This is a genomic window from Streptomyces diacarni (genome assembly GCF_003323715.1).
In the GTDB taxonomy this organism is placed as follows: domain Bacteria; phylum Actinomycetota; class Actinomycetes; order Streptomycetales; family Streptomycetaceae; genus Streptomyces; species Streptomyces diacarni.
The window spans coordinates 1-56166 of sequence record NZ_QOIN01000047.1 but is presented as its reverse complement, the minus strand read 5'-3'; the positions used below and the strand labels follow the sequence as shown (position 1 = coordinate 56166).

Annotated in this window: 52 protein-coding genes (1 of these 52 only partly in view); 36 read left to right on the top strand and 16 right to left on the bottom strand. The window is 72.1% G+C overall.

The features are described 5' to 3' along the window. Positions 1 to 1490 carry the 3' portion of a thioredoxin domain-containing protein gene (locus DTL70_RS19495; protein ID WP_114023278.1) on the top strand. It extends 568 nt beyond the left edge of the window, so the window shows 1490 of its 2058 coding nt (coding positions 569-2058); its start codon lies off the left edge, out of view; the stop codon is at positions 1488 to 1490. Positions 1491 to 1520: 30 nt separating this feature from the next. Here DTL70_RS19495 and DTL70_RS19490 read toward each other — a convergent pair whose 3' ends face one another. After that, entirely contained in the window at positions 1521 to 2186 is a 666-nt protein-coding gene (locus tag DTL70_RS19490) for a TetR/AcrR family transcriptional regulator (protein WP_181860996.1), read from the bottom strand. Positions 2187 to 2292: 106 nt separating this feature from the next. On the opposite strand from DTL70_RS19490, the gene DTL70_RS19485 reads away from it, so the two are divergent. Then, entirely contained in the window at positions 2293 to 3504 is a 1212-nt protein-coding gene (locus DTL70_RS19485; protein ID WP_114015547.1) for a pyridoxal phosphate-dependent aminotransferase, read from the top strand. An 87-nt stretch (positions 3505 to 3591) separates the two neighbouring features. Continuing rightward, complete coding sequence (locus tag DTL70_RS19480; RefSeq protein ID WP_114023276.1) at positions 3592 to 4005, top strand: SCO4983 family protein; 414 nt, start codon at positions 3592 to 3594, stop codon at positions 4003 to 4005. 60 nt (positions 4006 to 4065) lie between these two features. Here DTL70_RS19480 and DTL70_RS19475 read toward each other — a convergent pair whose 3' ends face one another. Beyond that, positions 4066 to 5919, bottom strand: a complete 1854-nt coding sequence (locus DTL70_RS19475; RefSeq protein ID WP_114023275.1) for a phosphoenolpyruvate carboxykinase (GTP) — start codon at positions 5917 to 5919, stop codon at positions 4066 to 4068. A gap of 267 nt (positions 5920 to 6186) precedes the next feature. Between DTL70_RS19475 and trhA the strand changes: the two genes are divergently transcribed. Together trhA and DTL70_RS19465 are read left to right on the top strand one after the other, a co-directional pair. Further along, entirely contained in the window at positions 6187 to 6918 is a 732-nt protein-coding gene (gene trhA / locus DTL70_RS19470) for a PAQR family membrane homeostasis protein TrhA (protein ID WP_114023274.1), read from the top strand. Between the two features lie 62 nt (positions 6919 to 6980). Further along, positions 6981 to 7508, top strand: coding sequence for a Uma2 family endonuclease (locus DTL70_RS19465; RefSeq protein ID WP_114023647.1), 528 nt, complete (start codon positions 6981 to 6983; stop codon positions 7506 to 7508). Between the two features lie 3 nt (positions 7509 to 7511). On the opposite strand, the gene DTL70_RS19460 is transcribed toward DTL70_RS19465, so the two are convergent. Both DTL70_RS19460 and DTL70_RS19455 read right to left on the bottom strand, forming a co-directional pair. Further along, complete coding sequence (locus DTL70_RS19460; protein ID WP_114023273.1) at positions 7512 to 9107, bottom strand: N-acyl-D-amino-acid deacylase family protein; 1596 nt, start codon at positions 9105 to 9107, stop codon at positions 7512 to 7514. A gap of 45 nt (positions 9108 to 9152) precedes the next feature. Beyond that, the gene (locus tag DTL70_RS19455; RefSeq protein WP_114023272.1) at positions 9153 to 10460 is read right to left on the bottom strand and encodes an alanine racemase; all 1308 of its coding nucleotides are present in this window, start codon (positions 10458 to 10460) and stop codon (positions 9153 to 9155) included. A gap of 135 nt (positions 10461 to 10595) precedes the next feature. Here DTL70_RS19455 and DTL70_RS19450 point away from each other — a divergent pair, with 135 nt between their 5' ends. The 6 genes from DTL70_RS19450 (at position 10596) to DTL70_RS19425 (ending at position 16692) form a co-directional block, all read left to right on the top strand. Next, positions 10596 to 11948 (top strand): sugar kinase, encoded by a 1353-nt coding sequence (locus DTL70_RS19450; protein ID WP_114023271.1) that lies wholly within the window; start codon positions 10596 to 10598, stop codon positions 11946 to 11948. After that, the gene (locus DTL70_RS19445; protein WP_114023270.1) at positions 11945 to 12748 is read left to right on the top strand and encodes an IclR family transcriptional regulator; all 804 of its coding nucleotides are present in this window, start codon (positions 11945 to 11947) and stop codon (positions 12746 to 12748) included. The genes DTL70_RS19450 and DTL70_RS19445 overlap by 4 nt, the downstream gene beginning before the upstream one ends. Next, entirely contained in the window at positions 12745 to 13158 is a 414-nt protein-coding gene (locus DTL70_RS19440) for a RidA family protein (RefSeq protein ID WP_114023269.1), read from the top strand. The genes DTL70_RS19445 and DTL70_RS19440 overlap by 4 nt, the downstream gene beginning before the upstream one ends. A gap of 97 nt (positions 13159 to 13255) precedes the next feature. Continuing rightward, entirely contained in the window at positions 13256 to 14713 is a 1458-nt protein-coding gene (locus DTL70_RS19435) for a GntP family permease (protein WP_114023268.1), read from the top strand. A 164-nt stretch (positions 14714 to 14877) separates the two neighbouring features. Further along, positions 14878 to 15747, top strand: coding sequence for a S1 family peptidase (locus DTL70_RS19430; RefSeq protein ID WP_114023267.1), 870 nt, complete (start codon positions 14878 to 14880; stop codon positions 15745 to 15747). Positions 15748 to 15849: 102 nt separating this feature from the next. Then, complete coding sequence (locus DTL70_RS19425) at positions 15850 to 16692, top strand: S1 family peptidase (RefSeq protein WP_114023266.1); 843 nt, start codon at positions 15850 to 15852, stop codon at positions 16690 to 16692. A gap of 76 nt (positions 16693 to 16768) precedes the next feature. Here DTL70_RS19425 and DTL70_RS19420 read toward each other — a convergent pair whose 3' ends face one another. Beyond that, positions 16769 to 17794 carry a chitinase gene (locus DTL70_RS19420; RefSeq protein WP_114023265.1) on the bottom strand — a complete coding sequence of 342 codons (1026 nt, stop codon included), beginning with the start codon at positions 17792 to 17794 and terminating at the stop codon, positions 16769 to 16771. Between the two features lie 222 nt (positions 17795 to 18016). Here DTL70_RS19420 and DTL70_RS19415 point away from each other — a divergent pair, with 222 nt between their 5' ends. Beyond that, complete coding sequence (locus tag DTL70_RS19415) at positions 18017 to 19324, top strand: Nramp family divalent metal transporter (RefSeq protein ID WP_114023264.1); 1308 nt, start codon at positions 18017 to 18019, stop codon at positions 19322 to 19324. 57 nt (positions 19325 to 19381) lie between these two features. Here the strand turns inward: DTL70_RS19415 and DTL70_RS19410 are convergent, their stop codons facing one another. Further along, positions 19382 to 20281 (bottom strand): hypothetical protein, encoded by a 900-nt coding sequence (locus tag DTL70_RS19410; protein ID WP_114023263.1) that lies wholly within the window; start codon positions 20279 to 20281, stop codon positions 19382 to 19384. A gap of 300 nt (positions 20282 to 20581) precedes the next feature. Between DTL70_RS19410 and DTL70_RS19405 the strand changes: the two genes are divergently transcribed. From DTL70_RS19405 to DTL70_RS19350, 12 genes are all read left to right on the top strand, one after another. Next, the gene (locus DTL70_RS19405) at positions 20582 to 21697 is read left to right on the top strand and encodes a hypothetical protein (RefSeq protein WP_245979523.1); all 1116 of its coding nucleotides are present in this window, start codon (positions 20582 to 20584) and stop codon (positions 21695 to 21697) included. Next, positions 21694 to 22440, top strand: coding sequence for a Flp pilus assembly protein CpaB (gene cpaB / locus DTL70_RS19400; protein ID WP_114023262.1), 747 nt, complete (start codon positions 21694 to 21696; stop codon positions 22438 to 22440). The genes DTL70_RS19405 and cpaB overlap by 4 nt, the downstream gene beginning before the upstream one ends. Positions 22441 to 22446: 6 nt before the next feature. Next, positions 22447 to 24357, top strand: coding sequence for a CpaE/TadZ family protein (locus DTL70_RS19395; protein ID WP_114023261.1), 1911 nt, complete (start codon positions 22447 to 22449; stop codon positions 24355 to 24357). 6 nt (positions 24358 to 24363) lie between these two features. Further along, complete coding sequence (locus tag DTL70_RS19390) at positions 24364 to 24792, top strand: TadE family protein (RefSeq protein ID WP_114023260.1); 429 nt, start codon at positions 24364 to 24366, stop codon at positions 24790 to 24792. A 115-nt stretch (positions 24793 to 24907) separates the two neighbouring features. Then, entirely contained in the window at positions 24908 to 26278 is a 1371-nt protein-coding gene (locus DTL70_RS19385) for a TadA family conjugal transfer-associated ATPase (RefSeq protein ID WP_114023259.1), read from the top strand. Between the two features lie 101 nt (positions 26279 to 26379). Next, positions 26380 to 27336: a type II secretion system F family protein gene (locus DTL70_RS19380; protein ID WP_114023646.1), complete on the top strand. Its 957-nt coding sequence runs from the start codon at positions 26380 to 26382 to the stop codon at positions 27334 to 27336. A 4-nt stretch (positions 27337 to 27340) separates the two neighbouring features. Further along, complete coding sequence (locus DTL70_RS19375) at positions 27341 to 28231, top strand: DUF5936 domain-containing protein (protein WP_114023258.1); 891 nt, start codon at positions 27341 to 27343, stop codon at positions 28229 to 28231. Between the two features lie 384 nt (positions 28232 to 28615). After that, positions 28616 to 28819, top strand: coding sequence for a hypothetical protein (locus DTL70_RS19370; RefSeq protein WP_114023257.1), 204 nt, complete (start codon positions 28616 to 28618; stop codon positions 28817 to 28819). A 50-nt stretch (positions 28820 to 28869) separates the two neighbouring features. Next, entirely contained in the window at positions 28870 to 29496 is a 627-nt protein-coding gene (locus tag DTL70_RS19365; protein WP_114023256.1) for a hypothetical protein, read from the top strand. A 32-nt stretch (positions 29497 to 29528) separates the two neighbouring features. Next, the gene (locus tag DTL70_RS19360) at positions 29529 to 30122 is read left to right on the top strand and encodes a hypothetical protein (protein ID WP_114023255.1); all 594 of its coding nucleotides are present in this window, start codon (positions 29529 to 29531) and stop codon (positions 30120 to 30122) included. Positions 30123 to 30124: 2 nt separating this feature from the next. Next, positions 30125 to 30877: an OmpA family protein gene (locus DTL70_RS19355; protein WP_245979475.1), complete on the top strand. Its 753-nt coding sequence runs from the start codon at positions 30125 to 30127 to the stop codon at positions 30875 to 30877. Between the two features lie 111 nt (positions 30878 to 30988). Next, positions 30989 to 31657: a hypothetical protein gene (locus DTL70_RS19350; protein ID WP_147266795.1), complete on the top strand. Its 669-nt coding sequence runs from the start codon at positions 30989 to 30991 to the stop codon at positions 31655 to 31657. Here the strand turns inward: DTL70_RS19350 and DTL70_RS19345 are convergent. Next, on the bottom strand, positions 31594 to 32568 hold the full coding sequence (locus DTL70_RS19345) for a hypothetical protein (protein WP_114023253.1): 975 nt from the start codon (positions 32566 to 32568) through the stop codon (positions 31594 to 31596). The two genes, DTL70_RS19350 and DTL70_RS19345, sit on opposite strands and share 64 nt — an antisense overlap. A 115-nt stretch (positions 32569 to 32683) precedes the next feature. Next, positions 32684 to 32905 (bottom strand): hypothetical protein, encoded by a 222-nt coding sequence (locus tag DTL70_RS19340; RefSeq protein WP_114023252.1) that lies wholly within the window; start codon positions 32903 to 32905, stop codon positions 32684 to 32686. 297 nt (positions 32906 to 33202) lie between these two features. On the opposite strand from DTL70_RS19340, the gene DTL70_RS19335 reads away from it, so the two are divergent. Further along, positions 33203 to 33955, top strand: a complete 753-nt coding sequence (locus DTL70_RS19335; RefSeq protein ID WP_425470390.1) for a prepilin peptidase — start codon at positions 33203 to 33205, stop codon at positions 33953 to 33955. Positions 33956 to 34189: 234 nt separating this feature from the next. Here DTL70_RS19335 and mgrA read toward each other — a convergent pair whose 3' ends face one another. Further along, the gene (gene mgrA, locus DTL70_RS19330; RefSeq protein WP_114023250.1) at positions 34190 to 35290 is read right to left on the bottom strand and encodes an L-glyceraldehyde 3-phosphate reductase; all 1101 of its coding nucleotides are present in this window, start codon (positions 35288 to 35290) and stop codon (positions 34190 to 34192) included. A gap of 106 nt (positions 35291 to 35396) precedes the next feature. On the opposite strand from mgrA, the gene DTL70_RS19325 reads away from it, so the two are divergent. The 4 genes from DTL70_RS19325 to DTL70_RS19310 all read left to right on the top strand — a co-directional run bounded on the left by DTL70_RS19325 (position 35397) and on the right by DTL70_RS19310 (position 40917). Further along, complete coding sequence (locus tag DTL70_RS19325) at positions 35397 to 36158, top strand: isoprenyl transferase (RefSeq protein ID WP_114023249.1); 762 nt, start codon at positions 35397 to 35399, stop codon at positions 36156 to 36158. 490 nt (positions 36159 to 36648) lie between these two features. After that, positions 36649 to 37974 carry an RNA 5'-3' helicase PhoH2 gene (gene phoH2, locus DTL70_RS19320; protein WP_114023248.1) on the top strand — a complete coding sequence of 442 codons (1326 nt, stop codon included), beginning with the start codon at positions 36649 to 36651 and terminating at the stop codon, positions 37972 to 37974. 562 nt (positions 37975 to 38536) lie between these two features. Continuing rightward, the gene (locus DTL70_RS19315) at positions 38537 to 39268 is read left to right on the top strand and encodes an aggregation-promoting factor C-terminal-like domain-containing protein (RefSeq protein ID WP_181860995.1); all 732 of its coding nucleotides are present in this window, start codon (positions 38537 to 38539) and stop codon (positions 39266 to 39268) included. Between the two features lie 236 nt (positions 39269 to 39504). Then, positions 39505 to 40917 (top strand): AI-2E family transporter, encoded by a 1413-nt coding sequence (locus tag DTL70_RS19310; protein WP_114023246.1) that lies wholly within the window; start codon positions 39505 to 39507, stop codon positions 40915 to 40917. Between the two features lie 81 nt (positions 40918 to 40998). Here the strand turns inward: DTL70_RS19310 and DTL70_RS19305 are convergent, their stop codons facing one another. Next, on the bottom strand, positions 40999 to 42843 hold the full coding sequence (locus tag DTL70_RS19305) for an alpha/beta hydrolase (RefSeq protein ID WP_114023245.1): 1845 nt from the start codon (positions 42841 to 42843) through the stop codon (positions 40999 to 41001). Positions 42844 to 43133: 290 nt separating this feature from the next. On the opposite strand from DTL70_RS19305, the gene DTL70_RS19300 reads away from it, so the two are divergent. Beyond that, positions 43134 to 44069 (top strand): SPFH domain-containing protein, encoded by a 936-nt coding sequence (locus DTL70_RS19300; protein ID WP_114023244.1) that lies wholly within the window; start codon positions 43134 to 43136, stop codon positions 44067 to 44069. A 137-nt stretch (positions 44070 to 44206) separates the two neighbouring features. Beyond that, positions 44207 to 44386 (top strand): type II toxin-antitoxin system antitoxin, encoded by a 180-nt coding sequence (locus DTL70_RS33610; RefSeq protein ID WP_181861017.1) that lies wholly within the window; start codon positions 44207 to 44209, stop codon positions 44384 to 44386. A gap of 92 nt (positions 44387 to 44478) precedes the next feature. On the opposite strand, the gene DTL70_RS19290 is transcribed toward DTL70_RS33610, so the two are convergent. Then, positions 44479 to 45459 (bottom strand): hydrogen peroxide-inducible genes activator, encoded by a 981-nt coding sequence (locus tag DTL70_RS19290; protein ID WP_114023644.1) that lies wholly within the window; start codon positions 45457 to 45459, stop codon positions 44479 to 44481. A gap of 176 nt (positions 45460 to 45635) precedes the next feature. Here DTL70_RS19290 and DTL70_RS19285 point away from each other — a divergent pair, with 176 nt between their 5' ends. Continuing rightward, entirely contained in the window at positions 45636 to 46190 is a 555-nt protein-coding gene (locus DTL70_RS19285) for a peroxiredoxin (protein ID WP_114023643.1), read from the top strand. 6 nt (positions 46191 to 46196) lie between these two features. Next, positions 46197 to 46730, top strand: coding sequence for an alkyl hydroperoxide reductase (locus DTL70_RS19280; RefSeq protein WP_114023242.1), 534 nt, complete (start codon positions 46197 to 46199; stop codon positions 46728 to 46730). Positions 46731 to 46933: 203 nt separating this feature from the next. On the opposite strand, the gene DTL70_RS19275 is transcribed toward DTL70_RS19280, so the two are convergent. The 5 genes from DTL70_RS19275 to DTL70_RS19255 form a co-directional block, all read right to left on the bottom strand. Then, a complete protein-coding gene (locus tag DTL70_RS19275) occupies positions 46934 to 49135 on the bottom strand; it encodes a SpoIIE family protein phosphatase (protein ID WP_181860994.1) in 2202 nt (733 codons plus the stop codon). Between the two features lie 64 nt (positions 49136 to 49199). Further along, on the bottom strand, positions 49200 to 49910 hold the full coding sequence (locus tag DTL70_RS19270; protein ID WP_245979474.1) for a class I SAM-dependent methyltransferase: 711 nt from the start codon (positions 49908 to 49910) through the stop codon (positions 49200 to 49202). Between the two features lie 105 nt (positions 49911 to 50015). Then, positions 50016 to 50708: a cytidylyl-2-hydroxypropylphosphonate hydrolase gene (gene fomD, locus DTL70_RS19265; RefSeq protein ID WP_114023240.1), complete on the bottom strand. Its 693-nt coding sequence runs from the start codon at positions 50706 to 50708 to the stop codon at positions 50016 to 50018. A gap of 144 nt (positions 50709 to 50852) precedes the next feature. Further along, positions 50853 to 52274: a class II fumarate hydratase gene (locus DTL70_RS19260; protein ID WP_114023239.1), complete on the bottom strand. Its 1422-nt coding sequence runs from the start codon at positions 52272 to 52274 to the stop codon at positions 50853 to 50855. Positions 52275 to 52411: 137 nt separating this feature from the next. Then, positions 52412 to 54112 (bottom strand): fumarate hydratase, encoded by a 1701-nt coding sequence (locus DTL70_RS19255; RefSeq protein ID WP_114023238.1) that lies wholly within the window; start codon positions 54110 to 54112, stop codon positions 52412 to 52414. A gap of 161 nt (positions 54113 to 54273) precedes the next feature. Between DTL70_RS19255 and DTL70_RS19250 the strand changes: the two genes are divergently transcribed. The 3 genes from DTL70_RS19250 to DTL70_RS19240 form a co-directional block, all read left to right on the top strand. Further along, the gene (locus tag DTL70_RS19250) at positions 54274 to 55074 is read left to right on the top strand and encodes a DUF1707 SHOCT-like domain-containing protein (RefSeq protein WP_114023237.1); all 801 of its coding nucleotides are present in this window, start codon (positions 54274 to 54276) and stop codon (positions 55072 to 55074) included. Positions 55075 to 55307: 233 nt separating this feature from the next. Beyond that, positions 55308 to 55679 carry a WhiB family transcriptional regulator gene (locus DTL70_RS19245; RefSeq protein WP_114014507.1) on the top strand — a complete coding sequence of 124 codons (372 nt, stop codon included), beginning with the start codon at positions 55308 to 55310 and terminating at the stop codon, positions 55677 to 55679. Positions 55680 to 56010: 331 nt separating this feature from the next. Continuing rightward, positions 56011 to 56166 (top strand): pentapeptide repeat-containing protein (locus DTL70_RS19240; RefSeq protein ID WP_181860993.1); only part of this gene is annotated, 156 nt, incomplete at its 3' end.

The following is a 56166-nucleotide window of genomic DNA, read 5'->3' as shown; positions in this document are numbered from 1 at the left end:
AGGACTTCGACGCGAGCCGGGGAGGCTTCGGGGGAGCGCCGAAGTTCCCGCCGTCGATGGTGCTGGAGTTCCTGCTGCGGCACCATGCCCGTACCGGCTCCGAGGGTGCGCTCCAGATGGTCGAGGCCACCTGTGAGGCGATGGCCCGCGGTGGCATCTACGACCAGCTCGGCGGCGGCTTCGCCCGCTACTCCGTGGACGCGGAGTGGGTCGTGCCGCACTTCGAGAAGATGCTGTACGACAACGCGCTGCTGTGCCGCGTCTACGCCCACCTGTGGCGCGCCGGGGGCGCCTCCCGGTCGGAGGTAGGGGAGGCCGGGGGAGGTGCGGCACAGGCGCGCCGGGTCGCGCTGGAGACCGCCGACTTCCTCGTCCGTGAACTGCGCACGCGGGAGGGCGGTTTCGCGTCCGCGCTGGACGCCGACAGCGACGACGGGCACGGCGGCCACGCCGAGGGTGCCTACTACGTGTGGACGCCCGCGCAACTCGCCGAGGTGCTCGGCGAGGAGGACGCCGCACTGGCGGCGGCCCGCTTCCGCGTCACGGACGAGGGCACGTTCGAGGGCGGCGCCTCGGTGCTGCAACTGCGCGAGGGGGACGGGCCGCCCGCCGACGCGGCGCGCGTGGAGTCCGTACGGCGCGCTCTGTTCGAGGCCCGCTCGGCGCGGCCCCGTCCCGCGCGCGACGAGAAGGTCGTCAGCGCCTGGAACGGCCTGGCCGTCGCCGCGCTCGCCGAGACCGGCGCCTACTTCGAGCGGCCCGACCTGGTGGACGCGGCGCGTGCGGCAGCCCGGCTGCTCGCCGACGTGCACACCGTCGGCGAGGGGCGCCGCCTGGTCCGCACCTCGCGCGAGGGCGTGCCCGGCACCAGCGCGGGGGTGCTGGAGGACCACGCCGACGTCGCCGAGGGCTATCTCGCGCTGTACGCGGTCACCGGCGAGACGGAGTGGCTGCGGCGTGCGGGCCTGCTGCTCGACACGGTGCTGGAGCACTTCGCCGCGGACGACGGCACGCTGTACGACACCGCCGACGACGCCGAGCAGCTCATCCGGCGGCCCCAGGACCCCACGGACAACGCGGTGCCCTCCGGGTGGAACGCGGCGGCCGGCGCTCTGCTCACGTACGCGGCCTACACCGGTGACTCCCGCTACCGGGAGGCCGCCGAGCGGGCGCTCGGTGTCGTGCGTGAGCTGGCGTCCCGGGTGCCGCGGTTCCTCGGCTGGGGCCTCGCGGTGGGGGAGGCGCTGCTGGATGGGCCGCGGGAGGTGGCGGTGGTCGGGGCGTCGCCCGCGCTCCACCGTGCCGCGCTGCTGTCGACCGCGCCGGGCGCGGTGGTCGCGGTGGGGGACGCGTCGGGGGAGGCGTCCGTGCCTCTGCTGGAAGGGCGCGGCCTCGTCGACGGGCGTCCCGCCGCGTACGTGTGCCGCGGCTTCGTGTGCGCGGCCCCGGTGACCGACCCCGACGCCCTGGAAACCGCCCTGAACGAGTGATCCCGGCGCCCCTCCGTCCCCTCCGGGGGGCTACAGCGTCAGGCCGCGTTCCAGAACGCCCAGCGCCCGGGTCACCAGGGCGCGCAGGTCCTCCAGGCTGCCTGCCGGGCCCGGTTCCTGCTCGGTGTCGGCCCAGGAGTACAGGGCCTCCATCAGGGCCCCCAGCATGGCGCCGGTGACGATCCGCAGCTCCAGGTCGTCCTCGGGGCGTCCGGTGCGCTCGGCCAGCGCCCTGCGCAGCAGCCACGCCGTGTCGGCTGAGTGCTCGCTGAGGCGGCCGCGCAGGGCGGGGACCTCGCGGATGAGGCGCACGCGCTGGAACGTCTCGGTGGCGTCCGACCGGTAGACACGGGCCAGCGAGGTGTACAGCGCCTCGCGCAGCGCCGCGACCGGCGGCTCGCCGGGGGGCCGCTCGCGCAGGGCGTCCTCGACGAGCGCGTCGTACTCGTCGGTCAGCACGATGTCTTCCTTGGTGGGGAAGTAGCGGAAGACGGTGCTGGGGGAGACCTCCGCCGCGTCGGCGATCTGGTCGACGGGTGTGGCGTCGTAGCCCTGTTCCGCGAAGAGGCGGTAGGCGGCCGTGCGGATGGCCTGGCGGGTCTGGATCTTCTTCCGCTCGCGCAGACCCGGTTTCGCTGGGCGGAGGTCCGCGCCAGCGGCGGTGTCGTCGGCGGATGCGGTGCGTGCGGGGGCCATGGCCCTCATTGTCGGCCATGACCTGCTGGTGCGGCCATGAGCGGGCTGTCACCGAGGTGAGGGAAAACACGGGGCGAGGTGCACGGGGCGCGCTTAGGCTGGCTCCATGCAGGTCATCCAGTCGACGAAGCTCGCCAACGTCTGCTACGAGATCCGGGGCCCGGTCCTGGAGGAGGCGCAGCGGCTGGAGGCGGCGGGGCACCAGATTCTCAAGCTCAACACCGGCAATCCGGCGGCGTTCGGGTTCGACTGTCCGCCGGAGATCCTCGAGGACATGCTCCGCAACGTGGGCACGGCGCACGGGTACGGCGATGCGAAGGGGCTGCTGGCCGCGCGCCGTGCGGTGATGCAGCACTACCAAAAGCAGGGCATCGAGGTGTCCGTCGAGGACGTCTATCTGGGCAACGGCGTCTCGGAGCTGATCCAGATGGCGATGCAGGCGCTGCTGGACGACGGTGACGAGGTGCTCGTACCGGCGCCCGACTATCCGCTGTGGACGGCGTCGGTCTCGCTGGCGGGCGGTACGGCCGTGCACTACCGCTGCGACGAGCAGTCCGACTGGATGCCCGACCTGGCGGACCTGGAGAGCAAGATCACCGACCGTACCAAGGCGCTGGTGATCATCAATCCGAACAACCCGACGGGTGCGGTCTACGACGAGGAGATGCTGCGCTCCCTCACCGACATCGCACGCCGCCACTCGCTCCTCGTGTGCTCCGACGAGATCTACGACAAGATCCTCTACGACGGTGTGACGCACACCCCGACCACCAAGATCGCCCCCGATCTGCTGACGCTGACGTTCAACGGCCTCTCGAAGTCCTACCGGGTGGCCGGCTACCGCAGCGGCTGGCTGGCGGTCTGCGGGCCCAAGACGCACGCCGACAGCTACATCGAGGGCCTGACGATCCTCGCCAACATGCGGCTGTGCGCCAACATGCCGGCCCAGCACGCGGTGGCCGCCGCGCTGGGCGGGCGGCAGTCGATCGAGGACCTGGTGCTGCCGGGCGGGCGGCTGCTGGAGCAGCGTGACGCGGCGTACGAGATGCTCACGCAGATTCCCGGGGTCACCTGTGTGCGGCCCAAGGGCGCGATCTACGCCTTCCCGCGCCTCGACCCGAAGGTGTACAAGATCAAGGACGACCGGCAGATGGTGATCGACCTGCTCAGGCAGGAGCAGATCATGATCGTCCACGGCACCGGTTTCAACTGGCCCGAGCCCGATCACTTCCGCATCGTCAACCTGCCGGCCGCCGACGAGCTGCGCGAGGCGGTGACGCGCATCGGGCGCTTCCTGGACGGATACGGACAGCCGTGAGCGCTGCGTGACCGTTCCGTGAACGCCGGACAACTTTAGACGGAGTCCAAGTTAGGATGGCTTCCTGAACGCACCAGGAGGCCCTCCATGTACGAACCGATCCGCACCAAGTCGGTCCACACCGTGGCCGAGGACGCCCATGCCGAGCTGCCCCGGCGCACCCGCGAGGAAGAGCTCGACATCCGGCTGGCCGGGCACCTGACCGCGCTGCTGACCGTCACCGACGAGCTGCGCGTGCTGGCGCCCTCCACCGCGCTGGACACCGCGGCGCACGAGCTCGCCGCCCACGCGGCACGGCTCCTGTCGGGACGCGCGCCCCTGCGCGCCGAGCCGACCGCCGCGCGGGACGACGCCGCCCACATGGCCTCGCTCCACGCGCGGGCGCACACCCTCGCGGGCACCGCCCTCGCGGTGGCCTCGTCGCGTGGCGACGAGGCCGTCACCGCTTTGATGACCGAACGCCTCGCCGCCTACACCGCCACTCAGGCGGTGCCCGCGTAACGCACTCCGCGCGGAGCGCGGCCCGGGCCCCGGTGGGGCTCAGGCCACGCGCGGCGGCGCTCAGCCCAGGCGCCGCACCAGGGCGTGGTACTCGTCCCACAGGGCCTTCGGGGTGTGGTCACCGAAGGTGTTCAGGTGGTCGGGGACGAGCGCGGCCTCGTCGCGCCAGACCTCCTTGTCGACATCGAGGACGAAGTCCAGCTCGGCCTCGGACAGCCCGAGCCCCTCGGTGTCGAGGTCCGCGCCCCGCGGGACGATGCCGACGGGGGTCTCGACCCCCTCGGCCTCCCCGTTCAGCCGCTGGACGACCCACTTGAGCACGCGGGTGTTCTCACCGAAACCCGGCCAGACGAAGGCACCGTTCTCGTCCTTCTTGAACCAGTTGACGTAGTAGATCTTCGGCAGCTTCGCCGGGTCGGCCCCTTCGCCGACCTCCAGCCAGTGGGCGAAGTAGTCGCCCATGTTGTAGCCGCAGAAGGGCAGCATCGCGAACGGGTCGCGGCGCAGCTCGCCGACCTTGCCCTCCGCGGCTGCGGTCTTCTCGCTGGCCACGTTGGCGCCGAGGAAGACGCCGTGCTGCCAGTCGAAGGACTCGGTCACCAGCGGTACGGCCGTCGCGCGCCGCCCGCCGAAGAGGATGGCGGAGATCGGCACGCCGCGCGGGTCCTCCCACTCGGGCGCGATGATCGGGCACTGCGCGGCGGGGACCGTGAAGCGTGCGTTGGGGTGGGCCGCCGGCGTCGCCGAGTCCGGCGTCCAGTCGTTGCCCTTCCAGTCGGTCAGGTGGGCCGGCTTCTCGTCGGTCATGCCCTCCCACCACACGTCGTCGTCCTCGGTGAGCGCGACGTTGGTGAAGACCGCGTTGCCCCACAGGGTCTTCATGGCGTTGGCGTTGGTGTCCTCGCCGGTGCCGGGCGCGACGCCGAAGAAGCCGGCTTCCGGGTTGATGGCGTACAGCCGCCCGTCCTCGCCGAACCGCATCCAGGCGATGTCGTCGCCGATGGTCTCGACGCTCCAGCCGGGGAGCGTCGGCTGGAGCATCGCCAGGTTGGTCTTGCCGCAGGCGGACGGGAACGCGGCCGCCACATACGTGGCCTCCCCGCGCGGCGGGGTCAGCTTCAGCACCAGCATGTGCTCGGCCAGCCAGCCCTCGTCGCGGGCCATGACGGAGGCGATGCGCAGCGCGTAGCACTTCTTGCCGAGCAGCGCGTTGCCGCCGTACCCGGAGCCGTAGGACCAGATCTCGCGGGCCTCGGGGAAGTGGGAGATGTACTTGGTCGGGTTGCAGGGCCAGGGCACGTCCGACTCGCCGGCGGCCAGCGGGGCGCCGACGGTGTGCACGGCCTTCACGAAGAAGCCGTCGTCGCCGAGTTCGTCCAGGACCGGCTGTCCCATGCGCGTCATGGTGCGCATGGAGACCGCGACATAGGCGGAGTCGGTGATCTCCACGCCGAGTGCGGAGAGCGGGGAGCCGAGCGGGCCCATGCAGAAGGGCACGACGTACATGGTCCTGCCGCGCATGGAGCCCCGGAAGACGCCCTGTTCCCCGGAGAAGATCTCGCGCATCTGCGCGGGGTTCTTCCAGTGGTTCGTCGGACCCGCGTCCTCCTCCCGCTCGGAGCAGATGAAGGTGCGGTCCTCGACGCGGGCGACGTCGGACGGATCGGAGGCGGCGTAGTAGGAGTTGGGGCGTTTGACCGGGTCGAGTTTCCGGAAGGTCCCCCGCTCGACCAGCTCTCCGCACAGGCGGTCGTATTCGGCCTCGGAGCCGTCGCACCAGACCACGCGTTCCGGCTGGGTCAGTTCGGCGATCCCGTCGACCCAGGAGAGCAACTCCTGGTGGCGGGTGGGGGCATCCTCCCCGGCGGGGGAGGAGAGGGTTGTGGTGGTGGGAGCCGCAGTACTGCGCGCCACGATCGCTCCAGACAGGTTGAGGGTGTTCTGCTGTCAAGCGCGCCCCTTGGGGGCCGCGACCCGGATGCATTCGTGGCAGTGGGTCTTTCTCGCTCATCCGGTGCCGCTTGTGCTCATCTGATCATGCGGGCGCGCGGGGGCGTCTGTCCAGACGGAGGGTGTGTGTTCGTCGACACCCACGGTCATCACGCCTGTTGTGCGCCCGTACGATGAGCGGTAAAGAGCCCTTCAACCTACGGTGCCGTAGGTCGTGGGTACGATGGCGCGATGACAGACTCCGCGCCCCCGACCCCGGAGCCCGCCACCTCCTCCCCCTCGGCTTCCGCCGGCAGGCTGTCCGCCTCGGCGCACCAAGCGGCACAGCTCATCAAGCCGAAGCTGCGTGGATGGCTGCACCTGGGCATGTTCCCCGCAGTCCTGGTCTCCGGCATGTTCCTGACCGCTCTCGGCGACAGCACACGCGGCCGCGTCGCGTGCGCCGTCTACACGCTGACGGCGTGCCTGCTCTTCGGCGTCAGCGCGCTCTACCACCGCGGCGACTGGAGCCCCCGGGCCAACGCCGTGCTCCGGCGCCTCGACCACGCCAACATCTTCCTGATCATCGCGGGCACCTACACGCCGCTGACCATCCTGCTGCTGCCCGACGGCAGCCGCGACCTGCTGCTGTGGGGCATCTGGATCGCCGCGGCGCTCGGCATCGCCTTCCGCGTCTTCTGGGTCGGCGCCCCCCGCTGGCTCTACACGCCCTGCTACATCGCCATGGGCTGGGCTGCCGTCTTCTTCCTGCCCGAGTTCATGCGCACCGGCGGCATCGCCGTCCTGGTGTGCGTGATCGTCGGCGGTGTCCTCTACAGCGCCGGCGGCCTCGTGTACGGCATCAAGCGCCCCAACCCCTCACCGCGCTGGTTCGGCTTCCACGAGGTCTTCCACTCCTTCACGCTGGCCGCCTTCGTCGTCCACTACGTGGGCATCTCCCTGGTCGCCTACCAGCACGCGTAGGGCCTGTGGCCAGGGAATCGGTCACGCATAATGGCCGCAGGAGGTGAGCTGTCGTGACGGTGATGGATGACCTGCTCGCACGTGGGGCTGTGCCGGAGGGGTACACGGTCGAAATCTTCGACGGGGAAGTGATCATGACTCCGCAGAGTCCGGAGCAGGACGTGACTGTGGCCGAGGCGCGCTACGCGGTGTGGCAAACGCCCATCGGCAGAGACCGCGTGTTCAGCGACGTGCTGGTGAGATTCCCTGGTGAGAACGACGCGGCACCCGACCTCGTGATCCTCGCCGAGGAAGCGGAACGTCGCGGTAACAGTTACAACTGCACCGAAGTCCTCGCTGCTCTCGAAGTCCCCTCCCGACCCGATGATGACAAGGACTACGTCCGCAACGTCGCCAAGTACGCACGGTTCGGGGTCGACCTGTATGTGATTGCCGACCCGTTCAAAAAGCTCTGCACGCTGATGACCGAGCCGTACGCGACCGGATACGCGAAGGTCGAGGAGATCCCTTACGGGGAGCCTCTCAGGCTGACGCTCAGCACCGGTGAGCGGGTCGAGATCGACACCTCGGCCTTCCCCGTACGGAGCTGACCCTCACCCCTGCCGCCGTACCGCCCGTCCGGCCAGGACGTCCGTGCGGCGTCCGTCCTCGATGACCGGGCGGCCCGCGACCAGGACGTGCGGGATGCCGGTCGGCAGGGAGCGGGGCTGCTCGAACGTGGAGGTCGCCGCGACCGTGTTCGGGTCGAAGACGACCAGGTCGGCCACGTTGCCCTCCTTGACGGTGCCCCGGTCGGGCAGGCGCAGCCGTGCCGCGGCGCGGCCCGTGAGGTGGGCGACGCACTCCTCCAGCGAGAGGATGCCCAACTCGCGCACGTACCGGCCCAGGTACTGCGGGAACGTCCCGTAGGCGCGCGGATGCGGCTTGGCGCCCTGGAGGATGCCGTCGCTGCCGCCCGTGTGCACCGGGTGCCGCATGATCGCGCGGACGTTCTCCTCGTGGCCGACGTGCTGGAGGATCGTCGAGCCGAGCCGGTCCTCGATCAGCAGCCGGTGCGCCGTCGTCCACGGCTCCTCGCCGCGCGCCGCCGCCGACTCGGCGACGGTGCGGCCCACATGGTCGGTCAGCTCCGGGTCGCTCACCCCGGAGATCTCGATGCGGTCCCACTCGATCGGCACCCCGTGGCAGCCGTCGGCGCCCTCGACCTCCATCACGTGCCGGATGCGGGCCGTCGTCGCCGGGTCGCGCAGCCGCGCCAGGGTCGCCTCGGGGCCGCCCTCGTTGGCCCAACTCGGCAGCATCGCGGCGAGCGTCGTGCAGCCGGGGGTGTAGGGGTAGGTGTCCAGCGTGATGTCGGCGCCGTCCGCCACCGCCGCGTCCAGCAGCGCCAGCAGTTCGGGCGCCTTGCCCTTGTTGACGCCGAAGTTCATGGTGGCGTGCGCCAGGTGCAGCGCGCAGCCCGCCTCGCGCGTGAGCGCCACCATCTCGGCGTACGCCTCCAGCGCGCCGGCGCCGTAGGAGCGGTGGTGCGGGCAGTAGTAGCCGTCGTACCGGGCGACGACGCGGCACAGTTCGGTCAGCTCGGCGTCCGAGGCGTACATGCCGGGCGTGTACGTCAGCCCCGACGACATGCCCACGGCACCCTGTTCCATGCCCTCGGCGACCAGCCGCTTCATCGTGGCCACCTCGTCGGCGGTGGCCGGACGGTCGTCCCACCCGGTCGCCAGCATGCGCACGCTGCCCTGCGGGATCAGGTACGCCGCGTTGATGGCCACGCCCTGCCGGTCGATGCGGTCGAGGTAGCCGCCGACGGTGCGCCAGTCGAAGTCGATGTCGCTGCCGTCACCGTTCCAGCCGGTGATGGCCTCACGGATCGCGGCGAGGGTCGTGTCGTCCGTCGGCGCGTACGAGAGGCCGTCCTGGCCCAGCACCTCGAGGGTGACGCCCTGGGCCGCCTTCGCCGAGTGGTCGGGGTCGCGCAGGATCGCCAGGTCGGAGTGGGCGTGCATGTCGATGAAGCCCGGCGCCAGCGCTCGGCCTTCGGCGTCGAGGGTGCGGGTGCCGCTCGGGCGCGGCTCGCCCTCCCGGGCGAGGTGGGTGATGCGGCCGTTTTCGATGCCGACGTCGGCTCGGTAGGAGGGAGCGCCGGTGCCGTCGATGACGCGGGCGTCGCGGATGACCAGGTCCATGGGTGGTGCCGTCCCTTTCCGGGTGCGGGCGGGGCTGGGGCTTTTTCAGAAGAAGGTGCGGATCAGGTCGGTGACCGTGCCATCGGCGTCGACGACCGGGATGACCTGCCACTTGTCGAAGATCGTGCAGGGGTGCGACATCCCGAAACCGATCCACTCACCGACCTCGAGGGCGACACCCTCCGCCACGCGGAGCCAGGCGTGCTGGTCGCTCAGGGAGGTGACGGAGATGCCCTCCGCGGACCGCACGGTGCCATCGAGGCCCCGCACCACGTGCGCCTCGGGCAGCTCCAGGTCGTGGGCGGCGTCCCGCTTGCCCGCGTTCACGAAGGCCTGTCCGGGCTCCGGCCGGGAGACGACCTGCGTCCACAGGGTGAACGCGGCCTGGAGCGCGCCCTCCTCGGGGTGCCGGTTGAAGGGCGTCAGGTGGCGGTAGTGGCCGTCGTCGTGGGAGACGTAGGCGCCGGAGCGCAGCAGCTTCAGCACGGGCGCCGACATCTCGGGCACCTGGCCGAAGGCCTCGGCGACGGCGTCGAACCAGGCGCTGCCGCCCGCGCTCAGCACGATCTCGTCCAGCCCCGCGAAGCGCCCGGCCTCATCGAACGCGGCTGCGAGGGCGATCAGCCGCCGCAGCCACTCCCCTACGGCCTCCAGGGTGGCGCCCGGCACCTCGCCCTCGTAGCCGGCGGCGCCGACCAGGCGCAGCGTCGCGGTGGCGGCGACCGCGTCGGCGACGGCGGCGCACTCCTCCTCGGTACGGACGCCGGTGCGTGCCCCGTCCCCGGCGCCGAGTTCCACGACGACATCGACGGGCCGCCGCGCCCCGGCCGCGCGCAGTGCCTCGTCCATGAGGGCGACGCCCGCTGCGGAGTCGACGTAGCAGACGAAGCGGAAGGACGGGTCGCCGTCGAGTTCGGAGGCGAGCCAGCGCAGCGCCGACGCGTCCACCAACTCGTTGGCGAGGAAGATCCGGGGCACGCCGAACGCGCGCGCGACCCGCACCTGGTGGGGGACGGCCAGGGTGATGCCCCAGGCGCCCTGCTCGATCTGGCGGGCGAACAGCTGCGGGGCCATGGAGGTCTTGCCGTGCGGGGCGAACGCGAGACCGTGCCGGGCCGTGTAGGCGGAGAGCGCGGCGAGGTTGTGGTCCAGGCGCTCGGCCGAGAGCGCGAGCACGGGGGTGGTGAAGCCGCCGGTGAACAGGGAGCGGCGTTCGGCGGCCAGTTCCCCGAGCGTGGTACCCGCGGCCGCCGCGTCCGGAGGCAGGCCCTTGAAGCGGTGGTCGGCGGGCTCGGCCGCCAGCCGGGCGGCGGCGTGGGCGACTGCGGTGTGGCGGGGGCCGGGGGCTGCCATGCGGGACTCCGTGAGAGATACCGTGAAAGGAAGTCGTTGCATATTTTGCAACGTCCATTGCGTATGACGCTTATGGCTGTCTAGCATCCCGCCGAACGGCCGGTCAATGGAACCGGTCACCCGAGCAACCGGCGCATGACAGGAGCGGGACCCACCGTGACCACCACCCCCGAGACCGACGTCGTCTGCCTGGGCGAGTCCATGGTCACGTTCCTGCCCTCGCGCCCAGGACCGCTCGCCGACGTGCCCTCGTTCGAGCGGACGATCGGCGGTGCCGAGTCCAACGTCGCCTGCGCGCTGGCCCGCGCCGGACACCGTGCCCGCTGGGTCAGCAGAGTGGGCACGGACGGCTTCGGCGACCACCTGGTCCGCACGATCGCCGCGCACGGGGTGGACACCACGGCCGTCGCACGCGACCCCGAGCGGCCGACCGGCATCTACTTCCGCACGGACGGCGAACGCGCCACCGGCACCGAGCCCGCCATCGGTAGCGAATCCGCCACCGGCAGCGAATCCGCCACCGGCCCCGGGTCCGCCACCGGCACCGAGCCCGCCATCGGTAGCGAATCCGCCACCGGCCCCGGGTCCGCCACCGGCACCGAGCCCGTCACCTCACCCGAGCCCGCCCCGTTCTCCGAGGTGGTCTACTACCGCGCGGGCTCCGCGGCCTCCGCCATGTCCCCGGCCAACGTGCCGCCGCACGCGGCGCGGGCCGGCCACATCCTGCACCTGACCGGCATCACCGCGGCCCTCTCCGCCGACTGCCTGGCCCTGCTGCGGACCCTCACCTCCGCGCGCCCCGCCGCCGCCTCCGGCAGCGAGCCGGGCCCGTTGGTCTCCTTCGACGTCAACTACCGGGTCGGCCTGTGGCGGACGGCGCCCGAGCCGGGCGGGCAGGTGCTGGGCGAGCTCGCCCGCCACAGCGACATCGTGTTCGTCGGCGAGGACGAGGCCGCCGCCGCGTGGGGCGTCACCGGCGGACCCGACGCCGTGCGCGAAGCACTGCCCGAACCCGCCGTACTCGTGGTCAAGCAGGGCAGCCTGGGGGCGACCGCGTTCGTCGGGGAGTCGGCCGGTGTGTTCGCGCCGGCCCTGCGCGTGGACGTCGTCTCGCCCGTCGGCGCGGGTGACGCCTTCGCCGCCGGCTTCCTGGCCGGCACGCTGCGCGGGCTTCCGGTGCGGGAGCGGCTGCGGCACGGACACCTGAGCGCAGCCGCCGTGCTGACCGCCGCGGGCGACCTGGCCGCGCCGCCGGCGCGCGAGGCGGCCGACCGGCTGGTGGCCCTGGACGACGCCGCCTGGGAGGCGCTGCGGCTGGGCCCGGGATGGAGTGCCGGGACGCCGCCGCGGACGCTGCCGGGCGCGCGCGGCCCGAAGACTGCGGACGACGGACAGTCCGGTGAGGGGCAGCCCGGTGACGGACAGCCCGGTGACGATCAGCGCGGCGACGGACAGTCCGACGGTACGCAGGCGGAGGTGGGCGCATGAGCCAGACCGTGGACCGGGCGCTCAGCATCCTGCCGCTGCTCGCCGAGGGCCCCGCCAACCTGGAGCAGGTCGCCTCCCGGCTTCAGGTGCACAAGTCGACGGCGCTGCGGCTGCTGCGGACGCTGCACGAGCACGGCATCGTCTACCGGCAGCCGGACCAGCGCTACCGGCTGGGCGCACGCCTGTTCGCGCTCGCGCAGGAGGCGATGGAGAACCTCGACGTCCGCGAGATCGCGCACCCGCACCTGGCCGAGCTCAACGCCGCCTGCGGGCACACCATCCACCTCGCGGTCTACGAGGAGGACGAGGTCCTCTACATCGACAAGGTCGAGAGCCGCTACCCGGTGCGGATGTACTCGCGCATCGGCAAGCCCGTGGCGATCACCGTCGCGGCCGTGGCCAAACTGCTGCTGGCCGACCTGCCAGAGCCGGAGCGGCGCGCCGTCGCCGACCGGCTCGACTACCCCCGCTACACGTCCCGTTCGACGCCCGACGCCGCCGCGTTCCTCGCGGAGCTGGCCCGGGTGCGCGAACAGGGTTGGGCCACCGACCTGGGTGGCCACGAGGAGTCCATCAACTGCGTCGGAGCCCCCATCAGGGGCGCCGAGGGGCGCGTGGTGGCGGCCATGTCGGTCTCCGCGCCGAACGTCGTCGTCTCCGCGGACGAACTCCTCTCCCTGCTGCCCCGCGTGCGGCGTACGGCCGAGGCCATCAGCGCCGAGTACGTGGGGCAGCCGATCCTCCCGCAGCCCACGGGCGGGAGACACCCCCATCCGCGACACAAGAGAGCCGCACCATGAGCGAGAAGCTGTCCAAGGCCGCACTGACCCCGGCCACCCACACGACGCCGCCCGCGAAGTTCTCGCACGGCGTGCGCAAGGGGAACGTCCTGCAGGTCGCCGGGCAGGTCGGGTTCGGCCCGGCCGTCGAGGGGCAGGCGCCGACGCCCGTCGGCCCCACCCTGCGCGAGCAGACCCTCCAGACCCTCGCCAACGTGGAGGCCATCCTCACCGAGGGCGGCGCCACGTGGGAGGACGCCGTGATGATCCGGGTGTACCTGACGGACACCTCGCACTTCGCGGAGTTCAACGAGATCTACAACGAGTACTTCGCCTCCCTGACCGAGGCGCCGGCCGCACGTACGACGGTGTACGTCGGCCTCCCCGCCGGTCTCCTCGTCGAGATCGACGCGCTCGCCGTCCTCGGCTGAGCTTCCTTGCCCCACCCCGCCCCGGGGCCGCCCAGACGGGCGCTCCCCGGGGCGTGCGGCAGGGGCTCCTCTCAGCACTGAACAACGGAGTTCCCCCATGCTGTTCGCCGCCGCCGAGAAGACGCCGCCCCACACGGGCGGCCTGCTGGCGCTCATACCCGGGACCGGGGGCCTGCTCACCGTGGCGGCCCTCGGGATCATCCTGCTGCTCGTACTGATCATCAAGGTCCGCCTCCAGCCGTTCGTCGCGCTGCTCACCGTGTCCATCGCGGTCGGTCTGGCGGCGGGCCTGTCCGTCACCGAACTCTTCGGTACCGTCCAGAACTCCGACGCCGTCTCGATGATCGAGTCGGGCATGGGCGGCATCCTCGGGCACGTCGCCATCATCATCGGCCTCGGCACCATGCTGGGCGCCATCCTGGAGGTCAGCGGCGGCGCCGAGGCCCTCTCGACGCGGCTGCTCGGCCTGTTCGGGGAGAAGCGCGCCCCGCTGGCCATGGGGCTGACGGGTCTGATCTTCGGCATCCCCGTCTTCTTCGACGTCGGCATCTTCGTGCTGGCGCCCATCGTCTACGCGGCGGCCAAGCGCAGCGGCAAGTCCGTGCTGCTGTACTGCATGCCGATGCTGGCGGGCCTGTCGATGACACACGCGTTCCTGCCGCCGCACCCGGGCCCTGTGGCGGCCGCGGGACTGCTCAACGTGGACCTGGGCTGGATCATCCTGATGGGTGTCGTCTGCGGTATCCCCGCGGTGCTCGCCGCGTGGGCGTACGCGGCGTGGATCGGCAACCGGGTCTTCGTCGACGTGCCGCAGGACATGCTGGAGGCCGTGGAGGAGTCCAAGCGTGCCGTGGCGAGGGACGTGGGGGAGCGGGGCGGGGAGAAGCCGGTCTCCGTGGGCACGGTCTTCGCCATCATCGGCACCCCGCTGGTGCTGATCCTGGCCGCGACGTTCTCCTCGATCGCCCTCGACCCCTCCACGGGGCGGTCCGTCATCGAGTTCATCGGCCACCCGTTCGTGGCGCTGACGGTGGCGCTGCTGCTGGCCTACTACCTGCTGGGGCTGCGCCGCGGCTGGAGCCGCAAGTCGCTGGAGACGGTCTCCACCGCCTCGCTCAAGCCGGTCGGCAACATCCTGCTGGTCGTCGGCGCGGGCGGCATCTTCGGCGCCGTGCTCCAGGGGTCCGGCGTCGCGCAGGCCCTCGCGGACGTGTTCGGGGACGCGGGGCTGCCGGTGATCGTGCTGGCGTACCTGATCTCGCTGGTGCTGCGGGTGGCGCAGGGCTCGGCGACCGTCGCCATCGTCACCACCGCCGGGATCGTGGCGCCGCTGCTGGCGCAGAGCGACCCGTCCCAGGCCCACCTCGCGCTGGTCATCATGGCGATCTCCGCCGGGTCGATCTTCGCCTCGCACGTCAACGACGGCGGGTTTTGGATGGTGGCGAAGTACTTCGGCATCTCCGAGCGGGACACGCTCAAGTCCTGGACGGTGCTGGAGTCGGTGCTCTCGGTCGCCGGGTTCGTGATGGCCGCGTTGGTGAGCATCTTCGTCTAGCCGCGCACCACCCTCTCCCCCTGCTCTCCCCCTGTTCTTCCTCGGGCACCCCCGGAATCCGCTTTGCCGATTCCGGGGGTGCTCTTGTGGGGGGAGGCCAACTGGCCCAAGAATGCACGGCGTCAGACCGAACGATCCTTCGGTACCGGAGAGGACCCCCCACCATGAACAGACCTCTCGTCGGCTCTCTCGCCGCCACGTTCCTCGGCGCCGTCGCCCTCACCGGCGTGACCGCCGCACCCGCTGCCGCCGCCCCCACCGACGGCAGCACCGCCCCGGCCACCGCGCAGGCCCCCGAGGCGGCGCCCTCCTTCGAGGGCACCGTCGCGCTGAGCAACTGCTCGGGCTCCGTGGTCAAGATGCCGGCCTCGCAGCCGGGCGACCCCGCGCTCGTGCTCTCCAACGGACACTGTCTGGAGGAGGGCATGCCCGAGCCTGGCCAGGTCATCACCGACCAGCCCTCCAACCGCTCCTTCACCCTCCTGAAGGCGGACGGCGGCGACGCGGGCACCGTCAACGCCACCAAGGTCTCGTACGCGACGATGACGGACACCGACGTCTCGCTCTACGAGGTCGGCTCGACCTACCAGGAGATCGAGGACGAGTTCGGCGTCAAGGCCCTCGACGTGGAGGCCTCGCACCCCACGCAGGGCAACGACATCACCGTCGTCTCCGGCTACTGGAAGGAGACGTACGGCTGCGCGATCGACGGCTTCGCCTACCGCCTCGAGGAGGCGGGCTGGACGATGAAGGACTCGATCCGCTACACGGCCGAATGCGACACCAAGGGCGGCACCTCGGGCTCACCCGTGATCGACAACGCCAGCGGCAAGGTCGTCGGCGTCAACAACACGCGGAACGAGAGCGGCGAGGAGTGCACGATGAACAACCCCTGCGAGGTGGACGAGAGCGGCAAGACCACCGTCCGCGAGGGGACCGCCTACGGCCAGCAGACCTACATCCTCGCGCCGTGCGTGGGCGAAGGGAACAAGCTCGACCTCGGCGCGGAGGGCTGCACGCTCCCCAAGCCGTGAACACGCCGTGAGCACCTGGGCGTACGGACCTTGGGGCCGCACCATTCCTGTCTGTTCCTCTCGAAGAACGACTCGACATACGACTCGGAGAATGAGGAGTACATGAGGAAGCCCCTGGTCAGTACGCTCGCGGCGGCGCTGTTCGGCGCCGCCGCGCTCACGGGCATAGCCACGGCCCCGGCGGCCGCGGCAGCGCACGAGGACACCCCGCCCTCCTTCGAGGGCACCGTCGCGCTGAGCAACTGCTCGGGCTCCGTGGTGAAGCTCAAGCACTCACGGCCCGACGACCCGGCGCTCGTCCTGTCCAACGGGCACTGCCTGGAGGAGGGCATGCCCGGCGCGGACGAGGTGATCGTCGACCAGCCCACCAGCCGCGACTTCACCCTGCTGAACGCGGACGGCAGCGACGCGGGGAAGGTCCACTCCGACAAGATCGCCTACGCGACGATGACGGACACGGACATCTCCCTGTACGAGACGGACAGCACGTACAAGGAGATCAAACGCACGTACGGCATCGACGCGCTCAAGCTGGACGCGAAGCACCCCCGAAAGGGCCGCGACATCACCGTGGTGTCCGGCTACTGGAAGGAGAAGTTCGGCTGCGCGATCGACGGCTTCGCCTACCGCCTCAAGGAGGCCGACTGGACCTGGAAGGACTCCATCCGCTACACGATGGAGTGCCAGACCAAGGGCGGCACCTCAGGATCCCCGGTGATCGACGACCGCACCGGAAAGGTCGTCGGCGTCAACAACACCCACAACGAGGACGGGGAGATGTGCACCCTGAACAACCCGTGTGAGGTGAACGAGCAGGGCCACGTCGTCATCCGCTACCTCAACGCGTACGGGCAGCAGACGTACCTGATCAACCCCTGCTTCGGCCGGGGAAACCAGCTCGACCTCGACGCGCGCGGCTGCCACCTGCCCCAGCCGCAGTCGTAACCCCTCCGCACACCGGACGCCCCCGGGGCCGGCGGACCGGCTCCGGGGGCGTCGGCGTGTGCGCGACGTGCGTCGGTCACATGCCGTGCACGTGGGGGCCGACCGTGGACGACCAGGCGTTGCCCGCCGCCGCGTCCCACGCCGTCGACCAGGTCATGGCGCCGCGGATGCCGGGCCACTTCTCGTCGGGCGTGAAGCTGCCGCAGCTCGTGCCCTCGGCCAGGCAGTCGAGGGCGTCGTTGACCACGCCGGGCTCCACATAGCCGGAACCCGCGGCCTGCGGTGAGGCGGGGGTGCCGATGCCGACCTGCGAGGGGTCGAGCCCGCCCTTGATCTGGACGCAGGCCAGTGAGGTGAGGAAGTCGACGGTGCCCGAGGAGTAGACCTTGCCGTCGCAGCCGTTCATGGAGCCGCTGTTGTAGTACTGCATGTTGACGACGGTCAGGAAGCTCTTGATGTTGAGCGCCGTCTTGAAGTACTCGTTCTGCGGCGACTGCATGTCGATGGTCTGCGGCGCCATGGTGACCACCACGTCGCTCTTGGCGGCGTGGATCGCCTCCAACGCCTTGGTCATGTAGGTGGAGTTGAGGCCGTTCTCCAGGTCGATGTCGACGCCGTCGAAGCCGTACTCGTCCATGAGGGAGACGATGCTGTCGGCGAACGCGTCGGCAGAGGCGTCGTCGCTCACGGAGACGGCGCCCTTCTCGCCGCCGACGGACAGGACGACGGACTTGCCCTCGGCCTGCTTGGCGGCGAGATCGGCCTTGAACTGGTCCTCGGAATAGCCGAGGTCGGGGTCGAGGGTGAAGTCGACCTGTCCCGCGGTGGTGGTCGCCTCGGCGAAGGCCACGGCGATGATGTCGTACTCGTCCTGCACCTCGGCGAGGGTCTGGACGGTCGCGCCGTTGTCGAAGTTCTGCCAGTACCCGGTGACCGCGTGCGCCGGGACCTGCGAGGCGCCGACGCGGGGGCCCGGCTCCGCGGTGGGGGACTCGGCGTGCGCGGCGGCGGGGCCGAGGGCGAGCAGCCCGGCGGCGGCGAGCGCCGAGGTGGTCAGCGCGGCGAGTGCGCGCAGCGACGTGAAGCGTCTGGGACGTGCCACAACTGCCTCCGGTGGGGGGTCCGAGAAGAGGTGGGGAGCGGTGGGGGTGCACGTGCGTCGTACAACCTGGTCCAGACCAATGCGGTTGTCAAGGTTCCCGGCAACGGCGGACGCCCGCGCAACCCCTTGTGCCGCGCGTCCGCAGAGGGTTACATGCGCCTGCGACCTGCGCGGTCGTCCACCACCCGGCCCGAAGAACCTGCGTACGGCGGAGGCAACGGCATGGCAGGCCACACCACACCCCCGGCGCCCCGCGAGGGGGCCGCACCGCCGGTGCGCAAGCCGAACTGGAAGATGATCGGCCCCGGCATGGTCGTCGCGGCGACCGGCGTCGGCGCCGGAGACCTCGTCTCCACGCTCATCGCCGGCAGCAAGTTCGGCTACACGCTGCTGTGGGCGGCCGTCGTCGGCTGCGTCGTCAAGATCGCCCTCGCCGAGGCCACGGGACGCTGGCACCTGGCCACCGGGCGCACCATCTTCGACGGCTGGCGCAGTCTCGGCGCCTGGACCACCGTCTACTTCGCCGTGTACGTCGTCATCTGGGGCTTCGTCTACGGCGCGACCGCCATGTCCTCCAGCGCGCTGCCGCTCGCCGCGCTCTTCCCCGACGTCATGCCCCTCAAGGTGTGGGCCATCATCACCGGGCTGATCGGCCTGGCGTTCGTGTGGACCAACCGCTACGCCGTCGTCGAGAAGATCATGATGGCCTTCGTCGGCGTCATGTTCGTGGTCGTCGTCTACGTCGCCCTGCGCGTCGCCCCCGACCTGCCGCGAGCCCTCGCCGGACTGGTGCCCGTCCTGCCCTCGGGCTCCATCGTCTACACACTCGGCCTCGTCGGCGGCGTCGGCGGCACCATCACCATGGCCGCCTACGGCTACTGGATCAACGCCAAGGGCTGGACCGACAGCGGCTGGATGAAGATGATGCGGCTCGACAACCGGGTCGCCTACCTCACCACCGGCGTCTTCGTCATCGCCATGCTGATCGTCGGCGCGGAGCTGCTGCACGCCTCCCAGATCGCCCTCGCCTCCGGCGACCAGGGCCTCCTCGACCTCGACCGGGTGCTCGAAGAGCGCTTCGGCGCCTCCACCGCCAACCTCTTCCTGATCGGCTTCTTCGCCGCCTCCTTCTCCTCGCTGGTGGGCGTGTGGCACGGCGTGAGCCTGATGTTCGCCGACTTCGTGGAGAGGCTGCGGGCCGCCCGCGGCCAGGACGCCACCGCGGGGGTGGCGCCGCTGGCCCGCGGCGAGCAGGAGCGCTCCTGGCCCTTCCGCGGCTACCTGCTGTGGCTGACGTTCCCGCCGATGACCCTGCTCTGGCTCGACAAACCCTTCGGGCTCGTCATCGCCTACGGCGTCCTCGGCGCGTTCTTCATGCCCTTCCTCGCGGCCACCCTCCTGTGGCTCCTCAACACCGACCGCACCCCGCGCGAGTGGCGCAACGGGCCGCTCAGCAACGTCCTGCTGGCCGCCTCCTGCGTGCTGTTCGTGGTGCTGTGCGTCCAGGAACTGCGCGACCTGCCGTGGTGACGGCCGCTCGGCTGTCTCACAGCACCCCGCGGGACGCGGCGGCCCGCGCCTGAGACGTCAGGTGCGGGCCGCCGCACCGGGCTCGTCGGCGAACAACTGGTCGGCGTCCGTGACCCTGAAAGCTCGCTCCAGCCAGGTGTCGAGGACCTCCGGGTCGGTGCAGGCGGCCAGGCGGGCGCGCTGGGTCTCGGTGACGGGGATACCGCGCATCTCCAGCAGACGCAGTACGGAGCGCGCCTGGCCCTCGGCCTTGCCCTTGAGGAAGGTTTCCTCGACCAGGGTGCCGCGTCCGGGGAAGTAGCTGCCGTTCTTCATGAGCTTTCTCCAGGTCTGCCGGGCCGGGGTGTTGCCGAGGCCGGACTCCATCAGTTCCGAGTAGTAGTTGAGGGATTCGCTGTCGGCCGTGCCGAGGGCGCGTGCCAGTGCATCCAGTATGACGGTGATGTCCGGGCTCTTGCTATGTGTCATGGCCGCGAAGGTGGCCATGGCCAGGTCTTCGGCGGCTTCCTCCGGGTCGACGATCATGGGGACGTTTCCGGGTCCGAGCACCAGTGGACGCACGGTGAGGGGCTTCCAGTCGTCGGGCCCCAGGTGGAAGGGGCCGGCGGCCCACTCGGCGGTGTCCTTGTCCTGGCAGACGACCACCAGCAGGGATGCGCAGTTGTTCTGCGCGGTGAGGAACGAGAGGTAGTAGGCCCAGCTCGCGGCCTTGTCCTGGTCGCGTCGGCTCTGGGCCTCGACGGCGAGCATCACGGGAGGGCCGCCGTCGCGCGGGGTGAGCCGCAGCACGCTGTCCAGACGCCGTTCGATCGGTTTGAGTTCGGTGGCGTCGGGGGTGAGCACCTCGACCAGGGAGTCCTCGGGTAGAGAGACCCCCAGCAGTCGGAAGGTGGGGACGAGGAGCGCGGGTCGTTCCTGGAAGATGCGGTGCGCCGTCTCGTGACGGGAAGTGACCATGTGCGGAATGTATGAAGATCGGCTCGGCGTGGCGCGGGAAACGGCTTTTGGTCACCGGATCGTGTGAACGTACGGGCCCGGACTGTCTGCGCCGGTGCCGTGTGTGCGGGGGCGGGCGGTGCGGTTGAGGCCTGGGGTGGGGCGGGTAGGGGTGGGTCTTGGGGAATGGTTCCCCAGGCGGGGGGCCGTGGCTAGTGTGTGAGGTCGGCAAGGGCCTGGCAACGCGGGGATTCGGCCTGCGGGAAGGACGGAAGGGGCGGCCCCGAACCGGCTTTCGTGGCAGACCCGGGGGAGGCGGATGTGTCCACGGCGTTAGCGGTCACCTGTACGGAACACATTCTCGCGCCGCCGGACCGGCACACGCCGCGCGCGCACGTGCTGACGCCGCCCGGTGAGCAGTCTCTCCAGGCCGCGCTCGAGGAGACCCACGCGCTGCTCGAACAGCACGGCTACCTCGTCACCGTCTACCCGGCCTCCCTCCCCACCCCCTACCTGCACCGGCTGCACACCGTCAGAGCGCTGCTGGACAGCCGCCGCATCGCCCTGCTGCCCGTGCCGCTGCCGCCGCTGGCGACGGGCGTGCTGGTGCGGCAGCTGCGGCAGCTGTCCCTGTGCGACTTCTCGCCCGGAGTGCTGGGCGCTGCCGCGCGGCTGCTGACGCACTACGTGTACGCGGGGGCGGTCCTCGGCTCGGTCGCCAAGCTGGACCGCGTTCCCGTCACCGTCGGCTCGCACGCCCGCTCCTGGCTGCCCGGCACCCAGTTCGCCGTGCTGGCCTCGCCCACGCCCGAGCTGCTGCGGATCGGCGGTGCGCAGGAAAGTGAACGGGGGCTGACGGGCCCGCAGTTCGCCACCGACATGACCGTCGCCCACGGCAGGCTCGGCTCCGACTGGGCGAGCCGCACGCTGCCGGCGCGCTGGCGGGCCGGCCAGGTCGCACAGGCGCCGCTGCCCGCGGACTCGCCCGCGTGGTGGGGCACGGACAAGCTGACGGAGTTCGTGGCCGCCATCCCGGACGTCTCCGTGCTCTACCAGCTCGTCGCCTCGGTGCGGCGCGACACCTGCCACGGTTGCGGCCTCGAACTCATCGGCGACCGCTGCGCGTTCTGCGCCACCGCGCTGCCGCCGACACCGCCCGCTGCGCTCGCGTCTGCGCCCACCAGCCCTTCCCTCGCGCCCGCCGGCCCTGTGCCCGCGCACGCGCCGCCCACGCACGCCGCCCCTGTGCCCACGCACGCGCCGCCCGCCCCCGACGCGGCCCCCGTACCGCAGTCGACGCCCGCGGCGTCGCCCTCCGCGCGGCCCGCCGGGCCGCCCGCCGCGTCACCGTCCGCGCCGCCGTCCGGGCCCGGGGGCGCCGGTCACCACGTGGACGAGCGTCCCGTCGTCGCCGACCCCCGAGGTATCCGTCCATGAACTCACGCCAGCGCCGTGGCGTCCTCCTCCTCGTCCTCTCGCTCGTGTGCGCCCTCGCCGCGTTCGCCGGGGTGCTGGCCGTCGTCCGGGACGTGCAGGCCAAGGTCGGTGACGAGGTGACGGCCTACAAGCTGAAGGAGGACGTGCCCGCCTACGAGGCGCTGGAGGCCTCGCAGCTGGAGCGGATATCGATGCCCGAGCGCTGGCTGCCCGTCACCGCCGTCACCGATCTGGGCGACCTCCGCCACAAGGTCGCGGTCAATCCGCTCAAGAAGGGGTCGCTGCTCCAGTCGGACATGATGGCCAAGCGGCCCGAACTCGAAGAGGGCCAGCAGGAACTCGCCATCATGATCGACGCCGAGACGGGGGTCGCCGGAAAGATCAACCCGGGCGACCGCGTCAACATCTACGCGACCTTCGAGGGCGAGCAGCGCGAGGGCACCGGGCGCGGCGGCGAGCGGAGCGGGGAGGCGTCGGAGTCCCGGCTCCTCGTCAGCCGCGTCAAGGTGATCGACGTGGGCGAGCTGACTCCGCTCGACGACGACGGCGACCGCGACGACCGCACCCGGCGCCGGGAGCGGGAGGGCGTGCCGATCACGTTCGCGCTCTCCACCGAGAACGCCCAACGCGTCGCCTACGCCGAGTCGTTCGCCGAGCATGTCCGGCTGGCCCTCATCGCGCCCGGGGACGAGACCCAGGTCCCCGAGGAGGACCGCATCTACACGCTCCCCTCAGACGAGTGAGGCCCCATGGACATCCGCATCCAGCCGGCCGTCAGCGACCCGGACGCAGCCCGCTCGCTGGTCACGCTGGTCAGCCAGCTGCCCGGCAGCGAGCCGCTGCCGCCGGCCGTGGACTCGACCCGGCTCATGGACGTCCTGGCGCGGCAGGCCGAGGAGGCGCCGGCCGAACTGCCCGAGGTCGTCCTCGTCCACGAGCTGATCGGCCCGGCCTCCGCGCTGGAGGTGATCGGCCAGGTCGCGCTCCAGTTCCCCGCCGTGGGCGTCGTCCTGGCCACCCAGGACACCAGCCCGCGGCTGTACTCGGCGGCCATGGACGCCGGAGCGCGCGGCGTGGCCGGGCTGCCGCTGGCCTATGACGAGCTGGAGGCGCGGGTCACCGCCGCCGCCACCTGGGCGCGCGGGGTGCGCCGCCACCTGGGCGGCGGCTACGAGCGGGGCCACGGCGTCGACCTGTACGGCTTCGGCGGTGGCGGCGGCACGCTGGTGACCGTCACCGGGGCCAAGGGCGGGGTCGGCACCACACTGACCGCCGTCCAGCTCGCGCTCGCCGCCCGCGCCTCCGGTTGCGACACGGCACTGGTGGATCTGGACCTCCAGGCCGGTGACGTCGGCTCCTTCCTGGACGTGCGCTTCCGCCGCTCCGTCGTCGACCTCGCCGGGATCAAGGACCTGTCGCCGCGCGTTGTCCAGGACGCCGTGTACCCGCACGAGACGGGTCTCGGACTGCTGCTGGCCCCGGCGGAGGGGGAGCGCGGCGAAGAGGTGGACGAGCGGGCCGCCCGGCAGTTGGTGGCCGCGCTGCGCGCCCGCTACGAGGTCGTCGTCGTGGACTGCGGCACCCAGATGCACGCGGGGAACGCCGCCGCGATCGAGTCGGCCGACGCGGCGTTGCTGCTGACCACCCCCGACGTGATCGCCGTACGTGGCGCCACCCGCATGGTGCGGCTGTGGGACCGGCTGCAGATCCGCAAGGCCGAGGAGACGCTGACCGTCGTCAACCGCACCTCCCGGCACAGCGAGATCCAGCCGCAGCTCGTCGCCCGCATCACCGGCACCCCGGTGGCGCGTACGAGCGTGCCCGCCCACTTCAGGGAACTCCAGTCCGCGCTGGACGCGGGGCGGATGCAGGACCTCGACCCCAAGGGCAGCGTGCGGCAGGCGCTGTGGGGGCTCGCGGGAGAACTCGGGCTCACGGCGCAGACCAGGACCCGGACGCAGACCGCGCGGCTCCCCGCCCCTTCGGGCGGCCGGGGAAGCGGTCGGCGCCGGCACGGGGGCCGCGCCGGCGGCACGGACGGCACGGACGGCACGGACGGCACCGCCCAAGGCGCGGTGACAGGACCGGGCGGCCAGGCGACGGGCGCGGACCGGCCACGGCACGCGCTGCCGCCGGGCGGCCCGCCGGCCGCCGACCCGGGGCTGGGCCAGGCCGCGGACCGGGGCCAGGGCCGGGTCGGTCCGGGTTCGCCGGGGGAGAGCACCGCGCACGCCCCGTCCGACACGGGCGCCGCGGGGTTCCTGCGGCGCCGGATCGCGCCGCGTATCCGGCAGGAGGGCGAGCGGGGTGCGCTGTCCGTCGAGTTCGCCGGGATGGCACCCGTCGTGCTGCTGACACTCGTCCTGCTGTGGCAGTGCGTGCTGATCGGCTACACCTTCACCCTCGCGGGCAACTCCGCCGACGAGGCCGCCCGCGCCGCCACCGCGGCCGCCGCGTACGGCGACCCGCAGGCGGCGTGCGAGTCCGCCGCGCGCGCACATCTGCCCGCCAAGTGGCGCGAGGGTTCCTCGGTCAGCTGTAGCAGAGGCGGCACGGTGTGGACGGCGGACGTCGACCTGCGGACACCGATCCTGTTTCCCGGCGCGGCGGGGCTGCCGTTCACCGTCGGCGGCGAGGCGGGCGCGGCGGAGGAGGGGTGAGGCGGCATGAGACGGCGCGAGCGGCCCCGCGAGGGTGGGGCCTTCGCCGCATCGAGGCGCCGGGTCCTCCGCGGCGTGCGGTCCGACCGGGGTTCCAGCGCGCTGGAGTTCGCCGGGATGCTGCCGCTGCTGCTGTTCGTGGCGATGGCCGCCATCCAGCTGGGCATCGTCGGCTATGCCGTGCAGCAGGCGGGTACGGGGGCGCGGGCGGCGGCCAGGGTGGCCGCGCAGGAGGAGATCGCCGGGCGGTACCGGGCGAGCGGGCGTGCGGCCATGTCCGACTGGACGGCGCGCCGCAGCAGTTTCGCGCTGTCGGGCGGGGGCGACGAGGTCGAGGTCACCGTCACGGTGACCATCCCGTCGCTGATCCCCGGCGTCGACAGCATGGGCGAGGCGTCCAGGTCCGCGACGATGCCGAGCGACGGCGACGCGTGAGCGCGTACGACCGAGTCGGTGCGGCAGCCGGGCTCGGCACGGGGACAGCCGGGCTCGGCACGGGGACAGCCGCTGCCGCGGTGCCAGGGGTCGGACACATGAGCGAGGGGGGACGATGAGTCTGCGGTCCCGGATCACCGCGGCCACCGCGCACCAGGGGCCCGAGGGCGCCGCGGGGGAACGCGGGGCCTCCGCCGACCCCACCAGCCACCTGGTGGCGACCTACCGCACCAAGCTGCTGGAGGAGATCGACCTCGCCGAGATGTCGGCGCTGACACCGGCCGAGCGCCGGGCCCGTCTGGAGAGGGTGCTCGGCCACCTCATCAGCCGGGAGGGCCCTGTCCTGGCGACCGGCGACCGCACACTGCTCATCCGCCGCGTGGTCGACGAGGCGCTCGGTCTCGGGGTGCTGGAGCCGCTGCTGGAGGACGGCTCCATCACCGAGATCATGGTCAACGGGCCCGACCAGATCTTCGTCGAGCGCGGCGGCCGGGTCGAGCAGGTGCCCGTCCGCTTCGCCTCCGACGAGCAGTTGATGCAGACCATCGAACGCATCGTCTCCGCCGTCAACCGGCGCGTGGACGAGTCGAACCCCATGGTGGACGCCCGGCTGCCCTCCGGGGAGCGGGTCAACGTCATCATCCCGCCCCTGTCGCTGACCGGCGCCACCCTCACCATCCGCAGGTTCCCGCGCGCCTACACGCTCGGCGAACTCATCGAGCTCGGCACGCTGGACGCGCACATGCTGGCGCTGCTGTCCGGCTTCATCCGGGCCCGCCTCAACGTCATCGTCTCCGGCGGCACGGGCAGCGGGAAGACGACACTCCTCAACGCCCTCTCGGCGCTCATCCCCGAGCGGGAGCGCATCATCACCGTCGAGGACGCCGCCGAACTCCAGCTCCAGCAGGGCCACGTCATTCGGCTGGAGACGCGGCCGCCCAACGTCGAGGGCCGGGGCCAGGTCACCGTCCGCGACCTGGTCCGCAACTCGCTGCGCATGCGGCCCGACCGCATCATCGTCGGCGAGGTGCGCGGCGGCGAGACCCTGGACATGCTCCAGGCCATGTCCACGGGGCACGACGGATCGCTGGCGACCGTGCACGCCAACAGCGCCGAGGACGCGCTGATGCGGTTGCAGACTTTGGCCTCCATGTCGGAGGTCGAGGTGCCGTTCGCGGCGCTGCAGGACCAGATCAACTCCGCGGTCGACGTCATCGTCCAGCTCGCCCGCCTCGCGGACGGCACCCGCAAGGTCGTCGAGATCGCCCTGCTGGCCTCCCACGGGCGCGAGACCTTCCAGCTCGCGACGGTCTCCCGGTTCACCGCCCGGCCCATGGGCCCGGACGGCCGGGTGGACGGCGGGTTCGCGCACCTGCCGCTGCCGCGCCGCGTCGCCGAGCGGCTCCACCTGGCGGGCGAGCAGGTACCCGCGGCGTTCGGCGTCGCCCGCAGCGACGACCAGCTCGCCACCCGGGAGGCCGTGTGATCCCCCCGTACGCGCACGCGGCACCGTCCGCACTCACGCACCCGGCACCGCCCCCGTCCCCGGGCCCCGCACCGCCGCCGGGCTCGGCGACGGCCCTGGCGCTGGACGCGGCAGCCCGGTTCGCGCTCGGGGCCGCGCTGGTCGCCTGCGCGCTGGCCGTCGCCGGTGTGGTCACCTACCTCTCCGGACGCGCCCGCCGCCGGGCACTGCTCGCACGGCTGGCCGACAGCGAGCACACCGCCGGGGCACTGGCGCCAGGTCCCGGCGGCAGACGGCGCCGCTTCGCCGGGATCGACCGCCGCGTGCGCGCCACCGGGCCAGGGCGCCGCCTCCAGGCCAAGCTGGCCGCCACGGGACTCGACGTGACGCCCGGCGAGTACGTCGTCGCCATGGCCGCACTCGTCACCGTCTTGTGGATACTGGCTTCCTGGGCGCTGGCGCCGTTCTTCGGGCCGCTGGCGGGACTGGTCGGTGTCCTGGCCGGCAACGCCTTCCTCGGCCACCAGCGGCAACGCCGCACCGAACAGTTCATCAACCAGCTGCCCGAGCTCGCGCGCATCCTCGCCAACGCCACCTCGGCGGGGCTCGCGCTGCGCACCGCCCTCGGCATGGCCGCCGAGGAACTGGAGGCGCCGGCGGGCGACGAACTGCGGCTGGTGACCGACCAGCTCGCGGTCGGCCGCTCCATCGACGACGCGCTGGGCGAACTGGCCGAGCGGCTGCCCTCCAGGGAACTCGTCGTCCTCGTCACCACGCTCGTGCTCTCCCACCGCGCGGGCGGCACCATCGTGGCCTCCCTGCGCAACCTCACCACCACACTCGAAGAGCGCAAGGAGACCAGGCGCGAAGTGCGCACCATGCTCGCCGAGGTCAACGCGACCGCCTTCACCATTCCGCTGCTGGGGCTCGGCGCGATGCTGATGATGAACTCGATGATGCCCGGCGCCCTCGCCCGCGTCACCGGCAGCCCCGTGGGGCAGATCGCCATGGTCATCGCCGTCGGCCTGTTCGGGGCCGGGTTCTGGGTGATCCGCCGGCTCGGCAGGATCGAGGTGTGAGGCCGTGATCGCCCTCGCCCTCGCCGCCCTCGCCGCGCTCGCGGTGTACGGCGCCTTCGCCGGCTGGCGGATGTACCGCGCCGAGACGAAGCTGCCCGCCGACCTGGCCGTCGCCCTGGAGGTCGGCGCCACCCGCACCACCAAGGGCGAGGCCGCCGTCGACCGCCTCGGGATGCGGCTGGCACCCCTGGTGCTGCGGCTGATGGGGCCCGGGCAGGTCGCCAGGAAGCGCCGCAGAATCGACCAGGCGGGCAACCCCGGCGGACTCACCCTGGAGCGGTACGCGGCGCGCCGCGCCGTCTACGGCCTCTTCGGGTCCCTCATGGCGCTGGTCGGCCTCTCGGCAGGCAGCCTCTTGTTCACCGTGCTGGTGCTGGCGTTCGGCTGGTTCGCGGCCGACCTGGTCATCCGCCAGGCTATCAAGGACCGCCGGCGCGTCATCGAACGCACCCTGCCCGACTTCCTCGACGTCCTCGCCGTCGTCGTCTCCGCCGGACTCGGCTTCCGGCAGGCACTGGAACGCGTCGCCGACCGCTACGCGGGGCCCTGGGCCGACGAACTGCGCATCACGCTACGCCAGATGGACATGGGCGTCAGCCGCCGCCAGGCCTTCGACGAGCTGCGCAGACGCAACGCCAGCGACCAGGTCGACCAGTTCGTCACCGCCCTCCAGCAGGGCGAGGAACTGGGCGCCCCCATCGCCGAGACGCTCATCCAGATCGCCACCGACATGCGCCGCACCGACGCGCAGAACGCCCGCCGCAAGGCGGCGAAAACCGTTCCCAAGGCGACCATGTCCACCATCGCTTTCCTGCTTCCCGGCACCCTCATCCTCATCGTGGCGACCTTCATCCTCGGCTCGGACACGGACCTCGGCTCCGTACTGGGGGGCTGAACCATCAACCTGCCAGCCCTGCCGACGTGTTGGCCCGCGCACCCTCGCGGACGGGACGCCCCCGGCTCCTCCCGCGGCCGGAGCCGCGTGGCAGCCGCCGCCGTGCTTCGCCGCCTTCCCGCACGTCACCGCCGCTGCGCCGAGGCGGAGGCCGACGGGTTTCTCGCCACCTCTTCGCCGCCGCAACGAGATGTGGCACAGTCTGCATTCGGGCAGCGACTGTTAGCTACACCGCGCGGGGGTGAGGGAGGGGGGCGCGCGACGTGACGGCACCGAGCCGCTGCGGCCCCCACCGGGGCCGCCACACGCGGTGGGCGAGCCGGCCGGACGCGGGGGCGTGTCCCTGCGGGGACAGCGAGTCGACCACCAACGGAGGAGATCCCGATGTCGAACGCCATCCGCAGGCGTATCCGGACCCGCACCACCCGCCTCCGCGGGCCCGCCGCGGACCGGGGCGCCAACTCGATCGAGTACGCCGGCATCGTCATCCTGGTCGCCGGCATCATCCTCGCCATCCGGGCGCTGGGGCTGGACTCGATGATCTCCGGGGCGATCGCCAACGCTGTGAGCGCCGTCCTCGGAGGCTGACGGCCCCCGGTGCGGCGGACCGCGGCCAGACGGTCATCCTGTACGGCGCCGTGATCGCGGGGCTGCTTTTCCTCGCCTTCGCCTTCTTCGCCGTCGCCCAGGCCGCGACGGTACGGAACGGCGGCCAGACCGCTGCCGACGCCGCCGCGTTGGGAGCCGCGCGGGACGACAGGGACCTCCTCTTCGACGGTTTCGTGGACGCGCTGTCGAAGGAGGGGGAGTGGCGGGACTGGCTGGACGCCCTGGCCCCTTTGCCGGGTGACGGCTGCGGCGAGGCCGCCCGCTTCGCCGACCGCAACCGCTCGGACCTGGTCACCTGCGATCCCACGACGCGCGCGGGGGACAACGGCTACACCGTCGGGGTGGAGACGCGGTTCGACACGGGCGACACCTTCGTTCCCGGCGCGGACCACAAGAAGGCACATGCCACCGCCACCGCGATCGTGAAGTCCCGCTGCACGGCCGAGACCGGGACCGGGGACGGGACCGAAGAAGACGGGGCCGGGGACGGGTCCGAAGACGGGGCCGGGGACGAGTCCGAAGACGGGTCCGAAGGCGGGAGCGGGGGCGGGGAGATCGAGCTGACCTGCGACGACGAGAATCTCACGATCGACCCCGACGACGAGGACCTCGACGTGGAACCGTCGGACCTCTTCTCGGTGGTGCTGGTCGAATGACGAGCGGACGAGGAATGAGAGCCGGGCACGTGATGAATCTTCGACGCACCACGGGGCTTCGCCGGGGCCTCACCGCGGTGGCCCTGTCGGCCGGCCTGGTGCTGGCGGCAGCGGGCTGCGGCGGGGGAGGCGACGGCGGCGACGACACCAAGGAGCCGCGCCCCTCCTCGACGGAGGAGGACGGAGGCGGAGGTGACCGGCCCGGCGGGACGGGGAACGGCGAGCCGCTCGCCGAGGTGAGGGGCGGGGACGACATCACGCTCACCATCGCCTCGGCCCGCCGCGAGTCGGGCGGTTTCGTGACGGTCACAGGCAAGGTCACCAACGGAGGCGGGAAGGTCTGGGTCGCCCCAGGCTGGGAGGGCGAGGAGTCCGAAGTCGCCCTGCGCAACAAGCTCTCCGTCGCCGGCGCGAAGCTCGTCGACAAGAAGGGCAAGAAGCGCTATCTCGTGCTCAGGGACACCGAGGGCCGGTGCCTGTGCACGTCCTTCGGGCAGCCGATCCAGGCCGGGAAGTCGAAAACCTGGTACGCCCAGTTCCCCGCGCCGCCCGAGGGCAACGACAAGGTCGAGTTCCAGATCGCCGACATGCCTCCCGCGGGCGTGACCCTGGGTGGGGAGGGGTGACGATGGGCCTGCGCGGGCCGCGGCTGACCAGGACGCTGGCGTGTTCGTCCGTCACGGCGGCACTCGTGCTGGGTCTGCACGCCCCACGGGCCGGCGCCGACGATCCCACCCCGCACCCGACGCCCTCCGTCCCGGACATCGCCACGCGGTACCCCACCGACGACCCCACCACCATCCCCACCGGGCAGGCGCCGTCTCTTCCCGGGGAGAAGGGGCCGGGGGACCCGGGGTTCAGCGAGCCGCCGGACAACATCGGGGAGGCCGAGGCGCCGGTGGAGGTGGACCCGGAGGCGGAGGGGCTGCGGCTGGCCGACGGGGCGAAGCTGGCGGAGCCCAGGGTGCTGGACATCAAGTTCGTGACCGAGGACCTGGGCGGTGCGGAACGCCGCGAGGACAGCACGGTCAAGACGAAGTTCACCCTCCAGGCCGAGGTGCTCTTCCCCAAGGACAGTTCGAAGCTGAACAGCGGGGCGAAGGACCGGATCAAGGCGATCGCCGAGGAGATCGAGAAGCAGGGCAGTACCCAGGTGAACGTCTTCGGCTTCACCGACGACCTCGGCTCCTACGAACACGGCAAGAAGCTGTCCAAGAAGCGGGCCACCGCCGTACAGACGGAGTTGGCGGCCCGGTTGGGATCCGATGCCAGCTTCCGCGTACGCGGCTACAGCGAGGACTACCCCGTCGCGGACAACGGGACGGAGGACGGGCGGAAGAAGAACCGCCGCGTGGAGGTCTCCTTCCCGAAGAAGGACTGACGGGCCCGCCCTTGCGGCCCGGTCCGCGCGCCCTGACGATGAACGGCACCGGCAGCGACGAGGGGACGGTGCGGCGTGGGAAGCGGCAGTGCGGCGACGGACGCCGGTCCGGTGACCGGTCGCGCGGGAGGGCGCGTCGGGCCCGTCGGCGGCGGGAGGGCACGTGCACGCCTGCGCGCCTGGTCCGTCGGCTGGACGGCGGGCGCCGCCCACACGCTCGGCGCGGCCCTGCTGATGATCACGGAGTGCGTACGCCAGGACGTGGCGGGACTCGGCGAGAAGGTGCCGCCGGGCGCCGAACTGCCGCACTATGCCGCGGGCTTCCGCCACCTCGTCGACGTCCTGGACGGCCAGTGGTGGTTCAGGGCGGCGGAGGACGTGCGCGACGCCGTCGCCTTCGGGGAACCGCGTGCCGCGCTGTGGGCGGCCGTCTGCGCGGCGCTCGTCGTCCGCGGGAACCCGCACGGTCCGCCCCGCGTCCAGGGCCTGCTGTCCCTCGTGGGCGCCTTCTACTGCGTGGTGGCGGCCGTGGCAGGCCTCCCGTACCTGGCGCTGGCCGGTCCCGCTCTCCCGTTCGCGCTGGTCATCGGCGCGGTGGCGCTGGTGGTGGCGGCCCCGGGATGGTGGCGCCGCGTGCTGGGGCGCGAGGGCAGGCGCCCGGAACCGGACGCGTGCCGGTACGCGGGCCCGAAGGGCCGGTACGCGGGCCCGGCGGGTCACTCCGTGGCGTCGGCGGCGCACAGCGTCCGGCTGCCGCCGTCGACCTTCCAGGACCAGTAGCGCGGGTGCGTACCGCTGTCGCCTTCCCGGCACGGGGTGGCCCGGTCGTAGACGCCGGTGATGGTCAGCAGCCGGTCGTAACGGCTCGGTGGGCCGTTTCCCCCGCCCCCGTCCTCGCCGCTCCCGGAATCCCCGCCCGTGGGCGGCTGGGAGGAGCAGGCCGGTGCCGACATCAGCGCGGCCCGCAGCCGGCCGTGGTCGGACTCGGCCAGCAGGCACTGGTCGGTGCGGAACTGCCGGGTGACGCACAGCGTGGTCCCGCCGTGCGTCCAGGCGGCGCGCCCGTTGCCGGTGGGGCAGGACGTCTCCGTGTCGCCGCCGTGCCCCGCCGCGTGGACGGCGGTCACCCGGGTGAACGCCCGGTCGTCGCCGCACGGCACCCGCGTGGCCTCGGTGGGCGCCGGGCGGCTCCACCCCGACCCGTTGCCGTGCACGGTCAGGCACTGCCCGGCCCGTACCGAACGGAAGTCCGCGGCAGGGGAGTCCGAGTCGCCGCCGGGTCCCGCCTCAGGCCCGGTGGCGCCGGGCGGGGTCGGCAGCGCGCTGCCGGGCGTGGGGCCGAGCCGGGACGGTGACGGGGCGGTGGTCGCGCTGTCGTCGGGACGCGGCGTGGGGTACGCGGGGACGCTGCTGGCGCTGGGGGAAGGGCGGGCCGCGGCCCCGTCGGCGGAGCCGGGCGGACTGACGACCTTGGGCAGGATCAGCGTCGCGAACAGCGCCGTGGCCAGCAGCAGACGGCGCCGCCCACGGCGGGCGCCCTCCCGCACCTCCTCCGACGCGCCCGGCACTCCGGCCGACGTGCCCCGCTGCGCGGGTGGCCGCTCCGCGCGCCCCCCGCCGGGGTCCGTTCCGCCGTCGTCGGGCTGCTGCTGCCCCGTGCCGCTGTCGGCCCGCCGCTGTGCACCGCTCATGCGTCCATGCTTGCGGATCAACGGGTGGGTGACGAGACCCCGTTGGGAACGGGGCGGGATATCGCGCGCTACGCGGCGCTGAGTCGGAGAGAAGAGATGGCCAAGGCGGCGGCCCTCACGCCGCCTTGACCATCTCGGCATGGACGGCGCGCTGCCACTGGCCGCGCAGCCTGTCCAGTTCGGCGAGAGCTTCCTTCGACCAGAGGGTGCGGCCGGCGACGAAGCTCCTGATCGCGTCGTTGGCCGCCGTGACGGTGAGCTCCGAGGCAGGCACCTGGCCCGCGTCGGTCTCCCGGAACGGTCCGGGCTCTCCGGGCCCGGTGGAAGTCGATGTCATGCGGACTACAGTACGGCCCCCCACTGACAACGGCAGTTGGTTAACGAGGCGCCCGGGACGGCCGATTGGCGCTGCGTCGCAGGTGTCGGCGCTGTCCCGCTCCGAGATGCTCCGACCGGGTGTGAGATGAATCGCTCCCGGGAACCTCCGTACGGCGGATCGGCGGGCGGATCGAGCGGCGGTTCGGCAGCCCTCCCGGCGGGGCCCGCAGCCGAGAGGGGGCCGATCCGGGGGAGGCGGGAAAGGTCCGCCCCGGGGAAGGGTGCTGCGCTGCCGTCGTAAGCTCGCCGTGTGCCGCTGGAGTGGATAGCGATCGTGGCCGCCGCCGTCTACGGTGCCGCGGCCGGTGCCGTGCTGCCGCGCGCGGCCTACCGTCTCTCCGTCGAGCCCGGACAGCCCTGGCGCGACAGCTGCCCGCAAGGACACCCGCTCGGCGGCGGCGTGCGCGCGGTGCTCGGCCCCGCCGTCTGCGGCGCCTGCGCAGGGGTGGAGGGGCCGCAGGGGAGCTACCGTGGCGGGCGCGAGGCTCTCGCGCTGGTCGGCGCCCTGGTGTGCGGCGGACTGGCGGCGGCCGTCGGCGTGCGGCCCGAGCTCGCGGTGTGGCTCCTGTGCGCGCCCCTCGCGCTGCTGCTCGCGGCGGTCGACCTGGCGGTGATGCGCCTCCCCGACCTGCTCACCCTGCCCTTGGCCGTCGGCAGCGCCGCACTGCTCGGGCTCGCGGCCCTGCTGCCGGGCGCGGGCGGCAGTTGGCGGCGGGCGCTGGCGGGCGGTCTGGTGCTGGCCGGCGCGTTCTTCGTGCTGTTCGTCATCAGTCCGCGCGCGGTGGCCTTCGGCGACGTCAAGCTGGCGCTGTCGGTGGGGGTCGCCCTTGGGTGGTACGGCTGGCCGGTGCTGTTCGCGGGCGCGTTCCTCGGCTTCCTGTCGGCCGCCGGATACGGTGTCGCGCTGATGCTGACGGGCCGCGCCCGCCGCAGCAGCGCCATGGCCTTCGGGCCCTTCATGGTGCTCGGCGCGGCGGCGGGCGTCGCACTGGGCGGGCTGGCGGCCTGAGCCACCGGGCCGGAACGGCGGGGACGGCACGGGACGACACGGGGACGACACGGCGACGACACGGAACGGTCTACTGGCCTGTGCGACACGGTCGTTGGTGTGCGGAACATCGCGTCCGAGGGGCTAAGGTGGAACCCCCCCCTCGGGCCGGTCCGTATCCCCCCACGGACCGGCCCGCTTTTATGCCATCCGGTGATGTCATCCGGTCATGTCACCGGGGACGGCGGTGCCGGATCAGGAGTTGCTGCTGGCCGCCCAGATGTTGGTGCCCGGCTCGGAGACCGCCAGGTCGTCGATCTCGCGCAGCTCCTCGTCGCTGAGCGGGGCTCCGCGCAGCGCTGCCACGTTGGCCTCCAGCTGGGTCACGGAGCTGGCTCCGATCAGCGCGGAGGTCATCCGCGGATCGCGCAGGACCCAGCGGAGCGCGAGCTGCGCCAGCGACTGGCCGCGGCGCTCGGCGACGGCGTTGAGGCCGCGCAGCCGCCGCACGACCTCCTGGGTCAGCAGCCCCGGGTCCAGGGACTTGCCCTGGGAGGCGCGGGAGCCCTCGGGAATGCCGTCGAGGTACTTGTCGGTGAGCATGCCCTGGGCGAGCGGTGCGAAGGAGATGCAGCCCATTCCCTCGGCCTCCAGGGTGCCGAGCAGCCCGTCCTCCTCCGTCCAGCGGTTGATCATCGAGTAGGACGGCTGGTGGATCAGCGCGGGCACGCCCATCTCGCGCAGCAGCCGTGCCGCCTCACGGGTGCGGGCGGCACTGTAGGAGGAGACGCCCGCGTACAGGGCCTTGCCCTGCTGGACGGCGGAGGCGAGCGCTCCCATCGTCTCCTCGAGCGGGGTGTCGGGGTCGTAGCGGTGCGAGTAGAAGATGTCGACGTGGTCGAGCCCCATGCGGCCCAGCGAGGCGTCCAGGGAGGAGAGCAGGTACTTGCGCGAGCCCCACTCTCCGTACGGGCCCGGGTGCATGAGGTAGCCCGCCTTGGTGGAAATGACCAGCTCATCGCGGTAGGGGCGGAAATCCTGGGCGAAGATGCGGCCGAAGTTCAGCTCGGCGGAGCCGGCCGGCGGGCCGTAGTTGTTCGCCAGGTCGAAATGGGTGACACCGAGGTCGAACGCGCGGCGCAGAATCGCCCGCTGGGTCGCCAGCGGGCGGTCGTCGCCGAAGTTGTGCCACAGGCCGAGCGAGATCGCGGGCAGTTTCAGCCCCGAACGGCCGGTACGGCGGTACTCCATCGCGTCGTACCTGGCGGGGTCTGCCCGGTACAGGGTGTCCGAGGGGACAGCGGTGGGTGTGGGTGCGGAAAAGGAGGATGAGGTGTGGTGCGTGTGGTGCGTCATATGCCATTTCTTATCACCGCCACCTGACCGGCTCGGTTCGTACGTAAGGGCGAACGGCAGTAAGGTGCTGGAATCCCGATTCGGCACGGAGAGGCTGGCCGTTCCCATGAAGTTGCGCGACCTGGTGTACAAGCTCTATGCGCGCCGGGTGGAGGACCGTCTCGACCACGCACAGGTGCCCAAGCACATCGGTGTCATCCTGGACGGCAACCGTAGGTGGGCGCGCGCCTCCGGGGGAACGACGGAGCAGGGTCACAAGGCCGGGGCCAGCAAGATCCAGGAGCTGCTCGGGTGGTGCGACGAGACCGACGTCGAGGTCGTCACCCTGTGGCTGCTGTCCACGGACAACCTCAACCGCCCCGACGACGAACTGCTCCCGCTCGTCGGCATCATCGAGGACACCGTGCGCGACCTGGCCGCCGACGGGCGCTGGCGCGTGCACCACGTGGGACAGCTCGACCTGCTGCCCGCCAGGACCCAGCGGGTACTCAAGGAAGCCGAGGAGCAGGCGGGCGAGGTCGACGGGATACTGGTCAACGTGGCCGTCGGATACGGCGGGCGGCAGGAGATCACCGACGCCGTCCGCTCCCTGCTGGCCGACCGCGCCGCGCGCGGGATAAGCCTCGACGCGTGCGCCGAAGAACTCACCGTCGAGGACATCTCCGAGCACCTCTACACCCGGGGCCAGCCCGACCCGGACCTCATCATCCGCACCAGCGGCGAAACCCGGCTCTCCGGCTTCATGCTCTGGCAGAGCGCCCATTCGGAGTACTACTTCGCCGAGGTCCTGTGGCCCGGCTTCCGCAAGGTCGACTTCCTCCGGGCCCTGCGCGACTACGCCGCCCGGCACCGCCGGTACGGCGGCTGAGGCCGCCCGCGCGCCACGCAGGAAGCGGCCCGCGCGCCGCGGCTGAGACCGCGCCCCGCCCCAGCGGCCCCGCCGTGCCGCCCGTGCCACCGGCCCGCACCGCCCGTCCGCGCCCACCCGGCCCAACGGCGTTCCCCCGCCCGGAGCCCTTCCCCGCTGGCGGTTCCTCCTCCTCTCTCACGCTCTCCCACCGGTGGTCCTGCACGGCGCTGTGCCCTCTCCCGTCCCAGCCGTGCCCGATGTCATTGCATGCTTGACCACTCGGGAGGGAATATCCCTCACGACCGTGCCCTCGCAGGGCCACGGTCGCCGGGAGGCCCGATTGGACACCACGGACGCCCCCGGGCCGCGTGAGGCTCCAGGCCGAGCGGTCGGCACGGGTGCAGGACGCGGCGGGCCGGAGGCCGGCCCGCGTGGTGCGGGCGCTCTCCGGTCTCTTCCCCCGCGACGCCGTCGCTCCCCGACCTCATCCGAGGGGGTACGTCCCACCGTGGTGATCAGCAAGAAGCGCAGCGAGTCCGACCGGCGCACGTACGTCATCGACACCAGCGTGCTGCTGGCGGACCCGGCCGCCATGGACAGGTTCGACGAGCACGAAGTGGTGCTCCCCGTGGTAGTCGTCACCGAGTTGGAGGCCAAGCGCAACCACCCAGAGCTGGGCTACTTCGCCCGGCAGGCCCTCCGCCGGCTCGACGAGTACCGGGTCAGGCACGGCCGGCTCGACGCGCCGATCCCCCTCAGCGACCTGGGCGGAACACTCCGGGTCGAGCTGAACCACTCCGATCCGTCGGTGCTGCCGGCAGGCTTCAGGCTCGGAGACAACGATTCGCGCATCCTCGCGGTCGCGCGGAACCTCCAGGCGGAGGGGTACGACGTGACGGTCGTCTCGAAGGACCTGCCGTTGCGCATCAAGGCGTCCTCCGTCGGGCTGCTGGCGGAGGAGTACCGCGCGGAGTTGGCCATCACCGACTCCGGCTGGACGGGCATGGCCGAACTCACCCTTCCGGGTGAGGACGTCGACGAGCTGTTCGCGCAGGAGAGCGTGGCGCTGCCCTACGACGCGCCGGAGCTCCCCGTCCACACCGGTCTGGTACTCCAGTCGGAGAAGGGCAAGGCGCTCGGCAGGGTGACCGCGGACGGCCGCATTCGGCTGGTGCGCGGGGACCGGGAGGCGTTCGGCATCAAGGGCCGTAGCGCCGAGCAGCGGGTGGCACTGGATCTGCTGCTCGACCCCGAGGTGGGCATCATCTCGATGGGCGGCCGCGCGGGCACCGGCAAGAGCGCGCTGGCCCTGTGCGCCGGTCTGGAGGCGGTGCTGGAGCGCAGGCAGCACAGCAAGGTGATGGTCTTCAGGCCGCTGTACGCGGTGGGGGGCCAGGAGCTGGGCTATCTGCCGGGCACCGAGGCGGAGAAGATGAGCCCGTGGGCGCAGGCCGTCTTCGACACGCTGTCGGCGGTCACCAGCCGTGAGGTCATCGAGGAGGTGGTGGCGCGCGGCATGTTGGAGGTGCTGCCGCTCACGCACATCCGCGGCAGGTCGCTGCACGACGCGTTCGTCATCGTGGACGAGGCGCAGTCGTTGGAGCGGAACGTGCTGCTGACGGTGTTGTCCCGGATCGGTACCGACTCGCGGGTGGTGCTCACCCACGACGTGGCGCAGCGGGACAATCTGCGGGTGGGGCGGTATGACGGCGTCGTCGCCGTCGTCGAGCGGCTGAAGGGGCATCCGCTCTTCTCCCACGTGACGCTGACGCGCTCGGAGCGTTCGCCGATCGCCGCGCTGGTGACCGAGATGCTGGAGGAGGGCCGCGTCTGATCCGTCCACCGGATCGTCCGATCAACCGGACATCCCCCGGGGACGATCAACCGGACATCCGCCAGGGCGATCAGACGGCCATCCGCCATCCGTCAGCCGCCGTCCGTCCGTACGGCCGACCGGGCGTCCCTCGTACCGGTCGGCCGGGCGTTTCGCCGCTGACGGGAGGTCAGTACCGGGCGCTGCGGCGCCCGCCGGGACGGGCCCCGTGCCCCAAGGGCGCAACACCCTAGCGGCACGGGGCCTGAGTGCGCGCTGGTTTCCGAGACCTCTTCGCCCCAAACGCCGTGTGAGCTTTCCCACTCAACACCGAATTGCTTCCACGCGTCCGGTTCCGGCAAGGTGTGGGTCCTGTCAGGCCCCGCATACGGCACATCCGCACCGCCAACGGTGCGACACCGCACAGCAGTACAGAACTGAACAGCAGTCGCGCCGTATGCCGCCCGAAGAACCACGCGGGCTCTCCCCGAGGGGAGGCCCACCGGGCCCGTGTCTCCCCCGCCCATACAAGGGAGACCAGTGCCAGGGGCACGATTGCGTCCGCGAGGTCACCCGAGCGGGCATGTTGGAAGGAAACCGTGTGACTGCTCGGATTTCGGTCCGGGGATTCGCCGTGGCGTCCGCCACCGCGGTCACCACCGTCGGCGCCGTCGTCGGGGTCGCCGCAGGCGCCGACCAGGGTCAGGCGTCCGACGCCGAGGCCACCGCAGCGCAGGCGACGCTCCTAGAGGACATACCGGCCGGGTCTCAGGCCCAGGCGCAGACCGCTTCCCTCACGCAGCAGGCCGACGCCGCGTCGGTGGCCTCGGACGCGAAGGCGAAGAAGTCGGCCGAGGAAGCCGCCCGCAAGCAGGCCGCGAAGGACGCTGCGGCCAAGAGGGAGAAGGCCGAGAAGGAAGCCGCAGCGAAGAAGGCCGCCGAGAAGGCCAAGGAGCGGGACAAGATCCAGTCCGCTTCCAGCCGCTCCTCGGAACGCTCCGACTTCCCGCAGAAGTCCTCGTACTCCACGGCCGAAGTCCAGTCGATGGCCAAGCAGATCGTCGGCGGCGGCCAGTACCAGTGCTTCTCCCAGATCGTCACGCGCGAGTCGGGCTGGAACTACCAGGCGACCAACGCCTCCTCCGGCGCCTACGGCCTCGTCCAGGCGCTGCCGGGCTCGAAGATGGCCTCGGCGGGCGCCGACTGGCGGACCAACCCGGCCACCCAGATCAAGTGGGGCCTCAACTACATGAACGACCGGTACGGAAGCCCCTGCGGTGCGTGGGACTTCTGGCAGGCCAACCACTATTACTGAGCCGACCGGCCCCGCAGCTTGCCGGACCGTGTGTCCGGACATGATGCCCCCCGCGGCGATCCGCCAGGATCGCCGCGGGGGGCATTCGCGTGTGCGCTCCGCAGCCGCCGTGACCGCGCGCGGGCTGCGTACCGGAACCGGCCGACCGGCGTCCGGTGCGGAAAGCAACCATCGGCCCGGGTAACGTCGTCCCTCACACGGCGAAGCCACTGGCGAGCGGGGGCGGAGGAAGCGGAATGACGGGCAGAACGGACAGGCTCAGGGCGGCCGTGGGCCGATGGGCCGCGAAGGCCGCCGAGCGGCGCGCCGAAGTGGGGCCTGACGCCGGCTCCGACCGCGGCGGGGGTGACGGGATCGACCACCGGCTGGACAACGTCCAGGCCGGCCGTGCCCAGGCCGAGGCGGAGGCGGACAGTGATGAGGCGGGGAGCGACTACGTGCCGCCGCCTCCCCAGTACGCGCCCGCCATAGCCGCCAAACCGGAACCGGCCGCCGCCGTGCCGTGGGGCGTGCGGGTCGCCGCCGAGGCGGGGTGGCGTCTGCTGGTGCTCGCCGGCGTCATCTGGGTGCTGATGAAGGTCGTCAGCACCATCAGCCTGGTGATCATCGCGTTCTCCGCCGGTCTGCTCATCACCGCGCTGCTGCAGCCCACGGTCGCCCGGCTGCGGCGGATCGGGCTCGGGCGCGGCCTGGCCACGGCCATCACCTTCATCGGCGGGTTCGTCGTCATGGGCCTGGTCGGCTGGTTCGTGGTGTGGCAGGTGATGGAGAACCTGGACACCCTCACCGACAAGGTGCAGGCGGGTATCCAGGAGCTGCGCGACTGGGCGCTCAACGGTCCGTTCCACGTCTCCGAGGACCAGATCAACGACATCGCCCAGAACCTCAGCGACTGGGTGGGTGACAACAGCAAGGAGCTGACCTCGGCGGGCATCGAGGGCGTCACCGTCATCGTCGAGTTCCTCTCGGGCGCGCTGCTGACGATGTTCGTGACGCTCTTCCTGCTCTACGACGGCCGCCGCATCTGGGAGTGGACGCTCAAGTTCGTGCCCTCGGCCGCCCGCGAGGGTGTCGCCGGCGCGGGGCCGCGGGCCTGGGCGACACTCACCGGGTACGTGCGCGGCACGGTGATCGTCGCGTTGATCGACGCCATCTTCATCGGCATCGGGCTCTACTTCCTCAACGTGCCCATGGCCGTTCCGCTCGCCGTCTTCATCTTCCTGTTCGCCTTCATCCCGATCGTCGGTGCGGTGATCTCCGGCGCGCTGGCCGTCGTCGTCGCGCTCGTCACCAACGGTCCGGTCTCCGCCGCGCTGGCGCTGGCCGTCGTGCTGGCCGTCCAGCAGATCGAGAGCCACATCCTCCAGCCCTTCATCCTGGGCAGGCTGGTGCGCGTCCACCCGCTCGCCGTCGTCCTCGGCGTGACGGGCGGCAGCCTCATCGCGGGCATCCCCGGCGCGGTCGTGGCCGTGCCGCTGGTCGCGGTCAGCAACACGGTCGTCGGCTACCTCAAGGGGTACGCGCAGGAGCAGACGCTCCGCCGGCTGAGGGAGACCACGGAGCAGCCGGCCGCGGCCGGCGCCCGGGGCGACGAGAGTCCTGCCCCCGGTCCCGGTCAGACGCAACTGCCGGGGGACGGCGGCGCGTAGCGGCGCGGCGGGCGGGGCCCGCGTGGCGGCGCGGCGGGCGGGGCTCCTCAGGCCGTCAGGCGGAGGGGGCCCCGCCCGCCGTCAGTAGGGGGCCTCCCGCCCGTCCATGAACCGGCGCAGCCGCTCCGTGTCCGCGTCCGTCCACCCCTCGGAGGGCGCGACGGCGGCCCAGGCCTCCACCGAGCCGTTGCCGTACCGGTGGCCGTGCGGTGCGCCGACGCCGTACGAGACGGCCATGTCCACCGTCGTCTGCCAGAAGGTGACCAGCGGGAACCAGTTGACCTCGTCGGTGATGTCGGGGCCGAGGGGCTCGCGCAGCCAGCGTGGCGGGTTCAGCGCGAGGCCCGGGGACCACCACACGATCGCGTCCGAGGCGTTCTGCAGGTAGACGACGCGCGGCTTCTCCCAGGAGGAGGCGGGGCCGGGGCGCGCGAGGTCCTCCTCGGGCCACTGCGCGAACCGGAAGTGGCGTCCGTCCTCGTACTCGGGCCGCCAGATGGGGCTTTCCGGGTCCCGGTGCGCGGTCAGCTCCCTGCGGAGCGGGGAGAAGTTGGGCGATCCCGCCAGCACCGCGCCGTCGACCTTGGAGAGCATGTCGTCGGGGCCGTCGAACGCGGCCTCGATGCCGTAGGCGCCCAGGGACTCGCCGAAGACGACGAGTTCGGGACGCCGTTCGGCGGGCTGTTCGCGCAGGCGGGCGCGCACCGCGTCGACCAGGGCGCGGGTGGCGCGCCCCGCCTCTTCCTTGTCGACGAGGAAGGACGCCCAGCTGGGCAGGTACGAGTACTGCACGGCCACGATGGCGGTGTCGCCGCCGTGGATGTACTCCAGCGGTTCGGCGTCCGTCGAGTTGACCCAGCCGCGGCCTGTCGTGCCGGCGATGGCCAGCACGCTCCGGTCGAACGCGCCGGTGCGCTCCAGCTCGCGCACCGCCAGCCGGGCGCGTGCGGTGAACGTGGACGCCGACTCCTGGCCGACGTAGACGCGGATCGGCTGGATCGCCCACCTGCCGGTGACGGAGGTGATCTGCCGCGAGGTCAGGGAGGAGCCCGTGAAGTTGCGGCCCTCGTAGCCCAGCTCGTCCCAGTCGACGAGGGAGGCGGCGCTCCCCGAGACCAGCGGCGTGCGGGGCCGGGTGATGCCGTCCTTGGTGCTCTTGTCGGTGTTCTGCGCCAGATACGCGGCGACGTCGATGACGCCCCGGTCGAAGACGACGTCCCGGGTGCCGAAGACCACGACCATCGCGCTGACCAGCAGGCTCACCCCGATGGCCACCGGGCGCGGCACGAACCGTCCCAGCAGCCTGATCAGTACGCGGGTGCCGAGCCGCACGGTGCGGCCCAGCGCCACCAGCGCGCCGCAGATCGCCAGGGCCACGGCGGCGATCATCAGGGAGTGCCAGGTGAGGGTCTCCGGCATCTCCTGGAGCCTGCGCAGCTCCCGCTGCGCGTCGGCGCTCCAGGACAGCGCGGCGATGGTCGCCACGGTGCTGAGCGCGTAGTACGTCAGCCAGGCGCGGGCTCTGAGGCGCGGACGGGGCCGCCGGTTTCCGCGCCCGCGCGAGCGCAGGCGGCGCCGCACGGGGCGCACGGTCAGCCGTACCAGCCACTCCGCGAGCGCGCCGATGGCGTATCCGATGGCGGCCGTTATCCCGCCGATCACCCCTTGCAGCAGCCAGGGCCTGGGCACGAGTGAGGGCGTCAGCGAGAGCCAGAAGAAGAGGGTGGCGCAGCAGATCGCCGTCAGCCCGGGCCAGCGCCGTACGACGTAGGAGGAGTCGGGCGGATCCCAGTAGGGGCGCCGGAGCAGCGCCCGGGCCAGCGCGCGGATCCTGCGCAGGCGCCGCCTGGCGCGCGGGGGCAGGGGGCGGCGCGGCGGGGGTATGCGACGAGGCGGTGCGAGCTGTCTGTCCGCGACCTGCCCCATCGTCCTCATTCCCGTCTTCGCCGTCCGGTGCGCTCACCACAGTGCACAGTGCCGACCGTCCAGTATCGGCCGTCCCCGTCAGCGGACGCAGCGGGGGGCGAAGGGGTTGCTCAGCGGGTCGCGGGCCCGCGGGCGGCCCGTGCTTTCGCCAGGGTGCCGGGCCTGGCCCGTGCCTCGTACCGGCGCGTACTGGCGGGAAACGGGTCCAGGCGCTAAAGTGATAGCACATTGATAGGGCGCGCCGTCTCGACCCACCGCGCGCCGGAGACCGGAGAGAACGGGGGAGAGCGATGACCACCGACCAGCCGACCGACGCACCCGAGATGCCCGCACCCGAAGTGCGGGAGACGAGCGCCCACAGCATCCCGGGCGGGCTCGCCCTCCTCCTGGGACTCATCGGCTTCCTGATCGGCGTCGGTGCCACCGTCCTGGGCGGCGGAATGGCCTCGGACGGCCAGGGGGCCGCGGGCACCACGCTGCTCGTCATCGGCATCCTGGTGGTGATCGGCTCCGTGTTCGGGATGGCGGGGCTGAACATGGTGGCGCCGGGCGAGGCCCGCGTCGTCCAGCTCTTCGGCCGCTACACCGGCACGATCCGCTCGGACGGTCTGCGCTGGGTCAACCCGCTCACCAGCCGCACCAAGATCTCCACCCGGGTGCGCAACCACGAGACGGCGGTGCTGAAGGTCAACGACGCCTACGGCAACCCGATCGAGCTCGCCGCGGTCGTCGTCTGGCAGGTGCGCGACACCGCGCAGGCCACCTTCTCGGTGGACGACTACGTCGAGTTCGTCTCCACGCAGACCGAGGCGGCCGTCCGGCACATCGCCATCGAGTACCCGTACGACGCACACGACGAGGCCGGGCTCTCGCTGCGCGGCAACGCCGAGGAGATCACCGAGAAGCTGGCCGCCGAACTGACCGCACGCGTCCGCGCGGCCGGCGTGACCATCGTCGAGTCCCGCTTCACCCACCTCGCCTACGCGCCCGAGATCGCCTCGGCCATGCTCCAGCGGCAGCAGGCGGGCGCCGTCGTCGCCGCCCGGCAGAAGATCGTGGAAGGCGCCTGCGGCATGGTCGAGGACGCGCTGGCCAGGATCACGGCCCAGGACTTCGTGGAGCTGGACGAGGAGCGCAAGGCCAGCATGGTCAGCAACCTGCTGGTCGTGCTGTGCGGCGACCGCTCCCCGCAGCCCGTGATGAACACCGGGTCGCTCTACCAGTGACGGACGACGGCGAGGACGCCGCCTCGGGCGGGAGCGCCGCGTCGGGCGGGAGCGCCGCCTCGGACGAGGGGGCCGAGGCGGCGGCGGGGCCCCAGGGCCCGCAGCCCGCGAAGGGGAAGCCGCGGCAGCGCAAGCAGGTGCTGCTGCGGCTCGACCCCGCGATGCACGACGCGCTCGCCCGCTGGGCCGCCGACGAACTGCGCTCCACCAACGCGCAGATCGACTACCTCCTGCGCCGGGCCCTCAAGGAGGCCGGCCGGCTGCCCAGCCAGACCAGGCCGCACCCCCGCAGAGGCCGGCCGCCCCGCGAGGACTGAGCATCCGAAGCCACGGAGCCGTACCGCGCCGACGCGGCACGGCTCACGGAGGTGTGGAGTGGCCGCTCACGGATAGTGCGCGGGCGGTCGGTTCACGGTAGTGCGGGGCGTACGGGAAGCGTCGCCAGCGCGGCGCGCAGGGCGTCCCCGAACGCGTGGAACTCCTCCTCCCGCGCCGCGCCCTCCCTGGTCGCCAGCGCGATGCGCCGCGAGGGCGCCGGATCGGCGAAACGGGCCGTCTGCAACGAGGCGTTGCGCCCGGTCTCCACGCGGACGGCGGTGTGCGGCAGCAGGGTGACGCCCATGCCCCCGGCCACCAGCTGCACCAGCGTGGAGAGCCCGGCCGCGCTGGTGGTCACTCCGGTCGACTCGGTGCGGCCCGCCTCACGGCAGATGTCGAGTGCCTGGTCGCGCAGGCAGTGCCCCTCGTCGAGCAGCAAAAGGTCCAGCTCGCGCAGCATCGAGCGCGGCAGGTCGCTGCGCCCGGCCGCCGGGTGGCCCTGCGGGGTGACGAGCACGAAGTCCTCGTCGAACAGGGGTATCTCCCGCACCCACGGCGCCGCGAGCGGCACCGCGCACAGCAGCAGGTCGAGCCGGCCCTGCCCGAGCCCCTCCAGCAGCGAGTCGGTCTGCTCCTCGTGGACCTGGAGATCCAGGTCGGGGTAGCGCTTGTGGACGAGACCGAGCACGGTCGGCAGCAGATACGGGGCGACCGTGGGGATCACCCCCAGGCGCAGCACGCCGGTGAAGGGAGCCTGCGCCGCCTCCGCCTCCTCCATGAGCTGGCCCATGGCGTGCAGCACGGCGCGTGCGCGGACGGCCATCCGCTCACCGGCGGGGGAGAGCAGCACCTTTCGGGTGGTCCTTTCCAGCAGTTGCACCCCCAGCGTCTCCTCCAGTGCGGCGACGGCGCCCGAGAGCGCGGGCTGGCTCATGCCGATGGCCGCCGCGGCCTCCCGGAAGTGCAGATGTTCGGCCACGGCGACGAAAGCCCGCAGCTGGGAGACGCTGGGCTGCCGGTGGCGGGCGGTGCGCGACGGCTGCGCGGACGGGGAAGCCGAGGCCGGGTGCACGGGCTGCGCGGGCACGGACTGCGCGGTCGGTGCGGTCACTGATAAGTCACTCCAATCAACCACACCAACTGTAGCTATTTCCGCGATCAATGCCGCATGTGGTTAGGTGGTTTCGACCAACCTCCAGGAATGCGCACAAACTGGGCATCCTGGCCGCAAGTGCAAGGAGTGTGTACGTGCTCACCGTCGGTGACAAGTTCCCCGAGTTCGAACTGACTGCCTGCGTCTCTCTGGAGAAGGGCAGCGAGTTCGAGACGATCAACCACAAGACCTACGAGGGCAAGTGGAAGGTCGTCTTCGCGTGGCCCAAGGACTTCACCTTCGTCTGCCCGACGGAGATCTCCGCCTTCGGCAAGCTGAACGACGAGTTCGCCGACCGCGACGCCCAGATCCTCGGCTTCTCCGGTGACTCGGAGTTCGTGCACCACGCCTGGCGCAAGGACCACCCGGACCTGACCGACCTGCCCTTCCCGATGATGGCCGACTCCAAGCACGAGCTGATGCGCGCGCTCGGCATCGAGGGCGAGGACGGCTTCGCGCAGCGCGCCGTCTTCATCGTGGACCAGAACAACGAGATCCAGTTCACGATGGTGACCGCGGGCTCGGTCGGCCGCAACCCCAAGGAGGTCCTGCGGGTCCTCGACGCGCTGCAGACCGACGAGCTGTGCCCCTGCAACTGGACCCAGGGCGAGGAGACCCTCGACCCGGTCAAGCTGCTGGCGGGTGAGTGACCGACCATGGCTCTCGATGACCTGAAGCAGGCCCTTCCGGACTACGCGAAGGACCTCAAGCTCAACCTCGGCTCCGTCATAGGCAACTCGGACCTGCCGGGGCAGCAGCTCTGGGGCACCGTGCTGTCCTGCGCCATCGCGTCCCGCTCCGGCATCGTGCTGCGCGCGCTGGAGCCGGAGGCCAAGGAGAACCTGAGCGCGGAGGCCTACACCGCCGCGAAGTCGGCCGCCGCCGTGATGGCGATGAACAACGTCTTCTACCGCACCCGGCACCTGCTGTCGGACCCGGAGTACGGCACGCTCCGCGCCGGGCTGCGGATGAACGTCATCGGCAACCCCGGTGTCGAGAAGACCGACTTCGAGCTGTGGTCGCTCGCCGTCTCCGCGATCAACGGCTGCGGGCAGTGCCTCGACTCGCACGAGCAGGTGCTGCGCAAGGCCGGAGTGGACCGCGAGACGATCCAGGAGGCCTTCAAGATCGCTGCCGTCGTGCAGGCGGTCGGCGTCACCCTGGACGCCGAGGCCGACCTCGGCGCCTGACCTTCGCCCGCGCGCGGCGTCGCGCGGAAAGCCGGCCCGCACCCGGCGACGAGGCGCCCGCCCCCGCACAGGGGCGGCCGTCGCCGGGTGCGGGCCGGTCCCGTTGCCGCCGTCACACCGCGTGCCGCCCTCGCATCGCGTGCCGCCCCCACACCGCTTGCCGCCTCACGCCGCGCCGGTCGGAGCGCACCACTCGGGGGCTCTCAGGGCTCCGGCGCGGGCTCCGGGCAGGGGAGTTCGAACCAGACGACCTTGCCGGTCGACAGGCGGGTGGCACCCCAGCGCCGCGCCAGCCGGTTGACCAGGTAGAGACCGCGCCCGCCCTCGTCGGTGGCGCGCGCCTGCCGGAGCCGCGGCAACTGCGGCACGTCGTCGCCGACCTCGCAGCGCAGCGTGTCCGTCCGCAGCAGCCGCAGCGTGATGGGACGCTCGGCGTACCGCACGGCGTTCGTGACGATCTCGCTGACCAGCAGTTCGACGGCGTCGGACAGCTCCTCAAGGCCCCAGCGGGCGAGCGCCCTGCGGGCCAGCCGCCTGGCCTGCCGCGCGGTCTGGGCGCGCGGGTCGAGGAACCAGTACGCCACGTCGCTGGGCGCGATTCCGTCGAACCTGGCGGCCAGCAGCGCGATGTCGTCGTCCCGGTCGCCGGGCCCGACGATGTCCAGCACCTCGTCGCACAGCGGCTCCAGCGGGGCGGCCGCGCCGGGCCGGGTCAGCCGCGCGGTGGCGGCCAGCTTCTCGCGCAGGTGCTCGATGCCGGTCCACACGTCGCGCTGCCGCGACTCGACGAGCCCGTCGGTGTAGAGCAGCAGCGTCGCGCCCGCGGGGGCGTCCAGTTCGACGGCCTCGAAGTCGACGCCGCCCACGCCGATCGGCGCCCCTGCCGGTATCCGCAGCACCTCGGCGCGCCCGCCCCGGTGCAGCATGACCGGCGGCGGATGGCCCGCGTTCGCGACGACGATGCGGTGCGCCACCGGGTCGTATACGGCGTACAGGCAGGTGGCCATGCGGTCGCTGCCCAGCCGCTGCGCCTGCTCGTCCAGGTGGTGCAGCACCTCCTGCGGCGGCAGGTCGAGCCCCGCCAGGGTCTGCGCGGTGGTGCGCAGCTGTCCCATGATCGCGGCGGAGGTCATCGAGTGGCCCATCACGTCGCCGACGACCAGTGCCACGCGGGAGCCCGGCAGCGGAATGGCGTCGTACCAGTCGCCGCCGACCCGCGCGGTCTCGGCTGCCGGAAGGTAGCGGCTGGCCAACTGCACCCCGGTGGGCTGCGGCAACTCGTCGGGGAGCATCGTGCGCTGAAGCTCGTCGGCGATGTAGGCCTCGCGCCCGTAGAGGACCGCCTTGTCGACGCCGAGGGCCGTGTGCGTGGCCAACTGGGCCGCGATCAGCAGGTCGTCCGGCTCGAACGCGGGCCGGTCGGGGCGGCGGAGGAAGACCGCGGCCCCGATGACTCTGCGGCGGCCGCGCAGCGGAGCCAGGATGGCGCGGTTGCCGGCGGGCACGTCGCGGTCGGGCCCGAGGAGTTCGGGCAGTGCGGCGCTGGCCGCGGGGGAGTCGGCGAAGACGGGGCGTACGCCGCGCAGCACTTCGGCCAGCGGCCCGCCCGGGCGGACCTCGGCCAGTTGGGCTGCGGTGGTGCCGGCCACGCCGGCCGCCATGCCGGAGACCATGCCGAAGGCGAGGTTCGCGCCGCCGCCCGTGTGCTGCCCGGTGTGCTCGGCGGCCTCCCCCGCGGGGCCCGGTCCGGGGGCGACCGACTGGGCGGCTTGCAGCGCCTGCGCGGTGAGCGGGTCGTCGGGGATGCGGTCGCTGCGCCGCAGCCGCAGGATGAAGGGGCCCGTGGGGCGCTCGTCGCCCACCGGGAGCGGGTCGCGCAGGTAGACGAGGATGGCGTCCGAGTACGCGGGCACGCTGGCGCGGCACAGCCCCAGTACCGTCTCGTCCAGGTCGACGCCGCGCGCGATGCGCCGCGTCGCCGCGCCGACGAACCGCAGCCGGTCCCCGCCCCGGCGCTCCCGCTCGGAGCGCTCGCTGCCGTCCGGGGCGTCGCCAGCAGCCGGGGCCGGGGCGGAGGCCGGCCGGGCTCCGGCCGCGGGTCCCACCCCGGTCGCGGGCTGCGCGGCGTGCGGCCGGGCATGCGGCTGTGGCTGCTGCTGGGGTGGCGAGGGGTGCGGCTGGGGTTGCGCGGGGACGGCGTCGCGGCCGCGCGGGACCGCCGCCTCGTCGCCCGGGCCCGTGCTGCTGGTGGCGCCGGTGGGGCGGGCGTTACCCGTGCTGCCCGTGGGCTCGCCGGCACAGCCGGCGGCGTCCCGGCTCGGCGAGCCGGGCGGCTCGGGCGGCGTCGACTCGGCGGTGCTGCTCGCCGCAGGCTTCTCGTGCTCCGTCACGCGTTCGGTTTCCATCCATCCGGGGCTGCGCGTCGGCGCACGCCCAGCGCCAGGTGCCCGCGGTGTGCGGGCTCGCGGTCTATGGGCGTCGTCGGCAGTGCAGGAAGAGCTGAATCTCGGGTGGTACGTCCGTGCTCGCAGGAGCGTACGCGCGTGCGTCCTCCTCCACGATGTCGAATCCCGCGTCCTGGACCACCCCGCGCAATTCGTCCCGCAGGTAGCCGGATACCCGGATCGCATTGCCCAGGAACGGAATGGCGAAATCGGTCACGTCCGCTTCCACCATTCCCAGGACCAGCGGCCCCTCGCCGCGCAGCTGTCCGTGCAGGGTCCGCAGCGCGAAAGGGATCTCCGCGCGGGGCAGCATCAGCAGCGAGAAGAAGGCGGCCACACCGTCGAACGGGCCCAGACCGGCCGACTCCAGGTCGGCGACGTCCAGTTTGCGGCACTCGCTCTCCGGAACGTTGTCGCGGCACAGCTTCAGCATCGACGACGACAGGTCGAGACCGACCACCTTGTGCCCCGCGTCGGCCAGCTGACGCGCGGTCGGCAACCCCGTGCCGCAGCCCACGTCGAGAACCCGGGAGCCGGGCGCCAGTTGGTCCGACAGCCACGCCGTACCGGCGATCTGGCCCTCCTTGTGCGGAAACGCCTCGTCGTACCGGTCTCCAATGGCGTCGAAAGCCTCGGACTGACCCGTTCTGTCGATACTCGTGCGGTCAAAACCGTCATATGCCCCGGCACCTGACCCGGCTGTCCCGCTAGCTCCAAGACCCGCAGAGCTGCTCACGGCTGGGCTCCTTCCTGGCTGCCGGTCAAATCCCCGGGGGAAGCGGGAAGTTGTGCGGCGCATTTCGTACGGAGGTTGATCCTACGTTTGCAGTATGGGGGCGTATCAAGGGGCACCGTCAGCGCGGCGCGGGCACACGCCGGACGGCGGCCTGTCCCAGTCCTCGGGCAACGCGGGAACCGGCCACGCCGGGTCAGGACGCCAGCTCTCCCAACCGTCCGAGAACGGGGAGCCCCAGGCCCGCACCGCCTCGACGGCCCGCCGCCCCGCCTCGCGCACCCGCCCCGCCTGCGCGGCCGGCATCAGCCCCGCGCGCTGGGCCTCGGCGAACTCGTCCTCGTCCCGCCACTCCCAGCTCCCGTCCGGCCACACCTCCAGGTCCAGGAAGTGGTCCTCGGAGTCGACACCGCCCGGCCAGCGCAGCCGCGGCTCCTCCAGGTTCACGTAGAAGTTCTTGAACCGCCAGCCACGCTCCCAGAACAGCCACACCGACCACGGCTCGGCAGGCCGCGCCAGCTTGAGCACACCCATGCCGAACCAGGGAGTGAGAGCGGCCCTGCGCGGCTTGGTGTACCGGGTGGCCAGCGGTTCGCGGTGCAACGGTGTACCGTCCGCCAGCTCGGGGCGTACGCACAGCGTGTCCGGAGCCATCCACACCGCCAGCAGCTCGGCGGTGTCCTGCACGACGGTGACGGGGCGGCAGATGTGGAAATGCGCGGCGCCGTTGGCGCGGTAGCGCCACAGGATCGGGGTCCCCGTGGGCCAGCGCTGCGTCGTCGCCGCCTGTTCCGCTGTCATGACGAGATCTTAGGTGCCCGCCGCACCGACCCGCCGTGAGCTGTGCCGCAAGCGCGGCGGGGCACCGCACGAGCCCGCCGCACGTGCGGCGGGACGCCGTCCGGGCCCGCCACCAGCGCGGCGGGCCCGGACGGGCCGCGGCCGTCAGGGATGAGTCATCCGCAGCACGTCCAGCGCCTCGTCCAACTGCTCCTGCGTCAGCTTGCCCCGCTCGACGTACCCGCTGCGCAGCACGGCCTCACGAATGGTCAGCTCCTCGGCCAGCGCCTTCTTCGCGACCGCCGCCGCGTTCTCGTACCCGATGTACTTGTTCAGCGGCGTGACGACGGACGGCGACGACTCAGCGTACGTACGCGCCCGCTCCGCGTTCGCCGTGATCCCGTCGACCGTGCGATCGGCCAGCAGTCGCGAGGCGTTCGCCAGCAACCGCACCGACTCCAGCAGGTTCTTGGCGATGACGGGCAGCATCACGTTCAGCTCGAAATTGCCCGCGGCGCCCGCCGCGGCGACCGTCGCGTCGTTCCCCGTGACCTGCGCCGCGACCATCAGCACCGCCTCCGGGATCACCGGATTGACCTTCCCCGGCATGATCGAGGAACCCGGCTGGAGGTCGGGCAACGCGATCTCCGCCAGCCCCGTCCGGGGCCCGGAGGCCATCCAGCGCAGGTCGTTGGAGATCTTCGTGAGCCCCACCGCGACGGTACGCAGCTGCCCCGAGGTCTCCACCAGCGCGTCGCGCGCGCCCTGCGCCTCGAAGTGGTCCCGCGCCTCCGTCAGCGGCAGCCCCGTGCCGCGCGCGACCTCCTCGATCACGGCGGCCGCGAAACCGGGCGGGGTGTTGATGCCCGTACCCACCGCCGTACCGCCCAGGGGCAGTTCCGCCAGCCGGGGCAAGGAGGCGCGCAGCCGCTCCACGCCGTACCGCATCTGCGCCGCGTAGCCCCCGAACTCCTGGCCGAGCGTCACGGGCGTCGCGTCCATCAGGTGCGTCCGCCCCGACTTCACGACCTGCGCGAACTCGCCCGCCTTCGCCTCCAGCGAGCCGGCCAGGTGCTCCAGCGCCGGAACCAGGTCCGCCGTCACCGCGGCCGTGGCGGCGATGTGCAGCGAGGACGGGAACACGTCGTTGGACGACTGGCTGGCGTTGACGTGGTCGTTCGGGTGGACGGTCACCGGATCGCCGGAGGCGCCGCGTGAGCCGTCCAGGCGCTCGGTGGCCAGCGTCGCCAGCACCTCGTTCATGTTCATGTTCGAGGAGGTGCCCGAGCCGGTCTGGAAGACGTCGACGGGGAAGTGCTCGTCCCAGTCCCCCCGCGCGACCTCCTCCGCCGCCGCACGGACGGCCTCCGCCCGCTCCTCGTCCAGCACCCCGAGCCGCGCGTTCACCACGGCCGCCGCCGCCTTGATCCGGGCCAGCGCCTCGATGTGCGCGCGCTCCAGCCGCTGCCCGCTGACGGGAAAGTTCTCCACGGCCCGCTGCGTCTGCGCCCGCCACTTGGCGTGCGCCGGAACCCGCACCTCACCCATCGAGTCGTGCTCCGTCCGGTACTCCGCGCTGTCGGTCATTCCGGCACCTCCCTCACGCACAGCGTTCCGCACGGGTCCCCGCATTCCCGGCACGCCATGCGGGGTCAGCCCTCCACAGATCGGGCGAAGGGGCGTGTGCAGGGGGCGGCCCTGGTATGTCGGGCCGCCCCCTGGGATCACGAGCCCTGGCGTACCGGGATCGAGGTGACGAAGGGCTGTTCGGGGGCCGGGTCGGCGAAGAAGTCGTTGCCCTTGTCGTCCACGACGATGAACGCGGGGAAGTCCTCGACCTCGATCCGCCAGACGGCCTCCATGCCCAGCTCCTCGTACTCCAGGACCTCGACCTTCTTGATGCAGTCCTGGGCGAGCCGGGCCGCGGGGCCGCCGATGGAGCCGAGGTAGAAGCCGCCGTGCGACGCGCACGCGTCGGTGACCTGCTTGCTGCGGTTGCCCTTGGCGAGCATCACCTTCGAGCCCCCTGCCGCCTGGAACTGCTCGACGTAGGCGTCCATGCGCCCGGCCGTGGTCGGGCCGAAGGAGCCGGAGGCGTAGCCCTCGGGGGTCTTGGCGGGACCCGCGTAGTAGACGGGGTGGTCCTTGAGGTACTGCGGGATCTCCTCGCCCGCGTCCAGCCGCTCCTTGATCTTCGCGTGCGCGATGTCGCGGGCGACGACGAGCGTGCCCGTCAGCGACAGCCGGGTCTTGACCGGGTGCTTGGTCAGCTCGGCCAGGATCTCGTCCATGGGGCGCGTCAGGTCGATCCGCACCGCGTCCAGGTCAGGGCCCGCGCCCTCGGTCAGCTGGGCCGCGGTGGTCTCCGGCAGGAAGCGCGCCGGGTCGGTCTCCAGCTGCTCCAGGAAGACGCCCTCGGCGGTGATCTTCGCCTTGGCCTGCCGGTCGGCCGAGCAGGAGACGGCGATGGCGACGGGGCAGGAGGCGCCGTGCCGCGGCAGCCGCACCACGCGCACGTCGTGGCAGAAGTATTTGCCGCCGAACTGGGCGCCGATGCCGATCTTCTGCGTCAGCTCGAAGACCTTGTCCTCCAGCTCGGTGTCCCGGAAGCCGTGCCCCGAGGGCGAGCCCTCGGTGGGCAGCTCGTCCAGGTAGTGCGCGGAGGCGTACTTGGCGGTCTTGAGCGCGTACTCGGCGCTGGTGCCGCCGACGACGATCGCCAGGTGGTACGGCGGGCAGGCCGCGGTGCCCAGCGACCGGATCTTCTCCTCCAGGAACCGCATCATGGAGGCCTCGTTCAGCACCGCCTTCGTCTCCTGGTAGAGGAAGGACTTGTTGGCGCTGCCGCCGCCCTTGGCCATGAACAGGAACTTGTAGGCGTCACCGTCGCTCGCGTACAGCTCGATCTGCGCGGGCAGGTTGGTGCCGGTGTTCTTCTCGTCCCACATGGTCAGCGGCGCCATCTGGGAGTAGCGCAGGTTGAGCTGGGTGTAGGCGTCGTGGATGCCGCGCGAGAGCGCCTCCTCGTCGCCGCCCGCCGTCAGCACCCGCTGGCCGCGCTTGCCCATCACGATGGCGGTGCCGGTGTCCTGGCACATGGGCAGCACGCCGGCCGCCGCGATGTTGGCGTTCTTGAGCAGGTCGAGGGCGACGAAGCGGTCGTTGGCGCTCGCCTCGGGGTCGTCGAGGATGCGGCGCAGCTGCGCGAGGTGTTCGGGCCGCAGGTAGTGCTGGATGTCGTGGACGGCTTCGGCCGCCAGCTTGCGCAGCGCCTCAGGATCCACTGTGAGGAAGGTGCGCCCGTCCGCCTCGAAGGTGCTGACGCCCTCGCTGGTGACCAGGCGGTAGGGCGTGGGGTCCGCACCGGTGGGGAGCAGGTCCGTGTAGGAGAACTCCGGGCTGGCCGGTTGGGAGCTGGCAGACATACTGGGGACTCTTCCTCTCACACTCACGGCCTCCCGCGTGATCGTTGCGGAGGAAGGCCACGGCTCTCGGCGATGGGAGCGCGTCTCACAGCGTAGAACCCGGACGCAAGGAGGCCGTCCGGGGGTAGTCGCGATCTATCGCGTTTGGGTACGCTGCCCGTGTGACTGAAGACTCCTCGCGTCCCCCGCTCGAAAAGCAGCCGGCCTCGCTTGAGAAGCAGCCGGCCGACGGACGTCCGCAGGCCTCCGCCGCGCCGGTCCACGCGCCCGCGGTACGGGACGCCGACGTGCGCGCCTCGGACGCGGACCGCGACCGCGTCGCCGACATCCTCCGCGAGGCCCTCGCCGAGGGCCGGCTGGACGCGCAGGAGCACGGCGAGCGGATCGAGTCCGTCTACGCGGCCAAGACGATGGGCGAACTGGAGCCGCTGGTCGGCGACCTGCCCGCGGGCCGCGGGGCTGCCGCGGGTGCGGCGCACGGAGCCGGGCAGGGCGCCGAGGGCGGGCAGCGTTCGCACGCCTCGGCGTTCGCCAACTTCGCCGCTTCGCACACCAGTGCGCCGGCGGCCCACGGGTGGGGGCCCAAGGAGAACCTCGTCGCGATCTTCAGCGGCTCCGGGCGCAAGGGGCGCTGGCGGGTTCCGCGCAAGATCAACGCGTTCGCTCTCTTCGGCGGCATCGAGATCGATCTGACCGAGGCGCTGTTCGAGCACCCGCACGTGCAGATCAACGCCACTGCGATCTTCGGTGGAATCGAGATCCGCGTTCCGGAGAACGTCACGCTCCAGCAGAAGGGCGCCGGTGTCTTCGGCGGCTTCGACGTCCATGTCACCGACTCGCCGGACCCGGGAGCCCCCACGGTCCTGGTCGAGGGCGCCGCGATTTTCGGGGGCGTGGAGGCCAAGCCGAAGCGCGGTTCGGCCATCCAGAACCTGCGGGACCGGTTCCGTAAGGAACCGTGACAGCCTCCCGGCGCGCGCTGCGGATGGTGCGCGCCGGGGAGCGTGCGCCAGGGCGTGCGTGGGGGGCCACGCAATGCATACCGGCACGTACAGCGGGTAGGGCTCGGGCATCGTCTTTCGTACGGTCTGACTGCGGACCGGCTCCGATGAGCCGGTGGGGGACCCGTGGACTGCCGTGCGCTGCAAGACGGGTGAAGGAGACCGCACCTCCGTCGTCGCGTCAGGAGCAGACCGTGCTGCACACGCCGCATCAGTCCCTGCAGGCCGCCGCCACCGTCCCCGTCCAGCGAACGCCTGAGCGAGATGACCAGGCAGGCCCCTGGCACGGCGACGCCGTCTGCCGCCGGGACGAGGCAGGGCTCTTCTTCGCTCCGTCCAAGGAACCCACGGCCGCCAGGCTCTCCAGGGAACAGGCCGCCAAGCGCGTCTGCGCCCGCTGCCCGGTCCTGGTCGAGTGCCGCGAGCACGCACTGGTGATGCCTGAGCCGTACGGCGTATGGGGCGGTCTGACGGCCGCTGAGCGGCGCGTCGTCCTCTCGCGCCGCCGCCGCGCCAAGACCGCCGCCGCGGCCGAGACCCCCGCCGAGGTGTCCCGCATCGCGTAACCCGCCCCCCGCCCCTGCTTGGCCGCGGCACCTCCGCCCTCGCATCCGGCTGGGGAGCCGCCCGCCTGGCGGCCGATCCTTCCCGCTGCGGCGGGGCGCAGGCCGCGCGGATGAGGGCCCGACCCTCGGCTCCGCCCCCGCTCCGCCGTGACAGTGACCGGCCGCGGCGGTGTGGGTCCGGCGGCCCCGGGACGGCCTGCTCCGGGCGGTGGTGCGGCACGCGGGGCCGATTGCGGCGGCCCCGCGCCAGGCACCCGGGCAAGGTATGGCCGGGGCCCACACTCAGTGCGTCAGTGCTCAGCGCTGAGCACTCGGCAGGCGCGGGGCACCCGTGCAGCGGGCTCGGCGAGGCGCAGCGCTGCGAGGCGCAGCGCTGCCAGGGGCAGCGCTGCGAGGGGCAGCGCTGCGAGGGGCAGCGCTGCGAGGGGCAGCGCTGCGAGGGGCAGCGCTGCGAGGGGCAGCGCTGCGAGGGGCAGCGCTGCGAGGG

What these genes read in the sequence shown, in the direction of transcription:
- DTL70_RS19490 (WP_181860996.1), bottom strand. Translation starts at nt 2,186, where the DNA reads ATGGCCCCCGCACGCACCGCATCCGCCGACGACACCGCCGCTGGCGCG.
- DTL70_RS19485 (WP_114015547.1), top strand. Translation starts at nt 2,293, where the DNA reads ATGCAGGTCATCCAGTCGACGAAGCTCGCCAACGTCTGCTACGAGATC.
- DTL70_RS19480 (WP_114023276.1), top strand. Translation starts at nt 3,592, where the DNA reads ATGTACGAACCGATCCGCACCAAGTCGGTCCACACCGTGGCCGAGGAC.
- trhA (WP_114023274.1), top strand. Translation starts at nt 6,187, where the DNA reads ATGACAGACTCCGCGCCCCCGACCCCGGAGCCCGCCACCTCCTCCCCC.
- DTL70_RS19465 (WP_114023647.1), top strand. Translation starts at nt 6,981, where the DNA reads ATGGATGACCTGCTCGCACGTGGGGCTGTGCCGGAGGGGTACACGGTC.
- DTL70_RS19460 (WP_114023273.1), bottom strand. Translation starts at nt 9,107, where the DNA reads ATGGACCTGGTCATCCGCGACGCCCGCGTCATCGACGGCACCGGCGCT.
- DTL70_RS19455 (WP_114023272.1), bottom strand. Translation starts at nt 10,460, where the DNA reads ATGGCAGCCCCCGGCCCCCGCCACACCGCAGTCGCCCACGCCGCCGCC.
- DTL70_RS19450 (WP_114023271.1), top strand. Translation starts at nt 10,596, where the DNA reads ATGACAGGAGCGGGACCCACCGTGACCACCACCCCCGAGACCGACGTC.
- DTL70_RS19445 (WP_114023270.1), top strand. Translation starts at nt 11,945, where the DNA reads ATGAGCCAGACCGTGGACCGGGCGCTCAGCATCCTGCCGCTGCTCGCC.
- DTL70_RS19440 (WP_114023269.1), top strand. Translation starts at nt 12,745, where the DNA reads ATGAGCGAGAAGCTGTCCAAGGCCGCACTGACCCCGGCCACCCACACG.
- DTL70_RS19435 (WP_114023268.1), top strand. Translation starts at nt 13,256, where the DNA reads ATGCTGTTCGCCGCCGCCGAGAAGACGCCGCCCCACACGGGCGGCCTG.
- DTL70_RS19430 (WP_114023267.1), top strand. Translation starts at nt 14,878, where the DNA reads ATGAACAGACCTCTCGTCGGCTCTCTCGCCGCCACGTTCCTCGGCGCC.
- DTL70_RS19425 (WP_114023266.1), top strand. Translation starts at nt 15,850, where the DNA reads ATGAGGAAGCCCCTGGTCAGTACGCTCGCGGCGGCGCTGTTCGGCGCC.
- DTL70_RS19415 (WP_114023264.1), top strand. Translation starts at nt 18,017, where the DNA reads ATGGCAGGCCACACCACACCCCCGGCGCCCCGCGAGGGGGCCGCACCG.
- DTL70_RS19410 (WP_114023263.1), bottom strand. Translation starts at nt 20,281, where the DNA reads ATGGTCACTTCCCGTCACGAGACGGCGCACCGCATCTTCCAGGAACGA.
- cpaB (WP_114023262.1), top strand. Translation starts at nt 21,694, where the DNA reads ATGAACTCACGCCAGCGCCGTGGCGTCCTCCTCCTCGTCCTCTCGCTC.
- DTL70_RS19395 (WP_114023261.1), top strand. Translation starts at nt 22,447, where the DNA reads ATGGACATCCGCATCCAGCCGGCCGTCAGCGACCCGGACGCAGCCCGC.
- DTL70_RS19390 (WP_114023260.1), top strand. Translation starts at nt 24,364, where the DNA reads ATGAGACGGCGCGAGCGGCCCCGCGAGGGTGGGGCCTTCGCCGCATCG.
- DTL70_RS19385 (WP_114023259.1), top strand. Translation starts at nt 24,908, where the DNA reads ATGAGTCTGCGGTCCCGGATCACCGCGGCCACCGCGCACCAGGGGCCC.
- DTL70_RS19370 (WP_114023257.1), top strand. Translation starts at nt 28,616, where the DNA reads ATGTCGAACGCCATCCGCAGGCGTATCCGGACCCGCACCACCCGCCTC.
- DTL70_RS19360 (WP_114023255.1), top strand. Translation starts at nt 29,529, where the DNA reads ATGAATCTTCGACGCACCACGGGGCTTCGCCGGGGCCTCACCGCGGTG.
- DTL70_RS19355 (WP_245979475.1), top strand. Translation starts at nt 30,125, where the DNA reads ATGGGCCTGCGCGGGCCGCGGCTGACCAGGACGCTGGCGTGTTCGTCC.
- DTL70_RS19345 (WP_114023253.1), bottom strand. Translation starts at nt 32,568, where the DNA reads ATGAGCGGTGCACAGCGGCGGGCCGACAGCGGCACGGGGCAGCAGCAG.
- DTL70_RS19340 (WP_114023252.1), bottom strand. Translation starts at nt 32,905, where the DNA reads ATGACATCGACTTCCACCGGGCCCGGAGAGCCCGGACCGTTCCGGGAG.
- mgrA (WP_114023250.1), bottom strand. Translation starts at nt 35,290, where the DNA reads ATGACGCACCACACGCACCACACCTCATCCTCCTTTTCCGCACCCACA.
- DTL70_RS19325 (WP_114023249.1), top strand. Translation starts at nt 35,397, where the DNA reads ATGAAGTTGCGCGACCTGGTGTACAAGCTCTATGCGCGCCGGGTGGAG.
- DTL70_RS19315 (WP_181860995.1), top strand. Translation starts at nt 38,537, where the DNA reads ATGTTGGAAGGAAACCGTGTGACTGCTCGGATTTCGGTCCGGGGATTC.
- DTL70_RS19310 (WP_114023246.1), top strand. Translation starts at nt 39,505, where the DNA reads ATGACGGGCAGAACGGACAGGCTCAGGGCGGCCGTGGGCCGATGGGCC.
- DTL70_RS19305 (WP_114023245.1), bottom strand. Translation starts at nt 42,843, where the DNA reads ATGGGGCAGGTCGCGGACAGACAGCTCGCACCGCCTCGTCGCATACCC.
- DTL70_RS19300 (WP_114023244.1), top strand. Translation starts at nt 43,134, where the DNA reads ATGACCACCGACCAGCCGACCGACGCACCCGAGATGCCCGCACCCGAA.
- DTL70_RS19280 (WP_114023242.1), top strand. Translation starts at nt 46,197, where the DNA reads ATGGCTCTCGATGACCTGAAGCAGGCCCTTCCGGACTACGCGAAGGAC.
- DTL70_RS19275 (WP_181860994.1), bottom strand. Translation starts at nt 49,135, where the DNA reads ATGGAAACCGAACGCGTGACGGAGCACGAGAAGCCTGCGGCGAGCAGC.
- fomD (WP_114023240.1), bottom strand. Translation starts at nt 50,708, where the DNA reads ATGACAGCGGAACAGGCGGCGACGACGCAGCGCTGGCCCACGGGGACC.
- DTL70_RS19260 (WP_114023239.1), bottom strand. Translation starts at nt 52,274, where the DNA reads ATGACCGACAGCGCGGAGTACCGGACGGAGCACGACTCGATGGGTGAG.
- DTL70_RS19255 (WP_114023238.1), bottom strand. Translation starts at nt 54,112, where the DNA reads ATGTCTGCCAGCTCCCAACCGGCCAGCCCGGAGTTCTCCTACACGGAC.